The following is a 56,723-nucleotide window of genomic DNA, read 5'->3' on the forward strand; positions in this document are numbered from 1 at the left end:
TCAAGGTCGGCCCGTACGTGGTGATCCGGCCGCGCGAGTGGGCACGGGACGAGTCCGCCGCCCGCAAGAAGATCGTCGACTTCGCCGGTGAGCACGGCTGGCCGCTGTTCGTGAAGCCCGCGCGCGCGGGCTCGTCGATCGGCATCACCAAGGTCGACGACCTCTCCGGCCTGGACGAGGCGATCGCCGAGGCCCAGCGGCACGACCCGAAGATCATCGTGGAGGCCGCGCTGCGCGGCCGCGAGATCGAGTGCGGCGTCCTGGAGTTCGAGGACGGCCCGCGCGCCTCCCTGCCCTCCGAGATCCCCTCGCCCGAGACGCACGCTTACTACGACTTCGAGGCGAAGTACATCGACTCGACGCCCGGCATCGTCCCCGCCCCGCTGACGGAGGAGGAGACCGCCGAGGTGCGGCGCCTCGCCGTGGACGCCTTCGAGGCCGCCTCCTGCGAGGGCCTGGTCCGCGCGGACTTCTTCCTCACCGAGGACGGCGAGTTCGTCATCAACGAGATCAACACGATGCCCGGCATGACGCCGATCTCGATGTACCCCAAGATGTGGGAGGCGACGGGCATCGGCTACCCCGAGCTGATCGATCTCCTGGTGCGGGCCGCGCTGCGCAGGTCCACCGGGCTGCGTTGAGCGGGCGGGTACCTCAGTGAGAGCGGGCGATCCCTTCGGGGATCGCCTTCTTGATGGGCTCGGCGAGGCCGATCAGGGGCGTCAGCCCGTGCGCGGTGCGCTCCTTGGGAAGCGTCACCTCGACGTAGGCCGCGCGCAGCGTGGTGGTGAAGCGGAACGATCCGTCGTCCCGCTTCACCAGCAGCCAGCCGACGCCGTTCACCTCGACGCCGTCGGCCTCGGGGTCCCGCATCCTCGCGGGCCGCTCGACACCGCAGCGCAGTATGATCGCCGGGCTTCCCCAGGCAGCCGTGTAGGCGGACCGGGGCGCGGGGTCGTCGCGGCGCTGCCCGTCCAGCGTGCCCGGCAGCTCCTGGTGCAGGTTCCGGCACATCCCGGCGGTCTTCGCGTCCGGGCGGGGAGCCGCCACGGCGGGGCTGTCGTCCGCCGCGGAGCAGCCCGCGACGGCGAGCAGCAGGGTCAGCGCGGGCAGGCCGAGAGGCCGGTGACGGAAGATGTTCACCGGCCAAGCGTAGACGGGGGCTAGATATGCACGACCGGGCAGGTCAAGGTACGGGTGATGCCGTCCACTTGCTGGACCTTGGCGACCACCATGCGACCCAGGTCGTCGACGGTGTCCGCCTGGGCGCGCACGATGACGTCGTAGGGTCCCGTCACGTCCTCGGCCTGGATGACTCCGGGGATCTTGCTGATCGTCTCGGCGACGGTCGACGCCTTGCCGACCTCCGTCTGGATCAGGATGTACGCCTGTACCACGGAACCTCCAGGGCGGCCACGAGGATCATGTGGGGAAAAGGAACGCCACGGTATCGCGTCGCCGCTCGCCGCGGGGAGACCTGCGGGAACCCGGGGCCCCGCGCCGGGGTCCGGGTACGACAGAAGTTGACGGCCGCCTCGACCGTATCGAGACCGACGGTGAAGCGCGAGCGGGCACGGACAGCCACAGAAGGGGCGCTAGGACAATGAAGGGCACTGTTGGTGAGCTCGGGGAGTTCGGGCTCATCAGGGAGCTCACCTCCCGTCTGACGACCACCTCGGCGGTCCGGGTCGGCCCCGGCGACGACGCCGCCGTGGTCGCGGCGCCCGACCGGCGGGTGGTGGCCAGCACCGACATCCTGCTGGAGGGGCGGCACTTCCGCCGGGACTGGTCCACGGCGTACGACGTGGGACGCAAGGCGGCCGCGCAGAACCTCGCGGACATCGCCGCGATGGGCGCCGTGCCGACCGCGCTGCTGCTCGGCCTGGTCGTCCCCGCCGAACTCCCGGTCACCTGGCCGACCGAGCTGATGGACGGCCTGCGCGACGAGTGCCAGGTCGCCGGCGCCTCCGTGGTCGGCGGCGACGTCGTGCGCGGCGACACCATCATGGTGTCGATCACCGCGCTCGGTGATCTGCGCGGCCAGGAGCCGGTGACGCGGGCGGGCGCGCAGCCGGGCGACATAGTCGCCGTGACCGGCTGGCTGGGCTGGTCCGCCGCCGGGTACGCGGTGCTCTCCCGCGGCTTCCGCTCGCCCCGCGCCTTCGTCGAGGCCCACCGGCGCCCGGAACCGCCGTACTTCGCGGGTCCCGCGGCGGCGGCGCTGGGCGCGACCGCCATGTGCGACGTGAGCGACGGGCTGATCGCGGACCTCGGGCACATCGCCGAGTCCAGCAAGGTCCGTATCGACATCCGCTCCGGCGCGATCGACATCCCCACCCAGATGAACGACATCGGGCAGGCCGTCGGCGTCGACCCGATCCAGTGGGTGCTGACCGGGGGAGAGGACCACGCGATCGTGGCGACCTTCCCGCCGGACGTGAAACTGCCCGCGCGCTGGAAGGTCATCGGCGAGGTCCTCAACCCCTCGGCGCTGCCCCTGGTGACCGTCGACGGCGCACCCTGGGCCAGCAAGGGCGGCTGGGACCACTTCGGAGACATCGAGTCATGAGTGCGTCCGCCCCTCCCACCGCGCTCACCGTGGCCGGCTCCGACTCCGGCGGCGGCGCCGGGATCCAGGCCGACCTGAAGACGATGCTGGCGCTCGGCGTGCACGGCATGAGCGTCGTCACCGCCGTGACCGCGCAGAACTCCCTCGGCGTCCAGGGCGCTTGGGAACTGCCAGTGGAGGCGGTGCGGGCCCAGTACCGCAGCGTCGTGGACGACATCGGCGTACGGGCCGTGAAGACCGGCATGCTCGCCACCGCGGAACTCGTCGAGGCGGTCGCCGAATTGCTCGCGGCGACGGACGCGCCCATCGTCGTGGACCCGGTCGGCGTCTCCAAGCACGGGGACGCGCTGCTGGCCGCCTCGGCGCTGGAGTCGGTGCGGAAGAAGCTGCTGCCGGTGGCGACCGTGGCCACCCCGAACCTGGACGAGGTGACGCAGCTCACCGGCGTACGGGTCGAGTCGGAGGACCAGTTGCGCGAGGCCGCGGCGGCCGTGCTGGCGTACGGGCCGCGCTGGGCGCTGATCAAGGGCGGGCATCTGCCCGGAGAGGCCGTCGATCTGCTGACCGACGGCCGCGAGGAGCACTGGCTGCGGGCACCGCGCCACGACAACCGGCACACGCACGGCACCGGCTGCACGCTCGCCTCGGCGATCGCGGCCGGGCTGGCGAAGGGACTGTCCGTGCCGGATGCGGTGCGGGAGGCGAAGGAGTACGTGACCGGCGCCATCGCGGCCGGCTTCGCGCTCGGCGGCGGGATCGGGCCGGTGGACCACGGGTGGCGCTTCCGCGGGAGGTGACGCGGACCTCTCGGGCGCCGTGCCGACGGTTCTCAGGAAAGGCAGAAAGCCGGCCCACCGTGAGGTGGACCGGCTCTACGCAGTGAACCAGCAGTGGCCGCGCTAAACGTCAGCGCGAGACCTTGCCGGCCTTGATGCACGAGGTGCAAGCGTTCACGCGCTTCGGCGTCCCGCTCACCACGGTACGCACACGCTGGATGTTCGGGTTCCAGCGGCGGGACGTACGGCGGTGCGAGTGCGAGATGTTGTTGCCGAAGCCCGGCCCCTTGCCACAGACGTCGCAGTTGGCAGCCACGGGTCACTCCAAAGACTTCAGATGCACTTACGGTTAATCCCGGCATGCCGGGATCGAGATCCGCGAGGATCGGAGATCTTGAGTGGCGGTGCCAGGGGACGGCCCGATTCGGATCGGGCAACCGGAGCAGCATACAACGGCTGCGTCGGTGCAACGAAACTACCATGACCGGCCGGCGTCCGGCGTCCGGCGTCCGGCGTCCGGCTCCCGGCCCTCGTCCGGCGGGCACGGGCGCGGGGTCTACGCTGCGTCCCACGTCCAGGAGTTCCAGGAGGCGCAGGTGGCGCAGGTGCCGCAGACATTCTTCGATGCTCTCGCGGTGCGCACCTGGTGCGGGCACGCGCTCCGCGCGCTGGGGCGGGCCCGCGCGGAGATCGACGCGATCAACGTCTACCCGGTGGCGGACGGGGACACCGGCACCAACCTGTATCTGACGCTGGAATCGGGCGCGGTCGCGGTCGAGGCGGTGTTCTCCGGGTACGAGGCGTTCGACGGATCCAGGGCGTTCGACGGATCCGAGGCGGGCACGGACGAGACGGCCCGGCCCTCGCTGGCCGAGGCCGTGCGCGCGATGGCGCACGGGTCCCTCATCGGGGCGCGCGGCAACTCCGGCACGATCCTCGCGCAACTGCTGCGCGGCATGGCACAGGTCCTCGCCGCCGACAGCGAGACCTCAGGTGACGTGACTCACGCCGACGGGCCGGGGCTCCGGCTCGCCCTGCGGCACGCGGCCGACTCCGCTCGCCAGGCCGTCGCCCACCCCGTCGAAGGAACGGTTCTGTCGGTCGCCTCGGCCGCCGCCGACGCCGTCGAGGGGGCCGAGGGTGACTGCGGGGCGGTCGCACGGGCCGCCTACGAGGGGGCGTGTGCCGCGCTGGCGGCGACCCCGGGGCAGCTGGCCGTCCTGGAGCGGGCCGGGGTGGTCGACGCCGGCGGGCGCGGGCTGGTGGTGGTGCTGGCGGCGCTGGTGGAGACGTTCACCGGCCAGGCACCGGGACCGGTCCAGGAGACGTACGCGCGCGTGGAGCCGCTTTCCGGGAGCGCGGCGGCGGCCGAGGGCTGCGGTGACGACGGTGCCCAGGCGGGCGGCCCGGCGTTCGAGGTGATCTACCTGCTGGAGGCCGACGACGACGCCGTGGCCCGGCTGCGCCGGCGGCTCGACGCCCTCGGCGACTCCCTCGTCGTGGTCGGCGGCGACGGGCTGTGGAACGTCCATGTGCACGTCGACGACGCGGGCGCCGCCGTGGAGGCCGGCGTCGAGGCCGGGCGGCCGTACCGGATCCGGATCACCCACTTCGGGCTCGGCGACGTGCACACCCAGGGCGGCGAGCGGCCGGTCCGGGAGCGGGCGCAGCGGGCCGTGGTCGCGGTCGTCCCGGGCGAGGGACTGGCCGGGCTGTACGCCGAGGCCGACGCGACCACGGTGCTCGCGCGCCCCGGGGAGCCGCCCGTGAGCGGCGAGCTGGTCGCGGCGGTACGACGGGCCCACGCGCGCGAGGTCGTTCTGCTCCCCAATGACGCCGATCTGCGCGACACCGCCGCCGCGGCCGCCGAGCAGGCCCGCGCGGAGGGCATCCGCGTCGCCCTGATCCCCACGCGCTCCGCGGTCCAGGGCATCGCCGCGCTCGCCGTGCACGAGCCGGAGCGCCGCTTCGACGAGGACGTCGTGGCGATGACCTCGGCGGCCGGCGCGACCCGCTACGCCGAGGTCACCGTGGCGGAACGCGAGTCCTGGACCATGGCCGGCATCTGCCAGGCCGGGGACGTGCTCGGCCTCATCGAGGGCGATGTCGCGGTCATCGGCTCGGACGTCACCGCCATCGCCGAGACCGTCCTGGACCGGATGCTCCAGGCCGGCGGCGAGCTGGTCACCATCGTCCTCGGGGATGAGACGCCGGACTCCGTCGCCGACCGCCTGGAGGCGCGCGTGCGCGAGTCCTACCTGGCCGTCGACACCGTGGTCTATCGGGGCGGACGGCAGGGGGCGCTGCTGCTCATCGGCGTCGAGTGAGACGCGGGCGTACGCGCGGGGCGCGCTGTCCTCGTGGAGGCGCGCCCCGCGCGTCGGTCACCGCTCCGGTCCGACCGGGAGGTCCAGCATCCGGACCGCTTCCAACAGCCGTTCCGCCGCGGTGTCGTCCGCGCCGGCGTACGCCGCCTGCACCGCCCGCGCGCGGGCGACCGCCTCGATCCGGGCGGCCGCCCGGATCGGAACGACCCCCCTGACCATGGGTTTCCTGCCACGTCTACGGCATTGTCAGTGATGTGGTGTGCAATGGATCTCGTGCCCGCACTGCGAGAACCACTGAAGAAGGCACTCGGCCCCGCCACCGCGAAGGTGATGGCCGAGAACCTCGACCTGCACACCGTCGGTGACCTCCTGCACCACTACCCGCGCCGCTACGAGGAGCGGGGACAGCTCACCCACCTCGCCGACCTGCCCATGGACGAACACGTCACCGTGGTCGCCCAGGTCGCCGACGCCCGCCTGCACTCCTTCGCCTCCGCCAAGGCCCCCGGAGGCAAGGGACAGCGCCTCGAGGTCACCATCACGGACGGCAGCGGCCGCCTCCAACTCGTCTTCTTCGGCCGAGGCGTTCACAAGCCCCACAAGGAACTCCTGCCGGGCACCCGCGCGATGTTCTCGGGCAAGGTCTCCATGTTCAACCAGAAGCTTCAACTGGCCCATCCGGCATACCAGTTGCTCTCGGAGGAGGGCGACGAGGCTGTCGAGAGCTGGGCCGGCGCGCTGATCCCGATCTACCCCGCCACCGCCAAGCTGGAGTCCTGGAAGATCGCCAAGGCGGTCCAGACGGTGCTGCCCAGCGCCCAGGAGGCAGCCGACCCGCTGCCCGACTCCCTGCGCGAGGGCCGCGGCCTCGCCCCGCTGCCCGAGGCCCTGCTCAAGATCCACCGCCCGCACACCAAGGCCGACATCGAGAACGCCCGCGACCGCCTCAAGTGGGACGAGGCCTTCGTCCTCCAGGTCGCCCTGGCCCGCCGCCGTCACGCCGACGCGAGCCTGCCCGCCGTCGCCCGCCGCCCCCGCCCCGACGGCATCCTCACCGCCTTCGACGACCGCCTCCCCTTCACCCTCACCGAGGGCCAGCAGAAGGTCTCCAAGGAGATCTTCGACGACCTGGCCACCGAGCACCCGATGCACCGGCTGCTGCAGGGGGAGGTGGGCAGCGGAAAGACCCTGGTCGCCCTCCGCGCCATGCTGTCCGTCGTCGACGCCGGCGGTCAGGCCGTCATGCTGGCGCCCACCGAGGTGCTCGCCCAGCAGCACCACCGGTCGATCACCGAGATGATGGGCGAGCTGGCCGAGGGCGGCATGCTCGGGGGGGCCGACAAGGCGACCAAGGTCGTGCTGCTCACCGGGTCCATGGGAGCGGCCGCGCGGCGGCAGGCGCTGCTCGATCTCGCCACCGGGGAGGCCGGGATCGTGATCGGCACGCACGCGCTGATCGAGGACAAGGTGCAGTTCCACGACCTCGGCCTGGTGGTCGTGGACGAGCAGCACCGCTTCGGCGTCGAGCAGCGCGACGCCCTGCGCAGCAAGGGCAAGCAGCCGCCGCATCTGCTCGTCATGACCGCCACGCCGATCCCGCGCACCGTCGCCATGACCGTCTTCGGCGACCTGGAGACCTCCGTCCTCGACCAGTTGCCGGCCGGGCGCTCGCCCATTGCCAGCCATGTCGTCCCCGCTGCCGACAAGCCGCACTTCCTCTCGCGCGCGTGGGAGCGCGTACGGGAGGAGGTCGAGGCCGGGCACCAGGCGTACGTCGTCTGCCCGCGCATCGGCGACGAGGAGGATGACAAGGCCGGGAAGAAGAAGTCCCCGGAGGACGAGGCGGAGAAGCGGCCCCCGCTCGCCGTGCTCGACGTGGCCGAACAGCTCGCCAGGGGCCCGCTCCAGGGGCTCAAGGTCGAGGTGCTGCACGGCAGGATGCAGCCCGACGACAAGGACGCCGTCATGCGCCGCTTCGCGGCCGGCGAGACCGACGTCCTGGTCGCCACGACCGTCATCGAGGTCGGCGTCAACGTCCCCAACGCCACCGCGATGGTCATCATGGACGCCGACCGCTTTGGCGTCTCCCAGCTCCACCAGCTGCGCGGCCGCGTCGGCCGCGGCTCGGCCGCCGGCCTGTGCCTGCTGGTCACCGAGATGCCCGAGGCGAGCCCCGCCCGCCAGCGCCTGGGCGCGGTCGCCTCCACGCTCGACGGCTTCGAACTCTCCCGCATCGACCTCGAACAGCGCCGCGAGGGCGACGTCCTGGGCCAGGCCCAGTCCGGCGCCCGCACCAGCCTGCGCGTGCTCGCCGTCATCGACGACGAGGAGATCATCGCCGAGGCGCGGGAGGAGGCCACCGCGATCGTCGCGGCGGACCCCGAGCTCACCGGATTCCCGGGCCTGCGCACCGCGCTGGACGCCCTGTTGGACGAGGAGAGGGAGCAGTACCTGGAAAAGGGCTGAGCGCACGGCGGATCGGCGGCCCGGCCGCCGCCTGACAGACTGGACCCGTAACCGCCTCCTCGAACAAGGACCCGAGATGACCCGCGTGATCGCCGGCAGCGCCGGCGGACGCCGCCTGTCGGTACCGCCCGGCACCGGAACCCGGCCCACATCAGACCGCGCGCGCGAAGGCCTCTTCTCCACCTGGCAGTCCCTGCTCGGCGGCCCCCTCGACGGCGAGCGCGTCCTCGATCTGTACGCGGGCTCCGGCGCCGTCGGCCTGGAGGCGCTGTCCCGCGGCGCCGGGCACACCCTGCTGGTCGAGGCCGACGCCCGCGCCGCGCGCGTCGTGCGCGAGAACGTGCGCAATCTGGGCCTTCCCGGCGCCGAGGTCAGGGCGGGCAAAGCGGAACAGGTCATTCGGACGGCCCCGCCGGAAAAGCCGTACGACTTGGTCTTTCTCGATCCTCCGTACGCCGTGACCGACCACGATCTCCGCGAGATTCTCCTCACACTCCGCTCGGGGGGCTGGCTCACGGACGAAGCCCTCGTCACCGTTGAGCGCAGCACCCGAGGCGGCGAATTCCTCTGGCCGGAGGGATTCGAGGGGATCCGGGCCCGTCGCTACGGCGAAGGGACGTTTTGGTACGGTCGCGCCGCCTCTACGTGCGAAGACGCACGATGACCGGACCGGAGAGCGAGGGACCACAAGTGCGCCGCGCCGTCTGTCCCGGGTCGTTCGACCCGATCACCAACGGACATCTCGACATCATTTCCCGCGCCTCCCGTCTGTACGACGAGGTCTACGTCGCGGTGATGATCAACAAGGCCAAGAAGGGCCTGTTCGAGATCGACGAGCGGATCGACCTGATCCGCCAGGTCACCGCCGAGTACGGGAACGTACGGGTCGAGGCGTTCCACGGCCTCCTCGTCGACTTCTGCAAGCAGCGCGACATCCCGGCCATCGTCAAGGGCCTGCGCGCGGTCAGCGACTTCGACTACGAGCTCCAGATGGCCCAGATGAACAACGGCCTGTCGGGTGTGGAGACCCTCTTCGTGCCCACCAACCCCACGTACAGCTTCCTGTCGTCCTCCTTGGTCAAGGAGGTCGCCACGTGGGGCGGCGATGTTTCCCATCTGGTCCCGCCGGTCGTCCTGGAGGCTCTCGGCAAGCGCCTCAGGAAGGACTGAATGCCTGGTCGGGGCGCCGGAGACCTGACAAACCGTCACCCGGTGTCGTACGGCCACCCCATGGCCGTACAGTCGACCCGTCCGTCTCCAACACAGCGGTAGAGAGTGGCGAGCACAGGTGGACGTGCAGAAGAAGCTCGACGAGATCGTTGACGCGGTCTCCAGCGCCCGGGCCATGCCCATGTCGGCGTCGTGCGTGATCAACCGCGCGGACCTGCTCGCGATGCTCGAAGAGGTGCGCCAGGCGCTGCCGGACTCGCTCGCGCACGCCCAGGAGCTGATCGGCGGCCGCGAGCAGATGGTCGAGCTGGCCCGCCAGGAGGCCGAGCAGATCATCGAGAGCGCCCACGCCGAGCGCGGCTCGCTGGTCTCCGGCACCGAGGTGGCCCGCCGCTCGCAGGCCGAGGCCGACCGCATCCTCGCCGAGGCTCGCCAGGAGGCCGAGGAGGTCCGCGCCGAGGCCGACGACTACGTCGACTCCAAGCTCGCCAACTTCGAGGTCGTCCTCACCAAGACCCTCGGCTCGGTCGGCCGCGGCCGCGAGAAGCTGCTGGGCACCGGCCCCGGCCTCGACGAGGCCGGCTTCGAGGACGAGGACGCCCCCGAGCGCAGCCAGGACCCGGAGACGCTGAGGCACAACGCGGACGCGTACGTCGACGTCAAGCTCGGCGCCTTCGAGGCGGTCCTGGCCAAGACGCTGGAGGCGGTCGGCAAGGGCCGTCAGAAGCTGCACGGCCGTATCGCCACCGACGATCTCGGCGCCCTCGCCGACGACCCCACGACGATCCAGCACTCCAGCGACGCCGACTACCTCGCCGACCTCGCGGCCCTTGCGGACCCCCCGGCGGGCCGGCAGGCCGCGCAGCCGGCCCAGCGGGAGGCCTACTCCCCGCCGGAGCCGGTCCAGCAGGATCCCTACGGCTACCAGCAGCCCGATCCGTACGCGGGCTTCCCGCAGCAGCAGGGGCAGCCGGCGTACGCCCAGCAGGATCCGTACGGCTACCAGCAGCCCGATCCGTACGCCGTCGAGTACGCGCAGGCGGCCGGGGCTCCCGTCCAGGGCTACGGCCCGCACGCCCAGCAGGCCGGCTACGACCCGCACCAGCAGCACCCGCAGCACCAGCAGCATCAGCAGAACCACCAGGGCTACGATCTCGACGAGACCAGTCTCTTCGACACCAGCATGATCAGCGCGGAGCAGTTGAGGGCGTACGAACAGGGGCGCGGGCTCTAAGCCCTGGGGCGGCGGCCGCGGGTCCGGGGCGGGGCTCTCGTCCCGATTGGGTCGAGAGCGAAAGGTCCAGTATCCTGGCTGTTCGGTCGCGCATACGTCCGCGATCAGCGCTGCCCACGACACCTGAGGGCAGTGACCCTCTGAGCTCAGAGATCGAAGGAATGGCCTCTCACTCGCACCTCGACCACCGCAAGCCCCTCGTGTTCGACACGCACGAGCTGGGGCGGCGTCCTGGTGCGATGCTGCGGCTGACCCGCACGGTCGACGCCCCCAGGGACTTCGGTATCCAGGGAGTCATCGGAGTGCCGGAAGGCGCCCCGTTGGAGCTTGATCTCCGACTCGAGTCGGTCATGGAAGGGGTGCTTGTCACAGGCACCGCCCGTGCACAGGCCGAGGGGGAGTGCGTAAGGTGTCTGGAGCCGCTCGAGTTCGAGCTCGAAGCGGACTTCCAGGAGATGTTCTCGTACCCCGACACCGACGACCGGAACCGCGTGATCGCGGAGCCGGGCGACGACGCCGAGGACGACGAGGACAGGCTTCACCTCGAGGACGGACTCTTCGACCTCGAGCCTGTGCTGCGTGATGCGGTGGTGCTCGCACTGCCGATGCAGCCGGTGTGCCAGGAAGACTGTCCGGGACTGTGCTCCGAGTGTGGAGCGCGGCTCGCTGACGACCCGGACCACCATCACGACGCCACCGACATTCGTTGGGCGGCATTGCAGGGACTCGCCGACACCATGCCGGACGGCGAGAAGGACGAGATGAGCGGCGCCGAACCGGGCGTCGACGAGAAGCAGGAGAAGTAGCCGTGGCTGTTCCGAAGCGGAAGATGTCGCGCAGCAACACGCGCCACCGCCGGTCGCAGTGGAAGGCTGCGGTCCCCACCCTGGTTGCGTGCGAGCGCTGCCACGAGCCCAAGCAGCAGCACATCGCCTGCCCCGCTTGCGGCACCTACAACAAGCGCCAGGTCCTCGAGGTCTGAGCGGCTGGTGAGAGGCACTGTGTCCACTGCCAAGAAGGCGGAAGGCGCCGAACCCAGCAGTCCCCGCAGGCGCGGGGGTGCTCCGGCGGACAACACGGCCTCGTCCCACACGCTTCTGGAAGGGCGGCTCGGCTATCAGGTCGAGTCCGCCCTTCTGGTGCGAGCACTGACCCACCGTTCCTACGCGTACGAGAACGGCGGTCTGCCGACGAACGAGCGGCTGGAGTTCCTCGGTGACTCCGTCCTCGGTCTCGTCGTCACGGACACGCTGTACCGCATCCACCCCGACCTGCCTGAAGGCCAGCTGGCCAAGCTTCGGGCCGCGGTGGTGAACTCGCGTGCGCTCGCGGAAGTGGGTCGCGGTCTCGACCTGGGCTCCTTCATCCGGCTGGGCCGCGGTGAAGAGGGCACGGGCGGACGGGACAAGGCATCCATCCTCGCCGACACCCTCGAAGCGGTGATCGGCGCGGTCTATCTCGACCAGGGCCTCGACGCGGCGTCCGAGCTGGTGCACCGGCTCTTCGACCCGCTGATCGAGAAGTCCTCCAACCTCGGAGCCGGCCTGGACTGGAAGACCAGTCTCCAGGAGCTCACCGCGACCGAGGGGCTCGGCGTGCCCGAGTACCTGGTCACGGAGACCGGCCCCGACCACGAGAAGACCTTCACTGCTGCCGCCCGCGTCGGAGGCGTCTCGTACGGCACCGGCACCGGCCGCAGCAAGAAGGAGGCGGAACAGCAGGCCGCCGAGTCCGCCTGGCGGTCCATCCGGGCCGACGCGGACGCGCGCGCCAAGGCGGCCAAGGAGGCCGCCCTGTGCGACTCGGTGAACGACACCGCGTCGCCCGCCTCCGCCTGACGAACAGCGCACCCGAGCGCCCGCCCCGACCCGGGGCGGGCGCTCGGCGCATCCACGGTCGATTTCGGTCCACACGTTTCACACACGGTTTTCCTACGGGGGTCCCCATGCCCGAGCTGCCCGAGGTCGAGGTCGTACGACGCGGCCTTCAGCGGTGGGTCGCCCATCGCACGGTCGCCGACGTCGAGGTGTTCCACCCGCGCGCCGTCCGCCGCCACCTGGCCGGCGCCGACGACTTCGCGCACCGGCTCAAGGGCCACCGCATCGGCGTCCCGAGCCGGCGCGGCAAGTACCTGTGGCTGCCTCTGGAGGACACCGACCAGTCGGTGCTGGCGCACCTCGGGATGAGCGGCCAGCTGCTGGTCCAGCCGCACGAGGCACCGGCGGAGAAGCACCTGCGCATCCGCGTCCGGTTCGCCGACGCCCTGGGTACCGAACTCCGCTTCGTCGACCAACGCACCTTCGGCGGACTGTCGTTGCACGACAACACCCCGGACGGGCTGCCCGACGTCATCGCGCACATCGCCCGCGACCCGCTGGACCCGCTCTTCGACGACGAGGCCTTCCACCAGGCCCTGCGCCGCAAGCGCACCACCATCAAACGGGCCCTGCTGGACCAGTCGTTGATCAGCGGCGTCGGCAACATCTACGCGGACGAGGCCCTTTGGCGCTCCCGGCTGCACTACGAGCGCCCGACGGCCACCCTCACCCGGCCGCTCACGGCCGGGCTCCTCGGCCACGTACGGGACGTGATGAACGCGGCCCTCGCGGTCGGCGGCACCAGCTTCGACAGCCTCTACGTCAACGTCAACGGCGAGTCGGGCTACTTCGACCGCTCGCTGGACGCGTACGGGCGCGAGGGCCTGCCGTGCAAGCGGTGCGGTACGCCGATGCGCCGCTGCCCCTGGATGAACCGCTCCAGCTACTTCTGCCCGAAGTGCCAGCGCCCGCCGCGCGTTCCGTCGTAAGGGATCAATACCCGAAGTCCTGTGTCCACCAAGGGCCGCCCGGCCCGTAGTGCACGCCGACGCCCAGGGTCTTGAAGTCGCAGTCGAGGATGTTGGCCCGGTGGCCGGGGCTGTTCATCCAGGCGGCCATGACGGCGGCCGCGTCGGCCTGGCCCCGGGCTATGTTCTCGCCGCCGAGGTCCGTTATCCCGGCCTTGGCCGCGCGGTCCCACGGGGTCAGGCCGGTGGGGTCGGTGTGGTCGAAGAAGTCCCGTGCGGCCATGTCGACACTGAACAGCTCGGCCAGCTTGGACAGCGAACTGTTCGCCGCCAGCGCGCTGCACCCCGCCTTCGCCCGCTCGTCGTTGACGAGCTTGAGCACCTCTGCCTCGGCGGCCTCCTCCGCGGAGATCGTCGCCGGGACGGAGGTCTTCGGGGGCGCCTTCGGGGCCTTGGTCCGGCCCGGCGGGGTCTTCGGCTGCTTGGAGTGCTTCGACGGCGGGGTCGTCCTCGGCTTCTTCGTCGGCGTCCCGGCGGGCGAGGGCGCGGTCGTGGAGGGTGCCGTCGACGCGGGGGCGGAAGGGCTGGGGGAGACCGAGCGGCCGGTGCCGTCGGCCCCGGTGGCACCGGTGCCCTGGCCGCCGTCGTCGGCGCTGCCCGAGGTGCCGCCCTGCTCGCTCGCCGCGTTGGTCGGCGAGCCCGCAGCCTGCACCCCGTCACCGCCGGTGGTACTGGTGCCGCCGCCGAGCCGGTAGCTCTCCAGGCCCGGGACCACGCCCGTGGCCACCGCCACCGTTCCGAAGGCGACGGCGGCGGAGACGCCGAGCAGTCCGGTCCGTACGGGGGTGGCGGCCTTCTTCTTGCGCCGGTGGCCGCGGCCCCGGGGCGCCTGCTGCGGGGTGAAAGCGTCCGCCGTGGGGAAGACGGCCGTGTTCGTGGCGCGGGCGTAGTCGTCGTCGGTCGCGTAGAGGTACGCCGTGCTCCTCGCGGCGGTGTCCCCGTAGGCCTCCGGGTTCAGATAGGGCGCGATGCCCATCGGGCCGCGGCTCTCGCCGTGCCTGCCCCGCGGATCGTGACCGCCCATGGCGGAACCGCTGGTTTCCTCGACCCCCGTGGTGCGGCCCGTGGCGGCGCGGCCGGCGGCTGAGCGTCGGTGGCGTCCCATCCCCTTGCCCTCTTCCTCGTCCTCGCGGTCGGCCAGGGGCCCGCTTGAGCTCCCAAGCTCCCAAGCCGGAGGCCCCCGGGGCCGCGGCCCCCGCGTCACTGCGAGATCTCCGCGGTCTCTGCGACCCATGTGGTCCGTGTGGTCCGTGTGGTCCGTGTGGTCAACTCGGCTCACTCGATCGAGTGAGTTTCACATCAGCTTCACTGGGTCGGGACGGTACCGCATGACGCAAGGGGAGGAACTGCCTCCGGAGACATTGGCCGGTTAGGTTGCACCCATGAGCGAGGAAGTACGGATGATCGCCTGGGTGCGCGGGCACGTCCAGGGCGTGGGTTTCCGCTGGTTCACCAGGGCGAAGGCGCTGGAGATCGGCGGCCTGAGCGGTTTCGCCGTCAACCTGGGCGACGGTCGGGTCCAGGTGGTCGCCGAGGGGGCGCGGGAGGGATGCGAGGGACTCCTCGACTGGCTCCAGGGCGACGACACGCCCGGCCGCGTCGACGGAGTCACCGAGATATGGGACACACCTCGCGGCGGTTACGACGGCTTCGCGATCCGCTGAGAGTGCTCGGCGCGGTCCGCTCCACCGCCCCGGCGGAGCGGACCGCGGGCGCTCTCCGGTATGAAAACTCCCTGGTGGTTGCCAAGAACGGCTCGTCGTGGCAGGCTCGCGCAAGAGGATGATCGCTACGCCCTGAGACCCCGCAGGTGAGATCGCGCCGCCGCTTTTCCGGCCCGCGCCCCCCGGGGACGCCCCTCAATACGGGGCGTGATCGTGTTGACCGTCAAACTTTTTGGTGAGACGCTGAAAGCCCCGCGCACCTTAGCTGTTTGGCATGTAGCAACGCCAGAGCAACACTTGAGAGTGTCAAGCACCGCTGGTGCGATCCCTCACGACCCACACCGATTCGGTCGGTCACTCAGTGTGGAGGACCATCCATCATGGCAAAGGCGCTTCTCGGTTACGTCGGCGGCTCCGACCCTCGACTCCTCGCCGAGATGCGACGGCTCCAGCAGCGTGTACAGGACCTGGAATCCGAGCTCGGACGGATCCAGGCCGAGAACGACGCGCTGACGGCTGCCGCTTCTCACGACAGGATCATGGAGAGCATCGACGCACACCAGGCGGAGCCTGCGCTCACCTGATCGCTGCACTGCTCCACGACGGCACACGCAGCGGTCGGGCCGCCCGTATCAACCGCTAAGTTGTCATCAGAGTTGCAAGGGACGCTTCGGCGTCCCTTCTTTCTTCCCCTGCGGTTCCCCCGCGCGTGCTCCCCTCTCTTCAACGTCTGGTGTGCCCTGCATGTTCATGCGCGAAACCGTGCGGTTGCGCATGTTCGTGGAGTGGGGTAGCGGCGGACGGTAGAGTCCAACGGCGTGCACCTCAAGGCGCTGACCCTCCGCGGGTTCAAGTCGTTCGCCTCGGCGACCACGCTCCGGCTGGAGCCGGGGATCACCTGCGTGGTCGGCCCGAACGGCTCGGGCAAGTCGAACGTCGTGGACGCGCTCAGCTGGGTCATGGGCGAGCAGGGAGCCAAGTCGCTGCGCGGCGGCAAGATGGAGGACGTCATCTTCGCCGGCACCACCGGGCGTCCTCCGCTCGGCCGGGCCGAGGTGTCCCTGACCATCGACAACTCCGACGGGGCCCTGCCCATCGAGTACGCCGAGGTCACCATCACGCGGATCATGTTCCGCAACGGCGGCAGCGAGTACCAGATCAACGGGGACACCTGCCGGCTCCTCGACATCCAGGAACTCCTCTCCGACTCCGGCATCGGCCGCGAGATGCACGTCATCGTCGGCCAGGGCCAGCTCGACTCCGTCCTGCACGCCGACCCCATGGGCCGCCGCGCCTTCATCGAGGAGGCGGCCGGCGTCCTCAAGCACCGCAAGCGCAAGGAGAAGGCGCTGCGGAAGCTCGACGCGATGCAGGCCAACCTCGCCCGCGTACAGGACCTGACCGACGAACTGCGCCGCCAGCTCAAACCGCTGGGCCGGCAGGCGGCGGTGGCGCGCCGGGCCGCCGTGATCCAGGCGGACCTGCGCGATGCCCGGCTCCGCTTGCTGGCCGACGATCTCGTACGGCTGCGGGAGGCGCTCATGACCGAGATCGCCGACGAGGCCGAGCTGAAGCGGCGCAAGGAGGCCGCCGAGCAGGAGCTGCGCGAGGCGCTCCAGCGCGAGGCCCTGCTGGAGGACGAGGTACGGCGGCTCACGCCCCGTCTCCAGCGCGCCCAGCAGACCTGGTACGACCTCTCCCAGCTCGCCGAACGCGTCCGCGGCACCATCTCGCTGGCCGACGCCCGCGTGAAGAGCGCGACGTCCGCGCCCCCCGAGGAACGGCGGGGCCGCGACCCCGAGGACATGGAGCGCGAGGCCGCCCGCATCCGCGAGCAGGAGGCCGAACTGGAAGCCGCCCTGGAGGCCGCCCGGCACGCGCTCGACGACACCGTCGCCCATCGCGGCGAGCTGGAGCGCGAACTCGCCGTCGAGGAACGGCGGTTGAAGGACGTCGCCCGCGCCATCGCCGATCGCCGCGAGGGGCTCGCCCGGCTCAACGGGCAGGTGGGGGCGGCCCGTTCACGCGCCGCGTCCGCCCAGGCGGAGATCGACCGGCTGTCCGCCGCCCGCGACGAGGCCCAGGAGCGTGCGGCCGCGGCGCAGGAGGAGTACGAGGCGCTCCAGGCCGAGGTCGACGGCCTCGACGCCGGCGACGCGGAGCTGGGTGAGCGGCACGAGGCCGCCAAGGACCGGCTCGCGGAGGCGGAGGCCGAACTGACGGCGGCGCGGGAGGCGGCCACCGCGGCGGAGCGCAGGCGCGCCGCGACCCAGGCCCGGCACGAGGCGCTCGCGCTGGGCCTGCGCCGCAAGGACGGCACCGGCGCGCTGCTGGAGGCACGGGACCGGCTCACCGGACTGCTCGGTCCCGCGGCCGAACTGCTGACGGTGCCCCCGGGCCACGAGGTGCCGCTGGCCGCGGCCTTCGGCGCGGCGGCCGACGCGCTCGCCGTGACCAACCCCGCCGCGGCGGCGGAGGCCATCCGGCTCCTGCGTAAACAGGACGCCGGCCGGGCGACCCTGCTCCTGGCGGGAGCGCCGGAGGACCCGGCTCCGCCCGCCGCCGACAGCCAGCAGGGCTTCCCCTTCGCCGCCGACCTCGTCCGCGGTCCGGCCGAACTCCTGCCCGCCGTACACCGGTTGCTGCGCGGGATCGTCGTCGTCGCCACCCTGGAGGACGCCGAGGAACTCGTCCACGCCCGCCCGGAACTGACCGCGGTCACCGCCGAGGGCGATCTGCTCGGGGCGCACTTCGCGCACGGCGGGTCCGCCGGGGCGCCGAGCCTGCTCGAAGTGCAGGCCTCCGTGGACGAGGCCGCGGCCGAGCTGGACGAGCTGGCCGTACGGTGCGAGGAACTGGCCGGGGCCGAGCACCGGGCGGCCGCGCGGCGCACGGAGTGTGCGGCCCTGGTCGAGGAACTGGGGGAGCGGCGCCGGGCCGCCGACCGCGAGAAGTCGTCCGTCTCCCAGCAGCTCGGCCGGCTCGCCGGTCAGGCACGTGGAGCCGCGGGCGAGGCCGAGCGGTCCACCGCCGCGGCGGCCCGAGCGCAGGAGGCGCTCGACCGGGCCGTACAGGAGGTGGGGGAACTGGCCGAACGGCTGGCCGTCGCCGAGGAGATGCCGGTCGAGGAGGAGCCCGACACCTCGGCCCGCGACCGGCTCGCCGCCGACGGCGCCAACGCCCGCCAGACCGAGATGGAGGCCCGCCTCCAGGTCCGTACGCACGAGGAACGGGTCAAGGGGCTCGCGGGCCGGGCCGACGCGCTCGACCGGGGTGCCCGCGCGGAACGCGAGGCACGCGCGCGGACCGAGCAGCGGTGCGCCCGGCTGCGGTACGAGGCGGATGTCGCGGCGGCCGTCGCCTCAGGAGCGCGCCAGTTGCTCGCGCACGTCGAGGTGTCGGTCGGCCGGGCCGAGCGGGAGCGCGCCGCCGCCGAGGCGGCCAAGGCGCTCCGGGAGCAGGAGCTGGCCACCGCCCGCACCACGGGCCGTGATCTGAAGGCCGAACTCGACAAGCTGACCGACTCCGTCCACCGGGGCGAGGTGCTCGGCGCGGAGAAGCGGCTGCGCATCGAGCAACTGGAGACGAAGGCACTGGAGGAGCTCGGGGTGGAGCCGGCGGGGCTCGTCGCCGAGTACGGTCCGCGGCAGCCGGTGCCGCCGTCGCCCCTGGCCGAGGGCGAGGAACTGCCCGAGGACCCGGAGGACCCGCGCAACTTGCCGCGTCCGTTCGTCCGGGCCGAGCAGGAGAAGCGGCTCAAGGCCGCCGAGCGGGCGTACCAGCAGCTCGGCAAGGTGAACCCGCTCGCGCTGGAGGAGTTCGCGGCGCTGGAGGAACGCCACAAGTTCCTCAGTGAGCAGCTGGAGGACCTGAAGAAGACGCGCGCCGACCTCCTTCAGGTGGTGAAGGAGGTCGACGAGCGCGTCGAGCAGGTCTTCACCGAGGCCTACCGGGACACGGCCCGTGAGTTCGAGGGCGTGTTCAGCAGGCTCTTCCCCGGCGGCGAGGGCCGGCTGGTCCTGACCGATCCCGACAACATGCTCACCACCGGCGTGGACGTCGAGGCGCGTCCGCCGGGCAAGAAGGTCAAGCGGCTCTCCCTGCTCTCCGGCGGGGAGCGGTCGCTGACGGCCGTCGCGCTCCTGGTGTCGATCTTCAAGGCGCGGCCCAGTCCCTTCTATGTGATGGACGAGGTCGAGGCCGCCCTCGACGACACCAATCTCCAGCGGCTGATCCGCATCATGCAGGAGCTCCAGGAGGCCTCGCAGCTGATCGTGATCACCCATCAGAAGCGCACGATGGAGGTCGCGGACGCGCTGTACGGCGTCTCCATGCAGGGTGACGGCGTCTCGAAGGTCATCAGTCAGCGGCTCCGCTGACCCACTTCACCCGGTCGGACGACCACTTCTCCTACATCAATTTCAAGAAGTGAAGCGAAGGCGCGTCGTTCTATCTCGAACGTCACAGTCGACGGGCTATTGACTTCGAAACTTGAAGGCATAGTCTCTGCAACGTTGCTTTTACCTTCAGGTGTGAGCGGCGCGCTCCTGTGCGCCACTGGAAACCTGAAGGGGCTTGCCCCCCACCCCGGCAGCGTTGCCGGTGGCCCGAGGAGTTTTACGTGACCAGCACAGCGCAGGCACCTCAGCCAGGAGCCAGGACGGCCCATCCCGAGCATCTCGGGCACGTCATCTTCATCGCGGCGGCGGCCGCGATGGGCGGCTTCCTCTTCGGCTACGACAGTGCCGTGATCAACGGAGCCGTCGAGGCCATCCGAAGCCGTTACGACATCGGCTCCGCGACCCTGGCCCAGGTCATCGCCATCGCACTGATCGGCTGCGCCATCGGCGCCGCGACGGCGGGTCGCATAGCCGACCGCATCGGCCGCATCCGCTGCATGCAGATCTCCGCCGTCCTCTTCACGGTCAGCGCCGTCGGTTCCGCGCTGCCCTTCGCGCTGTGGGATCTCGCCTTCTGGCGCATCATCGGCGGTTTCGCCATCGGTATGGCCTCCGTCATCGGCCCCGCCTACATCGCCGAGGTCTCCCCGGCCGCGTACCGCGGACGCCTCGGCTCCTTCCAGCAGGCCGCGATCGTCATCGGCATCGCCGTCTCGCAGCTGGTCAACTGGGGCATCCTGAACGCCGCCGACGGTGACCAGCGCGGTCAGCTCCTGGGTGTCGAGGCCTGGCAGGTCATGCTCGGCGTCATGGTCATCCCGGCCGTCCTCTACGGCCTGCTCTCCTTCGCGATCCCGGAGTCGCCACGCTTCCTGCTCTCCATCGGCAAGCGCGAGCGCGCCCGAGAGGTGCTCAGGGAGGTCGAGGGCGACAAGGTCGATCTGAACGCCCGCGTCGTCGAGATCGAGCACGCCATGAAGAGCGAGCACAAGTCCACCTTCAAGGACCTGCTCGGCGGCGGCTTCTTCTTCAAGCCGATCGTCTGGATCGGTATCGGCCTCTCGGTCTTCCAGCAGTTCGTCGGCATCAACGTCGCGTTCTACTACTCCTCGACGCTGTGGCAGTCGGTCGGCGTCGACCCGACGGAGTCGTTCCTGTACTCCTTCACGACGTCGATCATCAACATCGTCGGCACCGTGATCGCGATGATCTTCGTGGACCGCATCGGCCGCAAGCCGCTGGCGCTCATCGGCTCCGTCGGCATGGCGCTCGGCCTCGCCCTGGAGGCCTGGGCGTTCTCGTACCACCTGGTCGACGGCAAGCTCCCCGCCACGCCGGGCTGGGTCGCGCTGGTCGCCGCTCACGTGTTCGTCCTCTTCTTCGCCCTGTCCTGGGGTGTGGTCGTCTGGGTCTTCCTCGGTGAGATGTTCCCGAACAAGATCCGCGCCGCCGCCCTGGGTGTGGCCGCCTCCGCGCAGTGGATCGCCAACTGGGCCATCACCGCGAGCTTCCCGTCACTGGCCGACTGGAACCTCTCCGGCACCTACGTGATCTACGCGATCTTCGCCACGCTCTCCATCCCGTTCGTCCTGAAGTTCGTGAAGGAGACGAAGGGCAAGGCGCTGGAGGAGATGGGCTAGCCCCACTCTCTCCGCAGACTCGAGGAGCCGGGCCAAGTCCCCGCTGCCCGCTCCTCGACCCCCGTAAGCCGTACTGCCCCGGTTCACCGAGTGTGAGCCGGGGCAGTACGGCTTTTTCGTGCAGTTCCGGTGGGCGCGCGGCATCACGGGGTCTGTACCTCGGTCGCGGCGATCGCCTCACCGGACCTGGCCGGTGTCATCGGCTGCCGGATGACGGTGCCCTCGAACGCCATGCCGTACGTGACCGACGCCGGTCCGGTCGCTGGCCAGGGCGAGATCCTGGTCGCGGGCATGGTCGACGTGCCGCCCTTCGACCACGAGGCGCTCATGACGGCGCTGCGGTCCCGGAGTTCGTGCGGGGGGCCGCTGGTGAAGGCCGGGATCGTCCGGTACGAGGTCGATCTGGCCGCCCGCACCCGCCTGCACCCACCCACCACGGCAGGTCCCCCGTACATGAGCCGTCCCCCGCACCCGGAGCGGACAAGCTCCAGTGCGGGGGACGGCTTCGGCGTGGTGGGGGTGCGGGTCGCCGGGGTCAGGCGGCTACCGCCACCGGCTCCTGGGCCGGCTCCGGCTCCGAGGTCTGCACGGCCGGCTTGGGCAGTACGACGTAGAGCAGGCCCGAGACGACGATGGCCACCACCCAGCCGAGGCCGTACTGGCCGACCGGGTTGTTCGAGGCGAGCGGGCCGGTGAACCAGTCGGACTTGGTGAACACGAGCCCCGTGCCGAGGCCGAGCGCCCAGGCCGCGATCGCGGCGGGGGAGAAGCCGCCCCGGTACCAGTAGGCGCTGGTGCGCGTGGTGTCGAGCAGGGCCTTCGCGTCGTACTCCCTACGGCGCAGCATGTCCGCGCCGAACACGCCCACCCAGGCCGAGAAGGCCACCGCGAGCATCGACAGGAAGGCGATGAAGGCGCCCATGAAGCTCGTGGCCACCAGCATCAGGAAGCCGCCGAGGAGCAGCGAGATCACCGCGTTGACGGAGACCGCCCAGTGGCGCGGGATCCGGATGCCGAGGGTCTGCGCGGTGAAGCCCGCCGAGTACATGGACATCGAGTTGATCAGCAGCATGCCGACCACGGCGATGAGGAGGTAGGGCACCGCGAGCCAGAGGGGAAGGATCTTGCCGAGGAAGGAGACCGGGTCGGTCGCCGTGGCGAGGTCCGGCGTCGAGGACGCCATCACGGCGCCCATGAGCACCATGGGGAGGACGACGATCCCGGCGCCGCCGACCGTGTTGCGCACGATCGCCGCCGACGAGGCCGTGCGCGGCAGGTAGCGGGTGAAGTCCGGCGCCGCGGGCACCCAGCTGATGCCGCCCGCGGCGATCAGGCCGATGCCGGCGATCAGCGAGGCCGTGGAGCCGGCGCTCTGCCCGAAGACCTTGCCCCAGTCCGTGTGCACGGCGAGATAGCCGAGGACCAGGACCGAGAAGCCGCCGAACAGCCAGGTCGCCCACCGGTTGCAGCGCTGGAGCGCACCGATGCCCAGGCCGGAGATCGCGAACGTCGCGATCACGAAGAACAGCAGCGTGGCGACGATCAGGGCGGTGTTGGTCCTGATGCCGCAGACGATGTCCAGCACGGTCAGCAGCGCGTACGCGCCGGTCACCGCGTTGATCGTCTCCCAGCCCCAGCGGGCGATCCAGATCAGGGAGCCGGGGAGCAGATTGCCGCGCTGGCCGAACACCGCGCGGGACAGTGCCATGCCGGGCGCTCCGCCGCGCTTGCCGGCGATGCCGATCAGACCGACCAGGCCGTACGACACGACGGGCGCCGCGACGCCGACCACGAGGGCCTGCCAGAAGTTGAGGCCGAACGTCACGGCCAGGCTCGCGCCCATGGTCAGCAGCAGCACGCTGATGTTGGCGGCGATCCAGGTGGGAACAAGACCGCGGGTCTTCGCGGTGCGTTCGGTGTGGGGGACCGGTTCCAGGCCGCGGGTCTCCAGGCCGGAGGGTTCCGAGGGGACGGGGGGATTCTCGAGGGCGCCATCGTGTGGGGCGGTGGTGCTCATAGTGAAACATCGTACGTTAGTCCGACTAATGTCCCAAAAATCCAGAGTTGTTTTGGAGGAAGCTACGAAGAACTGGGTTGTCGGACCGGACGCGGAGCCACGAAAACAGCGCTCCGGTGGCATGCGGAAATTCCCCTTCCACAGAGCAGCGGTCCGCGAGGGGCGGCGATGGATACTGGACGGGTTATGGAAACCGTCATCCTTGCTGTAGTCATCGCCGTGGTCGTGCTCGCCGCGATCGGCGGGCTCGTCGTCGGCGGCATGCGCAGGAAGTCGCTGCCCCCGCCGCCCCCGTCGGCACCCGACCTCACCGCGCCCCCGGCCGAGCCGCATGTCGGCGACGAGGCCGAGACCCCACGCGACGAACCGACCCGGACGATAGAGGAGGTCGACCTCCCCGGCGGCTCGGCGCCGACCGCGGTCGAGGAACCTCCCGTCGTCGAAGAGCTCCCGGTCCCCGAACTCGAGGTCCCCGAGCCCACCGCCGGACGCCTGGTCCGCCTCCGCTCCCGCCTCGCGCGCTCGCAGAACGCCCTCGGCAAGGGCCTGCTCTCGCTGCTGTCCCGCGAGCACCTCGACGACGAGACCTGGGAGGAGGTCGAGGACACCCTGCTCGCCGCCGACGTCGGCGTGCAGCCCACCCAGCAACTGGTCGAGCGCCTGCGTGAGCGCGTCAAGGTGCTCGGCACCCGCACCCCCGACCAGCTGCGCGCGCTGCTGCGCGAGGAGCTCCTCAAGGTGATCGGCCCTGACATCGACCGCACGGTCAGGACCGAGCCGGAGGCCAGCAAGCCGGGCGTCGTGATGATCGTCGGCGTCAACGGAACCGGCAAGACCACCACCACCGGCAAGCTCGCCCGCGTCCTCGTGGCCGACGGCAACAGCGTGGTCCTGGGCGCCGCCGACACCTTCCGTGCCGCCGCCGCCGACCAGCTCCAGACCTGGGGCGAGCGGGTCGGCGCCCACACCGTGCGCGGCCCGGAGGCCGGCGACCCCGCCTCCGTCGCCTTCGACGCGGTGAAGGAGGGCAAGGAGCTCGGCGCCGACGTCGTGCTCATCGACACGGCCGGCCGTCTGCACACCAAGACCGGCCTCATGGACGAGCTCGGCAAGGTCAAGCGCGTGGTGGAGAAGCAGGCGCCGATCGACGAGGTGCTGCTCGTCCTCGACGCCACCACCGGCCAGAACGGCCTGATCCAGGCGCGCGTCTTCAGCGAGGTCGTCGACATCACCGGCATCGTGCTCACCAAGCTCGACGGCACGGCCAAGGGCGGCATCGTGATCGCCGTCCAGAACGAACTCGGTGTGCCCGTCAAGCTGATCGGCCTCGGCGAGGGTGCCGACGACCTGGCGCCCTTCGACCCGGAGGCGTTCATTGACGCCCTTATCGGAGACTGACGCGGCCACGAACCCCGCAGCAGCCGAAGAAGCGCCCGCCCCCGTCTGACCGACTGGGCGGGCGCTTCGTTCGTGTACGTCTCCCGAGTGTGTAGGTCTCTCGGGACTGAGCCCCTGTGCTTGCTCAGGCTCGCGACCGGTGCGCCACGTAGGCGAGCGTTCCCAGGAGCAGGCGGGCCGCCGGCGGGCGGGTCGCCGAGTCCAGGGCGGGGGGCCCAGGCCGCCGCCCGGCCGCCCCGTCTGACCGACGGGGGCGGGGGTTTCATTCGTGTACGTCTCCCGAGTGTGTAGGTCTCTCGGGACTGAGCCCCTGTGCTTGCTCAGGCTCGCGACCGGTGCGCCACGTAGGCGAGCGTTCCCAGGAGCAGGCGGGCCGCCGGCGGACGGGTCGCCGAGTCCAGGGCGGGGGGTCGGAGCCAGCGCACCGGGCCGAGGCCGCCGCGGTCCGAGGGCGGCGCCGTGATGTACGTACCGGGGCCGAGTCCGCTCAGGTCCAGGGTGTACGGATCGTCCCAGCCCATGCGGTAGAGCAGCGCGGGCAGCTCAGCGGCGGCGCCCGGGGCGACGAAGAACTGGGCGCGGCCGTCCGGGGTGGCGGTGACCGGGCCGAGGGGGAGGCCCATGCGCTCCAGGCGGACCAGCGCGCGGCGCCCCGCGGCCTCGGCCACCTCGATCACGTCGAAGGCGCGGCCGACCGGCAGCATCACCGCGGCGCCGGGGAACTCGCCCCACGCCTTCGTGACCTCGTCGAGCGTCGCGCCCGCGGACACCGGTGACGCGAACTCCAGCGGATGTGCGCCCGGCGCGCGGCAGTCGGCCCGGCCGCACGAACACGCGCCCGCCGCCGCCCGCGCGCCCGGTACCACGTCCCAGTCCCACAGCCCCGTGAACTCGGCGACGGCGGTGCAGTCCGACGAACGGCCGCGTCGCCGCGCGCCGGAGCGGATCTCGCGAAGGCCGCCGATCGTGAAGTCCATGCCCCCTCCAACGGGTCCAGCGCGCCGGTGGTTACGACGCGGAGCGGGACGGAAGCGGAACGTGACGTCACGGGTCCGGCTACCCCTCGCCTCCCTGGGAAACGCCTGGCGCCCCGAAGCGTTCTGGGTGGTGAGCCCGACTGCGCGCGCCCCTGAGTGCACCGCTCCGCCTACTTCTCGCCGTCCTATGTCAAGTGAATCGCGCCGCGGCGTCCGTGAGTTCATTCGATGGGGTGGCGAATGGTGGCGTTTCCGGGATCACCATGGCTGGACGGGTGATCGTAGGATTACTTTGAGTGCACAAGACGGTGAGGCACATGCATCCCCGGGTATGCCGGAGGCATCCCGGGATCCCGTTCGAAGAGTGAGAAGTGGCGGACGGGGGGCCGTGGTTCCCGGCATTCTGATAGGGCTTGGCGCACTCGACGACACGTGGTCTCAGGGATGGGGGCGTTCCAGTGGGCGGCAACGGCGGTGGCGGTACGAACGCTGACAAGCGCCCCAATGAGCTGCTCGGCTCGTGGTTCGTGCGCAGCGGCTGGTCGAAGGGCGAGCTGGCTCGTCAAGTGAACCGGCGGGCCCGCCAGTTGGGGGCCAACCACATCTCCACCGACACCTCCCGGGTGCGCCGCTGGCTGGACGGCGAGAACCCGCGCGAGCCCATCCCGCGGATCCTCTCCGACCTGTTCTCCGAGCGGTTCGGCTGCGTCGTCTCCGTCGAGGACCTCGGTCTGCGCGCCACCCGGCAGACACTCTCCGTGTCCGGCGTCGACCTCCCCTGGACCGGCCCCCAGACGGTGGCCCTGCTCAGCGAGTACTCGCGCAGCGACCTGATGCTGGCCCGCCGCGGCTTCCTGGGCACCTCACTGGGCCTGTCCGCCGGGCCCTCGCTCATCGAGCCCATGCAGCGCTGGCTCGTCCCCCCGCAGTCCGGCCCCTGCGCACCGCAGGAGCCGCGGCCGGACTCCGACGCCGCCGAGCGCCGCCGCCCCGGCCGCCTGTCCAAGCCCGAATTGGAGCTGCTGGAGACCACCACGGTGATGTTCCGCCGCTGGGACGCCCAGTGCGGCGGCGGCCTGCGCCGCAAGGCGGTCGTCGGGCAACTGCACGAGGTCACCGACCTCCTCCAGGAACCCCAGTCCGAGCCCACCACCCGCAAGCTCTTCAAGGTCGCCGCCGAACTCGCCGAACTGGCCGGCTGGATGAGCTACGACATCGGGCTCCAGCCCACCGCGCAGAAGTACTTCGTCCTCGCCCTGCACGCCGCCAAGGAGGCCGGCGACAAGCCGCTCGGCTCGTACATCCTCTCCAGCATGAGCCGCCAGATGATCCACCTCGGCCGGCCCGACGACGCCCTGGAGCTGATCCACCTCGCCCAGTACGGCAGCCGCGACTGCGCGAGCCCCCGCACCCAGTCCATGCTGTATGCGATGGAGGCCCGCGCCTACGCCAACATGGGCCAGCCCGGCAAGTGCAAACGCGCCGTGCGGATGGCCGAGGAGAGCTTCCGCGAGGCCGACGAGTGGGACGAGCCGGACCCCGACTGGATCCGCTTCTTCTCCGAGGCCGAGCTGTGCGGCGAGAACTCCCACTCCTATCGCGACCTCGCCTACGTGGCCGGCCGCAGCCCCGCCTACGCCTCCCTCGCCGAACCCCTGATGCGCCGGGCCGTCAAACTCTTCGCCGACGACTCCGAGCACCAGCGGTCGTACGCCCTGAACCTGATCGGCATGGCCACCGTGCACCTGCTGCGCCGCGAGCCCGAGGAGAGCACGCGGTATGCCTCCCAGGCCATGGACATCGCCAAGAAGGTCCGTTCCGAACGCGTGAGCACCCGTATCCGCAAGACCGTCGACACCGCAGCCCGCGACTTCGGCGACCTCGCCGAGATCGTCGGTCTCACCGACCAACTCGCCGTGGACCTGCCCGAGACCGCCGCCCAGGCGGTCTGACCAGCCCCGGTCGCGGCCGGCCCTCCCGAACTGCCCGACTCGGCTCCCCCATGCCAGGTCATCGGAAGGCCGTCCGCGGCCGGTCCCCTTTTTGCGCCTAAACCGGTGCCGCTCTCGCGGACGTGGTTGCCCGCCGTCGTGGTTCCTCAATGGATAGTTGCGGTGCATTTCGCGATGGCGTCGCGAAACGGACACGTAACACCTCGGGAGTCTTCGTCACCCCGGTGAAACACCGAGGGGTCCGAAGCTGAAACCGCGCTGCGCCACGCTCAAGGCGCACCACCGGCCCAGCCCTCACCGAACCGGACCCGCACGCGAGGAGACGCCGATGGCCCCACCCGCCATCACGCTTGCCGCGCAGACACCCCAGCTGTCTGCCGCGAACACAGGCTTCATGCTCATCTGTTCCGCCCTGGTGATGCTCATGACCCCGGGACTGGCCTTCTTCTACGGAGGCATGGTCCGCGTCAAGAGCACCCTGAACATGCTGATGATGAGCTTCATCAGCCTCGGCATCATCACCCTGCTCTGGGTGCTGTACGGCTTCTCCCTCGCCTTCGGCACCGACAAGGGCTCGCTGATCGGCTGGACCTCCGACTACGTCGGATTCGGCGGCATCGGCAAGGCGGAGCTCTGGGACGGCTACACCATCCCGGTGCTCGTCTTCGCCGTCTTCCAGCTGATGTTCGCGATCATCACGCCCGCCCTGATCAGCGGCGCCCTCGCCGACCGCGTCAAGTTCACGGCGTGGGCGCTGTTCATCGCCCTGTGGGCCACCGTCGTCTACTTCCCGGTCGCGCACTGGGTCTGGGGCACCGGCGGCTGGGCCTTCGACCTCGGAGTGATCGACTTCGCGGGCGGTACGGCCGTCCACATCAACGCGGGCGCCGCCGCACTCGGCGTGATCCTCGTGATCGGCAAGCGCGTCGGCTTCAAGAAGGACCCGATGCGCCCGCACAGCCTCCCGCTGGTCATGCTCGGCGCTGGACTGCTGTGGTTCGGCTGGTTCGGCTTCAACGCCGGCTCCTGGCTCGGCAACGACGACGGCGTCGGCGCGCTGATGTTCGTCAACACCCAGATCGCCGCCGCCGCCGCCATGCTCGCCTGGCTCGCCTACGAGAAGATCCGCCACGGCGCCTTCACCACCCTGGGCGCAGCCTCCGGCGCCGTCGCCGGCCTGGTCGCCATCACCCCCGCCGGTGGCGCGGTCACCCCGCTCGGCGCGATCGCCGTCGGCGCCATCGCCGGCGTCCTGTGCGCCATGGCCGTCGGTCTGAAGTACAAGCTCGGCTACGACGATTCCCTCGACGTCATCGGCGTCCACCTGGTCGGCGGCATCGCCGGCTCCCTGCTGATCGGCTTCTTCGCCAGCGGCCGCGGCCAGTCCGACGCCAAGGGCCTCTTCTACGGCGGCGGCCTCGACCAGCTGTGGAAGCAGTGCGCCGGTGTCTTCGCCGTCCTCGCCTACTCCCTGATCGTCTCTGCGCTCCTCGCCTTCGTCCTCGACAGGACCATGGGGATGCGGGTCACCGAGGACGAGGAGGTCTCCGGCATCGACCAGGCGGAACACGCCGAGACCGCGTACGACTTCAGCGGCGCCGGCGGCGGAGTCGTCGCGTCCGCCCCCGCCGCCGCCCCCGCGCCCACCGCCCCGAAGTCCAGGAAGGTGGACGCATGAAGCTCATCACCGCCGTCGTGAAGCCCCACCGGCTCGACGAGATCAAGGAAGCCCTCCAGGCCTTCGGCGTCCACGGCCTCACCGTCACCGAGGCCAGCGGATACGGCCGGCAGCGCGGCCACACCGAGGTCTACCGCGGGGCCGAGTACACCGTCGACCTCGTCCCCAAGGTGCGCATCGAGGTCCTCGCCGAGGACGACGACGCCGACCAGCTGATCGAGGTCGTCGTCAAGGCCGCCCGCACCGGCAAGATCGGCGACGGCAAGGTCTGGTCCGTCCCCGTAGACACGGCCGTACGGGTCCGCACCGGCGAACGCGGACCGGACGCGCTCTGACCGCGGCCGCCTGACAGGCGCTCCGACGGGGCCGCCGGACGCGTCCGTCAGGCGGCCGGCGGAGGGAAGCTGTCAGGCGGGGGCGGGGGAGAAGCTGTCGAGGTAAGGGCGGGAGACCGAAGGACTGGAGCCGTCGGGTGCGGGCACGGCCGTACGGGTCCGCACCGGCGAACGCGGACCGGATGCGCTCTGACCGCGGCCGCCTGACAGGCGCTCCGACGGGGCCGCCGGACGCGTCCGTCAGGCGGCCGGCGGAGGGAAGCTGTCAGGCGGGGACCGGGGGAAGCCGTCGAGGGAAGACCGCGAGACGAAGGACAGGAGTCGCCGGGTGACGAGCACGGACGTTCGCAACGACGCAGAGGACCCCGGACCCGGCGGCTACGCGGCGGCCCGGCTGCGCCTCCTCACCGAGGGCGCGCCGACCGGGCCCCCGCGCCGCGCCGCCCTCGCCGAGCTGACCGACGACTGGCTGAAGAGCCTCTTCGACACGGCCGCCGCCGACCTCGGCGGCATCTCCCTGGTCGCCGTCGGCGGCTACGGGCGCGGCGAGCTCTCCCCGCGCAGCGACCTCGACATCCTCCTGCTGCACGACGGCGCCGACCCCCGCACGGTCGCCACCCTGGCCGACCGGCTCTGGTACCCCGTCTGGGACCTCGGCCTCGCCCTGGACCACTCGGTGCGCACCCCCGCGGAGGCCCGCCGCACCGCCGGCGACGACCTCAAGGTCCAGCTCGGCCTCCTCGACGCCCGCCACCTCGCCGGCGACCCCGCCCTCACCGCCGGACTGCGTACGGCCGTCCTCGCCGACTGGCGCGCCCAGGCTCCCAAACGGCTCCCCGAACTCCAGGAACTGTGCGCCGAGCGCGCCGAGCGCCAGGGCGAGCTCCAGTACCTCCTGGAACCCGACCTCAAGGAGGCCCGCGGTGGCCTCAGAGACGCCACCGCCCTGCGCGCCGTCGCCGCGTCCTGGCTGGCCGACGCCCCGCGCGCGGGCCTCGACGACGCCCGGCGCCGCCTGCTCGACGTACGCGACGCCCTGCACCTCGCCACCGGCCGCGCCACCGACCGCCTCGCCCTCCAGGAACAGGACCAGGTCGCCGCCGAGCTGGGCCTCCTGGACGCCGACACCCTGCTGCGGCAGGTCTACGAGGCCGCGCGCGTGATCTCGTACGCCAGTGACGTCACCTGGCGCGAGGTGGCGCGCGTGCTCAGGTCGCGCTCCGTACGCCCGCGGCTGCGCGCCATGCTGGCCGGCGGCAAGCAGTCCGCGGAACGCTCCCCGCTCGCCGAGGGCGTGGTCGAGCAGGACGGCGAAGTGGTGCTCGCCCGCGCCGCGCGCCCCGAACGCGACCCCGTACTGCCGCTGCGCGCCGCGGCCGCCGCCGCACAGGCCGGCCTCCCGCTCTCCCCGCACGCCGTCCGGCGCATGGCGGCGACCGTACGCTCCCTGCCCACGCCCTGGCCCGCCGAGGCGCGCGAGCAGCTCGTCACCCTGCTCGGCTCGGGCCCGCCGACCGTCGAGGTCTGGGAGGCGCTGGAGGCGGAGAGCCTCATCAGCCGTGTGCTGCCCGACTGGGAGCGGGTCCGCTGCCGCCCGCAGCGCAACGCCGTCCACGTCTGGACGGTGGACCGGCACCTGATCGAGACGGCGGTCCGCGCCGCCGAACTGACCCGCGGCGTCGGCCGCCCCGACCTGCTCCTGGTCGCCGCCCTGCTGCACGACATCGGCAAGGGCTGGCCCGGCGACCACTCCGTGGCCGGCGAGACCATCGCCCGGGACGTCGCCACGCGCATCGGCTTCGACCCCGCGGACACGGCGGTGCTCTGCACGCTCGTACGCCATCACCTTCTGCTCATCGAGACGGCCACCCGGCGCGACCTGGACGACCCGGCCACCGTCCGCGCCGTCGCCGACGCGGTCGGCACACAGGGCACGCTGGAACTGCTGCACGCCCTGACCGAGGCGGACGCGCTGGCCACCGGCCCGGCCGCCTGGTCCGCATGGCGCGGCTCGCTGGTCGCCGACCTGGTCAAACGGGTCTCGGCGGTACTCGCCGGGGACGCCCCGCCCGAGCCGGAGGAGGCCGCGCCCAGCGCCGAGCACGAGCGGCTCGCCGTCGAGGCGCACCGCACGGGCGGCCCGGTGCTCGCCCTGAGCGCCCGGCCGGAACCCCGCACCGGCGAGGAGCCGTCCGGGCAGCCCGAGCCCCTCGGCGTGGAGCTGCTCATCGCCGTACCGGACCAGCCGGGCGTGCTGCCCGCGGTCGCCGGCGTCCTCGCCCTGCACCGGCTGACGGTCCGCACCGCGGAACTGGGCACCGTGCGGCTCCCGGCCGACGTGGGCGACGGCCCGGTCCTGCTGCTGGACTGGCGCGTCGCCGCCGAGTACGGCTCCCTGCCCCAGGCGGCCCGCCTGCGCGCCGACCTCGTCCGGGCCCTCGACGGCACCCTGGACATCGCCGGCCGCCTCACCGAACGCGACGCGGCCTACCCGAGGAGGCGCGGCGTGGTCCCGCCCCCGCCCCGGGTGACGGTCGCCCCGGCCGCCTCCCGCCACGCCACGGTGATCGAGGTCCGGGCCCAGGATGCCCCTGGCCTGCTGTTCCGGCTCGGACGGGCTCTGGAGAAGGCCGGGGTACGCGTGCGCAGCGCCCATGTTTCGACGCTCGGGGCCAACGCCGTCGACGCGTTCTACGTCACCAGCGCGGTGGGCGAGCCGCTGCCGAGCCAGGACGCGGCCTCGGTCGCGCGTGTGCTGGAGGAGACCCTGCGGGCGTGACCTTCCGGTCATGTCATGCGTTTACCGGATGTGCTCCCCGCGGACGCGGGGTGATCCGGGACGCCTGAGTGAGGCCGACATGGATGCCACGTGCTCCCCGCAGACGCGGGGGTCGTCCCCGCCCGCTGCTTATCGTGGGCGGGGACGATTTACTTGCCAGGCCGGATACCCTGGAGGGCAATCCCAAACGCCCCCGACCCCGAGGACCGACGCCGCCGTGTTCGATACCCTCTCCGACCGCCTTAGCGCGACCTTCAAAAACCTCCGCGGAAAAGGCCGGCTCTCCGAGGCGGACATCGACGCCACGGCCCGGGACATCCGCATCGCGCTCCTCGAAGCCGATGTCGCCCTCCCCGTCGTCCGCGCGTTCATCAAGAACGTCAAGGAACGGTGCCTCGGCGCCGAGGTCTCCAAGGCGCTGAACCCCGGCCAGCAGGTCCTGAAGATCGTCAACGACGAGCTGGTGACCATCCTGGGCGGCGAGACGCGCCGGCTGCGCTTCGCCAAGCAGCCCCCGACCGTGATCATGCTGGCCGGTCTCCAGGGTGCCGGTAAGACCACGCTCGCGGGCAAGCTCGCCAAGTGGCTCAAGGAGCAGGGTCACTCCCCGCTGCTGGTCGCCGCCGACCTCCAGCGCCCGAACGCCGTCAACCAGCTGAGCGTCGTCGCCGATCGCGCCGGCGTCGCGGTGTACGCGCCCGAGCCGGGCAACGGCGTCGGTGACCCGGTCAAGGTCGCCAAGGACTCCATCGACTTCGCGAAGTCCAAGGTCCACGACATCGTGATCGTGGACACCGCCGGCCGCCTCGGCATCGACCAGGAGATGATGCAGCAGGCCGCGGACATCCGCGACGCCGTCTCTCCGGACGAGATCCTCTTCGTCGTCGACGCGATGATCGGTCAGGACGCGGTCAACACCGCCGAGGCCTTCCGCGACGGCGTCGGCTTCGACGGCGTGGTGCTCTCCAAGCTCGACGGTGACGCCCGCGGTGGTGCCGCCCTGTCGATCCGCCACATGACCGGCAAGCCGATCATGTTCGCCTCCAGCGGCGAGAAGCTCGACGACTTCGACGCCTTCCACCCGGACCGGATGGCCTCCCGCATCCTCGACATGGGTGACCTGCTCACCCTGATCGAGCAGGCGGAGAAGACGTTCAGCCAGGAAGAGGCCGAGAAGATGGCCTCCAAGCTGGCGTCCAAGAAGGGCCAGGACTTCACCCTGGACGACTTCCTGGCCCAGATGGAGCAGGTCCGGAAGATGGGCTCCATCTCCAAGCTGCTCGGCATGATGCCGGGCATGGGCCAGATCAAGGACCAGATCAACAACATCGACGAGCGCGACGTCGACCGCACGGCCGCGATCATCAAGTCGATGACCCCGGGCGAGCGCCAGGACCCGACGATCATCAACGGCTCGCGCCGCGCCCGTATCGCCAAGGGCTCCGGTGTCGAGGTCAGCGCGGTGAAGGGCCTGGTCGAGCGGTTCTTCGAGGCCCGCAAGATGATGTCCCGCATGGCCCAGGGCGGCGGCATGCCCGGCATGCCGGGGATCCCGGGCATGGGCGGCGGCCCCGGCCGGACCAAGAAGCAGCCGAAGAAGGCCAAGGGCAAGCAGCGCTCCGGCAACCCGATGAAGCGCAAGCAGCAGGAGCTGGAGGAGGCACAGCGCCGCGAGGCGGCCGCTCAGAGCGGCGGCGCGCTGGGCCTGCCGCAGCAGGGCGCCCAGGACTTCGAACTCCCGGACGAGTTCAAGAAGTTCATGGGCTGAGCGCATCCCGTACGCGCCATGGGCGCCTCTCCTTCGGAGAGGCGCCCTCGGCGTTGCGGCGTGGCCTGTCCGGCCTTAGGGGACGCGGGCGATCAGGTAGCGGAAGACGTTCGGCATCCACACGGTGCCGTTCCGCCAGCGGAACGGGTGCAGCGCCTCGGTGAGTTCCTTGTCCACCTGAGCCTGGTCCGTCGCCGTGACCGCCGCGTCGAACAGCCCCGTCGACAGCAACCCGCGTACGGCGCTGGCGACATCGGCGTACCCGAACGGGCAGGCCACGCGCCCGGATCCGTCCGGCCGCAGTCCCGCGCGCTGGGCGACCTCCTCCAGGTCGTCGCGGCGGGCGGGACGCCAACCGCCCGCCCTGCGCAGGGGATCGGCGAGTTTCGCGGCCACCCGCAGCACCGCCGACGTGGCGCAGCGCTCGGGCGGGCCCCAGCCGGCCAGGACGACGGGCGTCCCGCGCACGGCGAGTGGGGTCGCCGAGGCGAGGAGTTCGGCGAGCCCCTCACCGTCGCCCGCGCGGCATCCGACGGGCTCGAAGGCGGTCACCAGGGTGTACGCGGGTGACTGCGCGTCGACCGTGTCCCGGGGCGTTCCCTGGACGACCCGGGCGGCGGCACGCGCGCGCGTGGCGTGCGTTTCGGCGGCGTCCGGTGCCGCTTCCCGTGCCTCTTCCCGCAGGCGCTGCCGGGCGAGGGCGAGCCGTTCGGGGTGGACGGAGTCGACGCCGGTGACCGTGGCGCCCCGGGAGGCGGCCATGAGCAGGGCGAGCCCGCTGCCGCAGCCGAGGCCCAGCAGCCGGGTCGCCGGGCCCACGTCGAGTCGCTCGTAGACGGCCTCGTAGAGCGGGACGAGCATCCGCTCCTGGATCTCGGACCAGTCCCGCGCGCGGGCGCACGGGTCCGTGCGGGTCGCGGGTCGTAGGTGAGGAGGGTCGTGCCGCACGGGCGTAGCTGTCATAGGTAGGCGCCCCAATCCGCCGAGAGTCATGCCCTGTTCCCGATTACGTGGCCCCCGTACCGTGTGCTCGCTCTCCCCCCGTATGCCAGATAACTCCCGGCCCGCTGTCGCGTCCAGAGGGCGTGGGGGACCGGATTGCGGTTGGCCGACGCCCGGGGACGGGGCGGTGCTCGGGGCCGAGGAGCCACCCGGTAACGTCGCGGTCGTCGCGCGCGCCCGCCGGGGCGGTGGCCGCGGTGCGAGAGCGGCCCGACGGGCACATGTGTCCTCACCGGCCCCAGGGGTACCGGCGTGCGCGATCGGTCTACGCGCGGGGGCGTACGCACACGTACGCACCACCTTGGGAGGAGCTGTGAGGCTTCTCCGCAGATCAGCGCAGGCGCCCTCGTCGGGACGCATCAGTGGCAACTGACGGGTACGTGCAAATTATTTGGGATGCCCCGGAATCGGAACACCGGGGCCCTCCGGCTCGTTGTCATTACGTGAGCACGACACAGACACCACCTGTTCTCGCCGCAGAGCTGGCACAGGCGTGGGCCGACATTCAGCGGCACCACCCCGAGCTGCCGGACCTTGCCGCGCCAGAGTCCCTGATCGGGGAGTCGTCGTCCGCGTGCGGACACGAGCTCTCCTTCGAGCGACTGCTCCATGAGGCAGTCCATGGCATCGCCGCCGCCCGCGGGATCCGCGACACCTCGCGCGCCGGCCGCTACCACAACCGCAGATTCCTCGCGATCGCCGAGGAGCTGGGCCTGGACCATCCCGAGGAACCGCACCCGAGCAGCGGTTTCTCCCTGGTCACGCTCAAGCCCGAGGCGAAGCGGCGCTACCGCCCGACCATCGAGCGGCTCCAGCGCGCACTCAAGGCCCACACGGCGGCCACCTCCTCCGACACCTCGCGCACCTTCCGCGGTCCGGCCGCGCGCCACGGATCCTCCGGCGGCGGCGTCCGCGTCAAGGCGGTCTGCGACTGCGGCCGCAACGTGCGGGTGGTCCCGTCGGTCCTGGCCCAGGCGCCGATCGTGTGCGGCGGCTGCGGCAAGCCGTTCCGCATCCCGGACGCCGTGGGAGCGGCGGCGAGCTAGGACCGCGGCTGTTCGTGGCAGCCGTACCCCAGTCCGCCGCCGTGCCGCGCACCCGGCGTACGGTTCACCGTCACGCCGGGTGCCTTTCCGGCATGCCCGAGATCGCTGAACCCGCGGCCGAAAGGGGTCCGCGGGGTGTGGCACAATGGCTAGCTGTACTCGACAGTCGCATAGGACCCCTCTCTCCTCCGGCTGACGCGTCCATCGGGCCATCGGGTACCGCAACCCCACGCGGCATCTCGTTGTGCCCAACCACGTCAAAATCAGGAGATTCCACTCCCGTGGCAGTCAAGATCAAGCTGAAGCGTCTGGGCAAGATCCGTTCGCCTCACTACCGCATCGTCGTCGCCGACTCCCGTACCCGCCGTGACGGCCGGGCCATCGAGGAGATCGGCAAGTACCACCCGACCTACAACCCGTCGGTCATCGAGGTGGACGCCGACCGCGTCGCCTACTGGCTGGGTGTCGGCGCGCAGCCGACCGAGCCGGTTCTCGCCATCCTGAAGAAGACCGGCGACTGGCAGAAGTTCAAGGGCGAGCCCGCTCCGGCGCCGCTGCTCGTCGCCGAGCCGAAGGCCGCGCGTGTCTCGTTCGAGGCGCTCGGCGGTGAGGACGAGGGCAAGGGTGAGGCCATCACCCAGAAGAAGAAGGCTGAGAAGAAGGACGAGGCCGCTGCCGCGTCCGAGTCGACCGAGGCCTGAGCAGCATGCTCGAAGAGGCGCTTGAGCACCTCGTGAAGGGCATCGTCGACAACCCCGACGATGTGCAGGTCGCCTCGCGCGACCTGCGCCGCGGGCGCGTGCTGGAGGTCCGGGTCCACCCCGACGACCTCGGCAAGGTGATCGGCCGCAACGGCCGCACCGCGCGTGCCCTGCGTACCGTCGTGGGCGCCATCGGCGGCCGCGGTGTCCGCGTCGACCTCGTCGACGTGGACCACGTCCGCTGACGCTTCAAGGCAACCGGCGGGGGCCGGTCCGGCGGCTCAGGTCGCAGGGAATCGGCGTTGCGTCTCAGCACCGGCGAGCGGGGCTTGGCGCGTTCAGCTGCAAGGCGGAGGAGGGAGTCGACGCGAAGCGTCGGCGACCGACGACAACACGGCAGATGGGCGTGCCAAGCCCCGTATCTGCGACAGGATTCGCCGGGCCGGCCCCAGGGCCGGGGAGGGCCACTGGGCCGTCCCCGGCCCGCAGTCGTATGACAGGAGAATTGGACTCGTGCAGCTGGTAGTCGCACGGATCGGCCGTGCTCATGGCATCAAGGGCGAGGTCACCGTCGAGGTACGTACCGACGAGCCGGAACTCCGGCTCGGGCCGGGCGCCGTCCTGGCCACCGACCCGGCCTCCGTCGGGCCGCTCACCATCGAGACGGGCCGCGTCCACAGCGGCCGCCTCCTCCTGCGCTTCGAGGGCGTCCGCGACCGCACCGCCGCCGAAGCCCTGCGCAACACCCTGCTGATCGCCGACGTCGACCCCGAGGAACTCCCCGAGGACGAGGACGAGTACTACGACCATCAGCTCATCGACCTCGACGTGGTGACCGCTGACGGCACGGAGGTCGGCCGGATCACCGAGATCTCCCACCTGCCCTCGCAGGACCTGTTCATCGTGGAGCGCCCGGACGGCAGCGAGGTCATGATCCCCTTCGTCGAGGAGATCGTCGCCGAGATCGACCTGGCGGAGCAGAAGGCCGTCATCACGCCGCCGCCCGGCCTGATCGACGACCGCGCGGAGATCGCCTCGGCCCGGGACGCGGAGGGCTCGGCGGACGCGTCGGACTCGCCGGATTCGGAAGGCCCGGCGGACTCGGCCGGCCCGGCCGGCTCAGGAAAAGAGTCCTGATGCGTCTCGACGTCGTCACGATCTTCCCCGAGTACCTGGAGCCGCTGAACGTCTCCCTCGTCGGCAAGGCCCGCGCGCGCGGGCAGCTCGACGTACGCCTGCACGACCTGCGCTCGTGGACGTACGACCGGCACAACACGGTCGACGACACCCCGTACGGCGGCGGCCCCGGCATGGTCATGAAGACCGATCCCTGGGGCGACGCGCTCGACTCCGTCCTCGCCGACGGCTACGAGTCGGGCGCGCACGCCCCCGCCCTGATCGTCCCCACGCCCAGCGGCCGCCCCTTCACCCAGGAGCTGGCCGTCGAGCTGTCCGAGCGGCCCTGGCTGATCTTCACACCGGCCCGCTACGAGGGCATCGACCGACGGGTCATGGACGAGTACGCCACCCGCATACCGGTGTACGAGGTCTCCATCGGCGACTACGTCCTCGCCGGCGGCGAGGCGGCCGTCCTCGTCATGACGGAGGCCGTGGCCCGGCTGCTGCCCGGCGTCCTGGGCAACGCCGAGTCCCACCGGGACGACTCCTTCGCGCCCGGCGCGATGGCGAGCCTCCTGGAGGGCCCCGTCTACACCAAGCCGCCCCGGTGGCGCGGCCGGGACATCCCCGAGGTGCTGCTCAGCGGCCACCACGGGAAGATCGCCCGCTGGCGCCGCGACGAGGCGCTGCGGCGGACGACCGCCAACCGGCCCGACCTGATCGAGCGCTGCGACCCCAAGGCGTTCGACAAGAAGGACCGCGAGATGCTCTCCATCCTGGGCTGGGCGCCGGATCCCGAGGGGGAACCGTACGGCCGATTTTGGCGCAGGCAAGAGGGCATGGAAGAATAGGGCGCTGTTGTGCGTCCGTCCGGTGTGCGCCCCTGCCACAGGGGGACACGACGCCCGCTCCGACGCGCGCGGCACTCCTTTGGAACTACTTCCCGTTGATGACCTGTGGCATCAGCGAAGAAAGCAGACAGCATGTCTCACCTGCTCGACTCCGTCGACGCCTCGTCGCTGCGCAGCGACGTCCCGGCCTTCCGCCCGGGTGACACCGTCAACGTCCACGTCCGCGTCATCGAGGGCAACCGCTCCCGTGTGCAGCAGTTCAAGGGCGTTGTGATCCGCCGCCAGGGCGCCGGTGTCCGCGAGACCTTCACGGTCCGCAAGGTCTCGTTCTCCGTCGGCGTCGAGCGCACCTTCCCGGTGCACACCCCGATCGTCGAGAAGATCGAGCTCGTCACCCGCGGTGACGTGCGTCGCGCCAAGCTGTACTACCTGCGCGAGCTGCGCGGCAAGGCCGCGAAGATCAAGGAGAAGCGCGACAGCTGAGCGCCTTCCGGGGTTCACAGACGGGCCGGATAGCATCTGGCCCCGATGGACACCGAAGCACAGCCGACGGAACGCGACCGCTCCTCCCGCCCCGAGTCAGGGGCCGTGGAGGGACGGTCGCGTTTCGCGTTGCCGGGGCACCTCGCCGAGTGGCTGCCCGGCGGCCGGCTCACCCTCACCGCGTTCGCCTGCCTGCTGTTCGTGCTGCTCCTCAGCATGTTCGTGGCGCAGCCCTTCCAGATCCCGAGCGGCTCCATGGAGCAGGGATTGAGGATCGGCGACCGTGTTCTCGTAAACAAGTTGGCGTACCGTTTCGATGCCGAACCGCGGCGCGGCGATGTCGTGGTGTTCGACGGCACCGGCTATTTCGGGCACGCGGACTACATCAAGCGCGTTGTGGGTGTGGGGGGAGACCACGTGGTCTGCTGCGACAGGGAGGGGAGGATCGAAGTGAACGGCCGGTCTGTCGACGAGTCGGCGTTCCTGTATCCCGGAGACGGCCCGTCCACCGTGCGCTTCGACGTCGCGGTGCCCCGCGGCAGACTCTTCGTCCTCGGCGACCACCGGTCCGACTCCAGCGACTCCCGCGACCACCTGGGCTCGCCGGGCGGCGGCATGATCCCCGTCGCCGACGTGATCGGGCGGGCCGACTGGATCGTCTGGCCGTCCGCGCACTGGACACACCTGCACCGCCCCGCCGCCTACGCGCGCGTGCCGAGCAGCGAAGCCACAGGGGCGATCCGGGGCCGAGGGACCGAGCGCGCGGAGGCCCGAAGGGCTGAGCACGGCCGGTCCCTCGGCCCCGGCTGGAGCGCCCCGGAGACGAAGCGCTCGAACACGGCGGACGGGGCCCATGGGTAACCGCGGCAAGCCGCGCACCGAGCCCGGTCGCGCCGCCGAGGAACTGCTGCCCACCGGGGCCCGGCGCACCGCCACCGGAGCGGCCGGCGCCGGCCGTACGCGCGCGGAGCGGCGCAAGCTCCAGCGCAAGGTCAAGCGCAAGCGCAGGCGCGGCGCCGTCCGGGAGATCCCGCTCCTGGTCGGCGTGGCCGTCCTGATAGCGCTGGTCCTGAAGACCTTCCTGCTCCAGGCGTTCGTGATCCCCTCGGGCTCCATGGAGCAGACGATCCAGATCGGCGACCGCGTCCTGGTCGACAAGCTGACCCCGTGGTTCGGCTCCAAGCCCGGACGCGGGGACGTCGTCGTCTTCCACGACCCGGGCGGCTGGCTCCAGGGCGAGCAGCAGACCACCACCCAGGCCCCCGCCGGCATCCAGCAGGTCAAGGAAGGCCTCACCTTCATCGGGCTGCTGCCCTCCGACGACGAGAAGGACCTCATCAAGCGGGTCATCGGCGTCGGCGGCGACCACGTCAAATGCTGTGACTCACAAGGACGGGTGACCGTCAACGGCGTCCCGCTGACCGAGGGCGACTACGTGTACCCCGGCGACGTCCCCTCCGCCATGCGGTTCGACGTCACCGTCCCGAAGGGGCGGCTGTGGGTGATGGGCGACCACCGCGGCAACTCCGCGGACTCGCGCTACCACCAGAACACCGACTACGGCGGCACGGTCTCCGAGAACTCGGTGGTGGGCCGCGCCATGCTCATCGGCTGGCCCATCGGCCACTGGACGATGCTGCGGGAACCACAGACCTTCACAAGCGTGTCTCACCCCGTGTCGAGGACGACCGCGCTTCCCCGGGCGTCGCATAGGGTTGCCTCCGACGATCCGAACGGAACGATCCAGCTCCCGACCCCTGCGGAACTCCCGCTCGTTATGGGAGTAGTGGGCCTGCGCCGTATTCGGACCAGGCGGCGGCAGAGAGTGAGGAGTTGGCGTGGGGGATGTGGCGGTTGGCGCGCGATCCGGGCACGACGGCGAGGACGGACGCCCCCCGGAGGCGAACGCCCCCGGCGAGGACGGCTCCGTGAACGGCTCCGGTACGGCCGAGGGCGGTAGGACGGCCGGCGGGCCGCCCGGAGTGCGACGCGACGGGCCGGGCGAGGCGGGTTCCCCGCCGAGGCGGCCCCGCTCCTTCTGGAAGGAACTGCCGATCCTGATCGGCATCGCGCTGGTACTGGCGCTGCTGATCAAGACCTTCCTGGTGCAGGCGTTCTCGATCCCGTCCGACTCGATGCAGAACACCCTCCAGCGGGGTGACCGCGTCCTGGTCGACAAGCTGACCCCGTGGTTCGGCTCCAAGCCCGAGCGCGGCGAGGTCGTCGTCTTCCACGACCCGGACGCCTGGCTGAAGGGTGAGCCGACGCCCACCCCGAACGCCCTGCAGCAGGTCCTCAGCTGGATCGGCCTCATGCCGTCGGCGGAGGAGAAGGACCTCATCAAGCGCGTCGTCGGTGTCGGCGGCGACACCATCGAGTGCAAGGGCGACGGCCCGCTGAAGGTCAACGGCAAGGCGCTGAACGAGCCGTACGTGTACGCCGGGAACACGCCGTGCAGCGTCGACGACTTCGGCGGCCAGTTCACGGTGCACATCCCCAAGGGCTACATCTGGGTGATGGGCGACCACCGCCAGAACTCCCGCGACTCGCGCTACAACCAGGGCGACAAGCACCACGGCATGGTTCCCGTCGACAAGGTCGTCGGCCGCGCCATCGTCAAGGCCTGGCCGATCAACCGCTGGGGCACCCTCCCGGTGCCGGACACCTTCGACCAGCCGGGCCTCGACCAGCAGAAGTCCTCCGCCGCGGCCTCCCTCACGGTCGCCCCCGACGGCGTCGCCGTCGCCGCCGTGCTGCCGCTGGCCCTGTGGCGCCTCCGGCGCGCCTCCGGCCTGGACACCAAGCCCGCGGCCAAGGCGGTCGCCGGCAAGCGCTGACGCGCCGCCCCCTGCTCCATCCGGCCCCCGCCGGCCCCCGACGACCCTCGTCGTCCGCGGTCCGGCGGGGGTTTGGTGTTGGTTGTGTGACCCCCCGGACCGAGGCGACGCGGACTCCCGCAGGTCCGCGACCGTGCGGGCCGTTCACGGGGACTCCCCCCGTCCGGTGCCGCCGGGTAGGGTGCGGGGCCATGGGTGGCGAGAGCACGACACGTACGGCCCCGCACAGTGGGGGCACTGGTACTGGCGCTGGCACGGCGCGGTCCGGCGGCAGGCTCGGTGAGCGGCTGCCCGGAGTGGCCGTCGCCCTGGGCATGGTGCTGTTCCTCGGCGGTTTCGCCTGGGCGGCGGTGATCTACCGCCCGTACACCGTGCCCACCAGCTCGATGACGCCGACGATCAACGCCGGTGACCGGGTGCTCGCACAGCGCGTCGACGGCGGGGAGGTGCGCCGCGGTGACGTCGTCGTCTTCCGCGACAAGAGCTGGGTCACCAACGCCGACGTGGTCAAGCGCGTGGTCGCGGTCGGCGGCGACACCGTCGCCTGCTGCACCGAGGGCAAGCTGACCGTCAACGGCAAGAAGATCGAGGAGCCGTACCTGCCCGAGGGCAGCCTGGCCGAGACCACCGACTTCCCGACGGTCAAGGTGCCCCAGGGACGCCTGTTCCTCCTGGGCGACGAGCGCCAGGGATCGCTGGACTCCACCGCCCACCTCAGCGACGCGGCCCGCGGCACCGTCGCCCGGAACGCGGTGACCGCCCGCGTCGACGCTGTCGCCTGGCCCATGAACGGCATGCTGGCCCGCCCCACCGGCTTCGAGGCCCTCGGCACCCTGTCGCAGCAGGGCCCGCTGCGCCTCCAGGTCGCCGCGGTCGTCGCCGGTGCCGTCCTGATCCTCGGCGGTACCGCGTACGGCCCCCTCGCCGCGTGGCGCAGCCGCTCGCGCGCCCGTGTCCGGCCGGAGGCCACCGGTGCACACTGAGGCCACGGGGGCGTGCGGCGACGCGTACGAGGGCGGTCTGCGCAAGGTCGCCCGAGTGGTGCTGCTCGACCCCGAGGACCGCATCCTGCTGCTGCACGGCCACGAACCGGACGACCCCTCCGACAACTGGTGGTTCACGCCGGGCGGCGGCCTGGAGGGCGAGGAGACGCGCGAGCAGGCGGCGCTGCGGGAACTCGTCGAGGAGACCGGCATCACCGACGTCGAGCTCGGCCCGGTGCTGTGGCGGCGCATCTGCTCCTTCCCGTTCGCCGGCCGCCGCTGGGACCAGGACGAGTGGTACTACCTGGCCCGTACGGCCCAGGCGGCCACCGCGGCGGCCACGGCACTGACCGAACTGGAGCGGCGCAGCGTCGCCGGAGCGCGGTGGTGGACGTGTGAGGAACTGACCCGGGCCCATGAGACGGTGTATCCGACCAGACTCGCCGAGCTGCTGCGCAGGCTGCTCGACGAGGGTCCTCCCGCCAGCCCCGTCACCCTCGATCCGGAGATCGTCTAGGAAACGGAAACCGTCCCGCGAGCCGGAAATCGGCTGAGGGTCCGCAGGACTGGCGCACAATGGGGGGATCGCACGGCTGAAGGGGAACATGCCATGAGCGCCGAGGACCTCGAGAAGTACGAGACCGAGATGGAGCTGAAGCTCTACCGGGAGTACCGCGACGTCGTCGGTCTGTTCAAATACGTGATCGAGACCGAGCGCCGCTTCTACCTGACGAACGACTACGAGATGCAGGTGCACTCGGTCCAGGGCGAGGTGTTCTTCGAGGTGTCCATGGCGGACGCCTGGGTCTGGGACATGTACCGGCCGGCCCGCTTCGTCAAGCAGGTCCGCGTGCTCACGTTCAAGGACGTGAACATCGAGGAGCTGAACAAGAGCGATCTCGAGCTGCCGAGCGGGTGAGCGGCCCAGCGGGTGAGCGGCCCGACGGAACACCCGTGCGGGCTGGCGCGTGCGGGCCGGTGTGTGCGGTCCCGATACGACACGTGTGGGTGACGGAGTTGTCCACAACCGCTGAGTAACTCACCAAGATCCACTTCTTGCCGCGGGCTGCGCGACGGTTGGCGCCGGAGGTGGTGCCGACATGAACGCACGCAGTGCACTCGGCAGGTACGGCGAGGATCTGGCCGCGCGGCGGCTGGCCGAGGCCGGAATGATGGTCCTTGAGCGCAACTGGCGCTGTGGCAGGACCGGGGAGATCGACATCGTCGCCCGGGACGGCGACGTCCTGGTCGTCTGCGAGGTGAAGACCCGCAGGCACGGCGGCTACGAGCACCCCATGGCCGCGGTCACCGCCGACAAGGCGCGGCGCCTGCGCGGCCTCGCGGAACGCTGGATCCACAGCCACGGAGGCGCCCCACCGGGAGGCGTGCGCATCGACCTGGTCGGCGTCGTCCTGCCCGACCGCGGCGCGCCCGTCGTCGAACACGCGCGGGGGGTGGCCTGAGATGGGGTTCGCTCGTACGTGCGCGGTGACGCTGGTGGGCGTCGAGGGCGTGGTGGTGGAGGTCCAGGCCGATCTCGAACCAGGAGTGGCGGCGTTCACGCTGGTCGGACTGCCGGACAAGAGCCTGACGGAGAGCCGGGACCGAGTACGCGCGGCCGTGGTGAACTCGGGCGCTGAGTGGCCGCAGAAGAAGCTCACGGTCGGCCTCAGCCCCGCTTCGGTACCCAAGGCCGGCTCCGGATTCGACCTCGCCGTCGCCTGCGCGGTGCTCGGAGCCGCCGAGCGGATCGATCCGCGGGTGCTCGCCGACATCGTCATGATCGGGGAGCTGGGACTCGACGGGCGGGTGCGTCCGGTACGCGGCATCCTGCCCGCGGTGCTGGCAGCGGCGGACGCCGGATACGAGCAGGTCGTCGTCCCGGAGTGCGCCGCCGCCGAGGCCGCGCTGGTGCCCGGGGTGTCCGTGCTCGGCATCCGCAGCCTGCGGCAGCTGATCGCCGTCCTGACGGACGAACCCGTGCCCGAGGAGGATCCGGCGGAGCAGGGCGGTCGCCCCGATCCGCTTCTGGCAGGACTGCGCGTGCCCGGAGCCGGGGCGGCCACCGGCATGCACACCCTGGGCGCGGCCGCCCACGACCAGGGCCACGACCTCGCCGACGTCGTGGGCCAGATCGCGGCACGCACGGCGGTGGAGGTGGCAGCCGCGGGCGGCCACCACCTGTTCCTCGAAGGACCACCCGGCGCCGGCAAGACCATGCTCGCCGAGCGACTGCCCGCCCTGCTGCCCCGGCTCAGCCGCGAGGAGTCGCTGCAGGTCACCGCCGTGCACTCGGTGGCCGGTCTGCTGCCGCCGGGCAAGCCCCTCATCGACGTCGCGCCCTACTGCGCCCCGCACCACTCGGCCACCATGCAGTCACTGGTCGGCGGCGGCCAGGGCGTCGCCCGCCCCGGCGCCGTCTCGCTCGCTCACCGGGGCGTTCTGTTCCTGGACGAGGCTCCCGAGTTCAGCAGCCAGACCCTCGACGCGCTGCGGCAGCCCCTCGAGGCCGGGCACGTCGTGATCGCGCGCAGCGCCGGCGTGGTCAGGTTCCCGGCGAGATTCCTGATGGTGCTCGCGGCCAACCCGTGCCCGTGCGGCCGCTTCTCGCAGCGGGACACTCTGTGCGAGTGCCCGCCGTCGGCGGTGCGCCGATACCAGGCACGGCTGTCCGGCCCGCTCCTCGACCGGGTCGATCTGCGGGTGGAGGTCGACCCGGTCACCCGCGCCCAGCTCACCCAGGCCGGCGCCCGCGGCGAGTCCAGCGCACAGGTCGCCGACCGGGTCCGGGCAGCCCGGGAGCGGGCGGCCGCGCGGCTGTCCGGGACCCCGTGGCGGACCAACAGCGAAGTTCCGGGCAGAGAGCTGCGCAGCCGCTGGCACGCCGAGACCGGCGCCCTGGACGAGGCCGAGCGGAACCTGGAACGGGGCGTGCTGACGGCCCGAGGGCTCGACCGCGTGCTGCGCGTCGCCTGGACGGTCGCAGACCTCGTCGGCCACGACCGGCCCGACGCCACGGACGTCGCCCTCGCCCTGCACCTGCGCACCGGCGTCCCGCGTGGGGTACCCATGGCCCTCGGGGCGTCGGCGTGAGCGGGGGAGAGAGGCCGGACGGTGCACTGGGGGAGAGTGCGGAAGACGGTCAGGACGGCGCCCTGCGATGGAACAAGGAAGACGGTCAGGACGGCGCCCTGGGATGGAGTAAGGGAGGCGGTCAGGACGGCGCCCCGGAACGGAGCACCGCAGACGGCGCCCCGGACGACGACCTGCTCGCCCGCGTCTTCCTCACCCGCGTCATCGAACCCGGCGACGAGATCGGCGGGCGTTGGCTGGGCGCGTTCGGGCCGAGCGAAGTGGCCCGGCGGTTACGCGAGGGCGGTCCGCCGCTGCCGGGGGTGAGCGAGGCGCGCTGGACGGGGCTGCGGGAGCGTGCCGTGCGGGCCGATCCTCGGCGTGACCTGGCTGTCGCGCGGGACGCCGGGGTGCGCTTCGTCGCCCCCGGGAACAGCGAGTGGCCGGCCCAGCTCGACGACCTCGGGGACGCCCGGCCGACGGGACTGTGGGTGCGCGGTCGGCCCAGTCTGCGGATGTGGGCGCTGAGATCGGTCGCCGTCGTGGGGGCCCGGGCCTGCACGGAGTACGGCGCCCACATGGCCGGCACCCTGGCCGCCGGGCTCGCCGAGCGCGGGTGGGTCGTGGTGTCCGGCGGCGCCTACGGGGTCGACGGCGCCGCCCACCGGGGCGCCCTCGGCGCGGGCGGCGCCACCGTCGCCGTACTCGCCTGCGGTGTCGACCGGCCCTACCCCCGCGGGCATACCGAGCTGATCGGCAGGATCGCGGAACAGGGCCTGGTGGTGGGGGAGTTGCCGCCCGGCGATCATCCGACGCCGAGCAGATTCATCCTGCGGAACCGTGTGATCGCCGCGCTGACCCGGGGCACCGTGGTCGTGGAGGCCGCCTACCGCAGCGGCTCGCTGGTCACGGCACGGGCGGCGCAGCGCCTGGGACGGTTCACGATGGGCGTGCCGGGACCAGCCACCAGCGGGCTCTCCGCGGGGGTGCACGAGCTGCTGCGCGGCGAGGCGGCGCTGGTCACCGACGCCGCCGAAGTAGTCGAACTGGTCGGGGAGATCGGCGAGCTGGCCCCGGTCCGGCGGGGCCCGGTGCTCCCGCGCGACTTGCTGGAACCCGGCGCGCGACGCGTTCTCGCCGCCCTGCCCGCGCGCGGGGCGCCGCACCCCCGGGAGATCGCCCGCGGCGCGCAGACCACGGAGGACGAGACGATCGCGAGGCTGTACGAACTGCGAGCACTTGGATACGTCGAACGACACGGCGACGGCTGGAAGTTGACACGCCAGGCGATGATGTCGGTCCGAGGTGGCCGGGCCTCTCGCTGACCCAGAGTGTTCGGCCGTCCGGGGGAACCCCGACGTCCTTGGGATTCCCTGGAGTTGGCGCTCCCGAGCGGTCACACAGAGCGATGCGCGGAGCGCGGTCGAGGGCGTTGCGACGGGCGCTCCCGAGGGGGTGGAGCCTCGTTGTTCGCGCACCGCGACTCCTTAGTCACGCTACGCTCACGGGGACTCCGACGCAGACCACGGCAACTCGGTACCAGACCGGCAGCTCACTCAGGCAGCACCACTTCACGGCACTTCACAGCACTTCACGGCAGAACGGCACAAGGCGACGAATGCCCCAGCACACCTCCGGGTCCGACCGGGCGGCGGTCCCCCCAGCCGCCCGCGACGGTGGCAGCGTGCGGCCGCCCGCTCCCTCGACGCTCGACGAGCTGTGGCGGTCCTACAAGGCAACGGGGGACGATCAGCTGCGGGAGCAGCTGATCCTGCACTACTCGCCGCTGGTGAAGTACGTGGCGGGCCGGGTGAGTGTCGGCCTGCCGCCGAACGTGGAACAGGCCGACTTCGTGTCCTCGGGCGTGTTCGGGCTGATCGACGCGATCGAGAAGTTCGACATCGAGCGCGAGATCAAGTTCGAGACGTACGCGATCACCCGAATCCGGGGGGCGATGATCGACGAACTGCGCGCGCTGGACTGGATTCCCCGCTCCGTGCGGCAGAAGGCGCGCAACGTCGAGCGGGCCTACGCCACCCTGGAGGCGCGGCTCCGGCGCACCCCCTCGGAGATCGAGGTGGCCGCCGAGCTGGGCATCGAGGTGGACGAACTCCACGCGGTCTTCAGCCAGTTGTCGCTGGCCAACGTGGTCGCCCTGGAAGAGCTGCTGCACGTCGGCGGCGACGGCGGCGACCGGCTGAGCCTGATGGACACGCTGGAGGACACCGCCGCCGACAACCCGGTCGAGATCGCCGAGGACCGGGAGCTGCGCCGGTTCCTGGCGCGCGCGATCAACACGCTCCCGGACCGGGAGAAGACCGTCGTCACGCTGTACTACTACGAGGGGCTCACCCTCGCCGAGATCGGCAACGTGCTGGGCGTCACCGAGAGCCGGGTCAGTCAGATTCACACCAAGTCGGTGCTCCAGCTCCGCGCGAAGCTCGCCGGCTTCGGACGGTGAGCTCCCCGCGGAGGGTGGCCCCACCGTAAAGTAGTTGACGTGCCAAGGATTCGAGCGGCCTCCGTGGCCGAGCACCGGTCGATGCAGCGAGCCGCCCTGCTGGACGCGGCTCGGTCGTTGCTGTCCGAGGGCGGGACGGAGGCACTGACCTTCCCGGCCCTGGCCGAGCGCACGGGGCTGGCGCGCTCGTCCGTGTACGAGTACTTCCGGTCGCGGGCCGCCGTGGTCGAGGAACTGTGCGAGGCCGACTTCCCCGTCTGGGCCGCGGAGGTGTCGGCCGCGATGGACGGTGCCGGGTCCGCCGAGGACAAGGTCGAGGCGTACGTGCGCAAGCAGCTGTCCCTGGTCGGGGACCGGCGGCACCGCGCCGTCGTGGCGATCTCCGCGAGCGAACTGGACGCCGGCGCCCGCGAGAAGATCCGCGCCGCGCACGGCGGCCTCGTCGCGCTGATCGTCGAAGCGGTCGCCGAGCTGGGCCACGCCGAGCCCCGCCTGGCCGCGATGCTTCTCCAGGGCATCGTCGACGCCGCGGTCCGCCGCATCGAACTGGGTGCCGCGGAGGACCCGACGGCGATCACTGACGCGGCGGTGGCGATGGCCCTCCGGGGCGTACGGGGCTGAGCCCGGCCAGGGAGCCGGCCCCCCGCCCCCCTCCCCTCCCCTCCCCTCCCCTCCCCTCCCCTCCCCCCCCCCGCCCGGCGAGCAACCAGGGTCCCCCACCCGCACCCCCACCCGCACCCGCCCCAGCCGGGCGGCGGCGCCCAGTTGCGCGGCACCGCTGCTCGCAGCCGACGTCAGGTCGTGAGACCCCGCCGTCAGGCACCCTGCCGTAGGCGGTCAGCTCCGGCCGTAGGCCGTCGGCTCCGCTAGACCAGGCAGCAGGCAGCAGCCCCATCGGCCTCCCCCGCCCCCGGGCCGCACTGCCCTCACCAAGCCCCACGCCCCTCCCGAGGCAGCGGCACTCCCAACACCGGCAGCAGCCTCGACGGGCCCCCGTGCAGCAGCCAGGGTGGGAGCAGTGACAAGGGGTTCAGGTAGGTCTTGCCTCTCAGCAGGCCCCAGTGGACGCACGTCGTCGGGCAGTGCGAGCCCGTCGGTTCGACCACCCCCACCGCCTCCCCCGCCCCCACCTCCTCCCCCTCCTTCACCGACGGGCTCACCGGTTCGTACGTTGTACGCAGGTCAGTGCCCGTCAGGTGGACGGACACGACGCCGCGTCCCGCCACCCGGCCCGCGAAGGACACGCGGCCCGGCGCCACCGCACGGACCGGGGTTCCGGCCGGCGCGCCGAGGTCCACGCCCCGGTGGCCGCGGCCGTACGTCGTCGCCGGGGGGTCCCAGCCACGTAACACCGGGGGCCGGGTGCCCACGGGCCAGGCCCCGCCGATCGCCGGAACCGGTGGGGGAGGGGCGCCCGCCCACCTCGCCGGGGCCGGCGCATCCGGTGCCGGCCCCAGCAGCAGTACCAGCAGCAAGCCCAGCCACGTACCCGCGCATCGCCTCACTCGTCGCATGCAGGAAGGCTCCCGCACTCCCGTCGATCACGGCCGGGACTGTGGACAACCGGCCCGTTGTGGACAGCCGCGTCACCCGGTACCCCGCGGGTCCCGTACACTTCTGATGGCGATCCGGGTCACCGGGTCGACTTCGCACGCCCCGACACGAGGCGGACGGCAACGTCCGATCGTGTCCGCGCCCCTCGGTCCTCATGTGGCAACGGCGCACCACGGGCGTCAGGCGCGGGAGCCGTCCGGCATCCGCGACAACCGAGAAACTCAAGGAGATACGGCCATGGCCGTCGTCACGATGCGGGAGCTGCTGGAGAGCGGCGTCCACTTCGGTCACCAGACCCGTCGCTGGAACCCGAAGATGAAGCGCTTCATCTTCACCGAGCGCAACGGCATCTACATCATCGACCTGCTCCAGTCGCTGTCGTACATCGACCGCGCCTACGAGTTCGTCAAGGAGACCGTCGCCCACGGCGGCACGGTCATGTTCGTCGGCACGAAGAAGCAGGCGCAGGAGGCCATCGCCGAGCAGGCCACCCGCGTCGGCATGCCCTTCGTCAACCAGCGCTGGCTGGGCGGCATGCTCACCAACTTCTCGACCGTCTACAAGCGTCTGCAGCGCCTCAAGGAGCTCGAGCAGATCGACTTCGAGGACGTCGCCGCCTCCGGTCTGACCAAGAAGGAGCTTCTCGTGCTCTCGCGCGAGAAGGCCAAGCTGGAGAAGACCCTCGGTGGTATCCGCGAGATGCAGAAGGTGCCCAGCGCCGTCTGGATCGTGGACACCAAGAAGGAGCACATCGCGGTCGGCGAGGCCCGGAAGCTCAACATCCCGGTCGTCGCCATCCTCGACACCAACTGTGACCCCGACGAGGTCGACTACAAGATCCCGGGCAACGACGACGCGATCCGCTCCGTCACCCTGCTCACCCGTGTGATCGCCGACGCCGTCGCCGAGGGCCTCATCGCCCGTTCCGGTGCCGCCACCGGTGAGAAGGGCGAGAAGGCCGCGGGCGAGCCCCTCGCCGAGTGGGAGCGCGACCTGCTCGAGGGCGAGAAGAAGGCCGACGAGGCTGCCGTGGCCACCGAGGCTGCCGCCACCGAGGCTGCCGCCACCGAGGCCCCGGCCACCGAGGCCCCGGCCGCTGAGGCGCCCGCCGCCGAGGTCGTCACCGAGACCGTCGTCGAGGCTCCGGCCGAGCAGGCCTGACCTTTACGTCAGCGTTGACGGCGGGAGCGTGAAGCGACTTCCGCTCCCGCCGTTCACCCGTAGGTCAGCGGTGTACCGGCGGGCCCCGGCTCCCTGGAGACCGCAGACCCCCTGATCTTCGATCTTCCGGACATCGAGAAAGATTCACAGACTCATGGCGAACTACACCGCCGCTGACGTCAAGAAGCTCCGCGAGCTCACCGGCGCCGGCATGATGGACTGCAAGAAGGCGCTGGACGAGGCCGAGGGCAACGTCGAGAAGGCCGTCGAGGCGCTCCGCATCAAGGGCCAGAAGGGCGTCGCCAAGCGCGAGGGCCGCTCCGCCGAGAACGGCGCCGTGGTCTCGATCATCGCCGACGACAACTCCTCCGGCGTCCTCGTCGAGCTGAAGTGCGAGACGGACTTCGTCGCCAAGGGTGACAAGTTCCAGGCCGTGGCCAACGCCATCGCCGAGCACGTCGCCAAGACCGCCCCGGCCGACCTCGAGGCCCTGCTCGCCTCCGAGATCGAGCCCGGCAAGACCGTCCAGGCGTTCGTGGACGAGGCCAACGCCAACCTGGGCGAGAAGATCGTCCTGGACCGCTTCGCGCAGTTCGCCGACGGTTTCGTGACGGTGTACATGCACCGCACGATGCCCGACCTGCCCCCGCAGATCGGTGTCCTCGTCGAGCTGGACAAGCCGAACGCCGAGGTCGCCAAGGGCATCGCCCAGCACATCGCCGCCTTCGCGCCGAAGTACCTCTCCAAGGAGGACGTGCCGGCCGAGGTCATCGAGTCCGAGCGTCGCATCGCCGAGGAGACCACCCGCGCCGAGGGCAAGCCCGAGGCCGCGATCGCGAAGATCGTCGAGGGTCGCGTGAACGGCTTCTTCAAGGACGCCACGCTGCTCGGCCAGCCGTACGCGCTGGACAACAAGAAGTCGGTCCAGAAGGTTCTGGACGAGGCCGGTGTCACCCTGAAGCGCTTCACGCGTATCAAGGTCGGCATCTGAGTCCGTACCACGATCGACGCGCGACCCCTATAGGGTCGACAGCAGTCGTCCGCACACGCCGTCACAGTCCGGCACGTGACGGACGGCAGCAGATCTGACGAGGAGGCCATTGCCGCGTATGGGAGCGAAAAGCAACCCCACCGGCAATGGCCTTCTTCGTATGTGCACCACATGAAAGAGGCGGGATCCCCATGACCACCAAGGCCCAGAAGAGCGACGACGGCAAAGTACGCGGCCGGTTTCTGCTGAAGCTGTCCGGAGAGGCCTTCTCCGGTGGCGGGGGCCTGGGCGTGGACCCCGACGTGGTGCACAAGATCGCCCGTGAGATCGCGGCCGTCGTGCGCGACGGTGCCGAGATCGCGGTCGTCATCGGCGGCGGCAACTTCTTCCGCGGCGCCGAGCTCCAGCAGCGCGGCATGGACCGCGCCCGGTCCGACTACATGGGCATGCTCGGCACCGTGATGAACTGCCTCGCCCTCCAGGACTTCCTGGAGAAGGAGGGCATCGACAGCCGCGTACAGACCGCCATCACCATGGGCCAGGTCGCCGAGCCGTACATCCCGCTGCGCGCCATCCGGCACCTGGAGAAGGGCCGCGTGGTCATCTTCGGCGCCGGTATGGGCATGCCGTACTTCTCCACCGACACCACCGCCGCCCAGCGCGCCCTCGAGATCGACGCCGAGGCGCTCCTCATGGGCAAGAACGGCGTGGACGGTGTCTACGACGCCGACCCGAAGACCAACCCGGACGCCGTCAAGTTCGACTCCCTCGGCTACGGCGAGGTCATCACCCGCGAACTGAAGGTCGCCGACGCCACCGCCGTCACGCTGTGCCGCGACAACAGGCTTCCGATCCTCGTGTTCGAGCTCCTCGCGGAGGGCAATATCGCGCGGGCCGTCAAGGGTGAGAAGATCGGCACGCTCGTGGGAGATCAGGGCAGCCGGAACTGACCGGCGCACCACGACCGTTCCACTGACAGCAGGTGTTGCCGTCCGTGGGACGGACGCAGCGGCCCCTGACCGGGGGATGGACAATGTCCTGCCGGTCGGGAACCGTGCAGGAAGAAGACGCGACGCAGCCGGCCGCCGCCACCGACAGGCAACCGCAGCCGGGCCTACTCAAGACACGCAGGAGCAAGTGGTGATCGAAGAGACCCTCCTCGAGGCCGAGGAGAAGATGGAGAAGGCCGTCGTGGTCGCCAAGGAGGACTTCGCCGCGATCCGCACCGGGCGTGCGCACCCGGCGATGTTCAACAAGATCGTGGCCGACTACTACGGCGCGCTGACGCCGATCAACCAGCTGGCCTCGTTCTCCGTGCCGGAGCCGCGCATGGCCGTCGTGACCCCGTTCGACAAGAGCGCGCTGCGTAACATCGAGCAGGCGATCCGCGACTCCGACCTGGGCGTCAACCCCAGCAACGATGGCAACATCATCCGTGTGGTGTTCCCCGAGCTGACCGAGGAGCGCCGCCGCGACTACATCAAGGTCGCCAAGGGCAAGGCCGAGGACGCCCGCGTCTCGATCCGCTCCGTGCGCCGCAAGGCCAAGGACGCCATCGACAAGCTGATCAAGGACGGCGAGGTCGGCGAGGACGAGGGCCGTCGTGCGGAGAAGGAGCTCGACGACACCACGGCGAAGTACGTCGCCCAGGTGGACGAGCTCCTGAAGCACAAGGAAGCGGAGCTGCTCGAGGTCTGATGAACGACTCTTCCTGGGGGCCGCCGCCACCGAGCGGGTACGTAGGGCCCACCGACCACGGGCCTGGCCACGACCAGGATGGCGACCGGGGGGCCGCTCGGCTGAGCGGCCCCTTGTTCCGAGACGAGCCGTTCCACAGCGAGCCGTCCTACCAGGGCGCTCCGCACCACGACACGTTCCGCACCCAGAACCCGTCGGCCTACCCCCACGGAGGGGCGCCGCAGAATCCGGAGCCCATGCCCGACGCCCCGCAGCCGGTGCCCGCACCGCAGAAGAAGAGCGCGGGCCGGGACCTGGGAGCGGCCATAGGGGTCGGGGTCGGGCTCGGAGCGGTGATCGTCGCGTCGCTGTTCATCGTCAAGGCCGTGTTCGTCGGCGTGATCGCGGTCGCCGTCGTGGTGGGCCTGTGGGAGCTGACCAGCAGACTCCAGGAGCGCAAGGAGATCAAGGCGCCCCTGGTCCCGCTGGCGGTCGGCGGCGCCGCGATGGTGGTCGCCGGATACGTCCGGGGCGCCGAGGGCGCCTGGATCGCCATGGCGCTCACCGCGCTGGCCGTCCTGGTCTGGCGTATGACGGAACCGCCCGAGAACTACCTCAGAGACGTCACGGCAGGCGTCTTCGCGGCGTTCTACGTGCCGTTCCTGGCCACGTTCGTGGCGATGATGCTGGACGCCCACGACGGCTCGTGGCGCGTGCTGACCTTCCTGATCCTGACGGTCGTCAGCGACACGGGCGCGTACGCCGTCGGCTGGCGCTTCGGCAGGCACAAGCTCGCCCCGCGCATCAGCCCCGGCAAGACCCGCGAGGGCCTGCTCGGCGCGATCGCCTTCGCGATGGTGGCGGGCGCGCTGTGCATGCAGTTCCTCATCGACGACGGCACCTGGTGGCAGGGCCTGCTCCTGGGCCTCGCGGTAGCGGTCAGCGCCACGCTCGGCGACCTCGGCGAGTCGATGATCAAGCGGGACCTCGGCATCAAGGACATGGGCACGCTGCTGCCGGGCCACGGCGGCATCATGGACCGCCTGGATTCTTTGCTCCCCACGGCTCCGGTGGTGTGGCTGCTTCTGGTGATCTTCGTGGGGTCTGTGTAGGCGGGGCCTTGGAGTAGCCGGCTGTCGAGCCCCCGTCCATTTCTGGGCGGGGGCTCGCTGCCTCCTCTTGCTTCACTGGCGTCGCCGAACCCGTATGCCGCAGCACAAATGGCCGCACCGGCCACCCGGCCCCACAGTCGGAAGACGACTGTCGCCGTCGAGGAAGAGGTGCGCAATGGCACTGGACTCCGCTCCTGCCTCCGGGCCTGCCCCCGAGGCGCCGCACCTTCCTCCCACGCCGCCAACTCCACCGGACGTGCGGTTCTGGGCCGTCGATGACCTGCCCGCCCTCGACCCGGACCCGTTCCTCGACCAGCTGCTGCGGGAGGAGCCTGTCACGCGGATCAAGTTGCCGCACGGTGAGGGCGAGGCCTGGCTGGTCACCCGGTACGAGGACGTCCGTTTCGTCACGTCCGACCCGCGCTTCTCGCGCGAGCAGGTCATCGGGCGCCCGGTGACCAGCATGCGGCCGGAGCCGGTGGCGTCGCAGACGGCCGGGCTGCAGTACATCGACGCGCCCCGGCACAACCAACTGCGCCGGGTCGTCGCGCGGGCGTTCAACGGCAAGGCCATGCAGCGGCTGCGCCCGCTGGCCGAACGCCGGGCCGCGGAACTGCTCGACGGAATGGAGCGGGCGGGAGCGCCGGCCGACCTCATGGAGCATCTGCACGGACCGTTCCCCATCGCCGTCGTCCGCGACTTCCTCGGGGTCGACGAGAGCGACTGGCACCGCTGGGCCGAGAAGGGCGAGGCACTGCTGGCCGCGGGCGCGGACTCCGAGGAGCGTGGCCGCAAGGCGCGCGAGGCGACCCGCGCCCGGATCGTCGAGCTCCTGGAGCGCCGCCGCGAGGACCCGCGCGAGGACCTGGCCGGCGTGCTGGCGCAGGCGGCCGCCGCCGGGGAGATCACGGACGACGAGGCGATCTCGCTCGCGATGGCCATCCAGGTCAGCGGCGGCCACGCGGTCCGCAACAACAGCGGCTCCATGATGTACGCCCTGCTCACCCACCCCGACCAGCTCGCGAGGCTGCGCCGCGAACCGGAGCTCCTCCCGAAGGCCGTGGAGGAACTGTTCCGCTACGTCCCGCACCGCAACGGCGTCGGCATCCCCCGCATCGCCACCGAGGACGTCGAGGTCGGCGGCCAGCTGATCCGCGCCGGTGACGTGGTCTACAACGCGTACGTCGCCGCCAACCGCGACCCCGACGCCTTCCCCAACCCCGACGCCCTGGACTTCGACCGCACCGGCGTCCCCCACCTCGCCTTCGGCCACGGCCCCCACCACTGCCTGGCCGCGATCATGGCCCGCATGGAGGCCGAGGTGATGATCACCGCCGTACTTGACCGCTTCCCCGAGATCCGCCTCGCCGTGCCCCCGGGAGAGGTCGAGTTCCAGCGCCAGGGGCTCATTCGGGGGCCGAGGACGCTGCCGGTGACTTGGTAGCCCGCGTCAGGCGCGCTCCCTCCCGGGCGACAGCCGCAGGTCACCCGATTTGGATCTGCGACACTGGTAGAACCATGCCCAAGCCCGGAGAACTCACTTTCGTCGCCCCGCGCGGAGCCAAGCAGCCGCCGCGGCATCTTGCCGATCTCTCGCCCGCCGAGCGCAAGGAGGCCGTGGCCGCGATCGGGGAGAAGCCGTTCCGCGCCAAGCAGCTCGCGCAGCACTACTTCGCGC

Annotated in this window: 56 protein-coding genes and 1 pseudogene (2 of these 57 running past the window's edge); 46 read left to right on the top strand and 11 right to left on the bottom strand. The window is 71.3% G+C overall.

Annotated elements, in window-relative coordinates:
- On the top strand, positions 1–641 hold the 3' portion of the coding sequence (locus QFZ74_RS22635; RefSeq protein ID WP_307622640.1) for a D-alanine--D-alanine ligase family protein. It extends 517 nt beyond the left edge of the window; the window shows 641 of its 1,158 coding nt (coding positions 518–1,158); the start codon falls outside the window, past its left edge; its stop codon occupies positions 639–641.
- A 13-nt stretch (positions 642–654) separates the two neighbouring features.
- On the opposite strand, the gene QFZ74_RS22640 is transcribed toward QFZ74_RS22635, so the two are convergent.
- Entirely contained in the window at positions 655–1,143 is a 489-nt protein-coding gene (locus QFZ74_RS22640; RefSeq protein ID WP_307622641.1) for a DUF3515 domain-containing protein, read from the bottom strand.
- A gap of 20 nt (positions 1,144–1,163) precedes the next feature.
- The gene (locus QFZ74_RS22645) at positions 1,164–1,397 is read right to left on the bottom strand and encodes an Lrp/AsnC family transcriptional regulator (RefSeq protein WP_307622642.1); all 234 of its coding nucleotides are present in this window, start codon (positions 1,395–1,397) and stop codon (positions 1,164–1,166) included.
- Between the two features lie 206 nt (positions 1,398–1,603).
- Here QFZ74_RS22645 and QFZ74_RS22650 point away from each other — a divergent pair, with 206 nt between their 5' ends.
- Both QFZ74_RS22650 and thiD read left to right on the top strand, forming a co-directional pair.
- Positions 1,604–2,569: a thiamine-phosphate kinase gene (locus QFZ74_RS22650; RefSeq protein ID WP_307622643.1), complete on the top strand. Its 966-nt coding sequence runs from the start codon at positions 1,604–1,606 to the stop codon at positions 2,567–2,569.
- On the top strand, positions 2,566–3,366 hold the full coding sequence (gene thiD, locus QFZ74_RS22655) for a bifunctional hydroxymethylpyrimidine kinase/phosphomethylpyrimidine kinase (protein WP_307622644.1): 801 nt from the start codon (positions 2,566–2,568) through the stop codon (positions 3,364–3,366). The genes QFZ74_RS22650 and thiD overlap by 4 nt, the downstream gene beginning before the upstream one ends.
- A 109-nt stretch (positions 3,367–3,475) precedes the next feature.
- Here thiD and rpmB read toward each other — a convergent pair whose 3' ends face one another.
- Positions 3,476–3,661, bottom strand: a complete 186-nt coding sequence (rpmB, locus tag QFZ74_RS22660) for a 50S ribosomal protein L28 (RefSeq protein WP_003973430.1) — start codon at positions 3,659–3,661, stop codon at positions 3,476–3,478.
- Positions 3,662–3,941: 280 nt separating this feature from the next.
- Between rpmB and QFZ74_RS22665 the strand changes: the two genes are divergently transcribed.
- A complete protein-coding gene (locus QFZ74_RS22665; protein WP_307624247.1) occupies positions 3,942–5,672 on the top strand; it encodes a DAK2 domain-containing protein in 1,731 nt (576 codons plus the stop codon).
- Between the two features lie 57 nt (positions 5,673–5,729).
- Here QFZ74_RS22665 and QFZ74_RS22670 read toward each other — a convergent pair whose 3' ends face one another.
- Complete coding sequence (locus QFZ74_RS22670) at positions 5,730–5,891, bottom strand: hypothetical protein (RefSeq protein ID WP_307622645.1); 162 nt, start codon at positions 5,889–5,891, stop codon at positions 5,730–5,732.
- A 45-nt stretch (positions 5,892–5,936) separates the two neighbouring features.
- Between QFZ74_RS22670 and recG the strand changes: the two genes are divergently transcribed.
- From recG to mutM, 8 genes are all read left to right on the top strand, one after another.
- Positions 5,937–8,138 (top strand): ATP-dependent DNA helicase RecG, encoded by a 2,202-nt coding sequence (recG, locus tag QFZ74_RS22675; protein WP_307622646.1) that lies wholly within the window; start codon positions 5,937–5,939, stop codon positions 8,136–8,138.
- 31 nt (positions 8,139–8,169) lie between these two features.
- Positions 8,170–8,802, top strand: coding sequence for a 16S rRNA (guanine(966)-N(2))-methyltransferase RsmD (rsmD, locus tag QFZ74_RS22680; protein ID WP_307624248.1), 633 nt, complete (start codon positions 8,170–8,172; stop codon positions 8,800–8,802).
- Positions 8,803–8,828: 26 nt separating this feature from the next.
- A complete protein-coding gene (gene coaD, locus QFZ74_RS22685) occupies positions 8,829–9,308 on the top strand; it encodes a pantetheine-phosphate adenylyltransferase (RefSeq protein ID WP_307624249.1) in 480 nt (159 codons plus the stop codon).
- Between the two features lie 118 nt (positions 9,309–9,426).
- Positions 9,427–10,542, top strand: coding sequence for an ATP synthase F0 subunit B (locus QFZ74_RS22690; RefSeq protein WP_307622647.1), 1,116 nt, complete (start codon positions 9,427–9,429; stop codon positions 10,540–10,542).
- A gap of 161 nt (positions 10,543–10,703) precedes the next feature.
- Positions 10,704–11,348, top strand: coding sequence for a DUF177 domain-containing protein (locus QFZ74_RS22695; protein ID WP_307622648.1), 645 nt, complete (start codon positions 10,704–10,706; stop codon positions 11,346–11,348).
- Positions 11,349–11,350: 2 nt separating this feature from the next.
- Positions 11,351–11,524 (top strand): 50S ribosomal protein L32, encoded by a 174-nt coding sequence (rpmF, locus tag QFZ74_RS22700; RefSeq protein ID WP_028802425.1) that lies wholly within the window; start codon positions 11,351–11,353, stop codon positions 11,522–11,524.
- 7 nt (positions 11,525–11,531) lie between these two features.
- Positions 11,532–12,380: a ribonuclease III gene (rnc, locus tag QFZ74_RS22705; RefSeq protein ID WP_307622649.1), complete on the top strand. Its 849-nt coding sequence runs from the start codon at positions 11,532–11,534 to the stop codon at positions 12,378–12,380.
- Between the two features lie 107 nt (positions 12,381–12,487).
- The gene (gene mutM, locus QFZ74_RS22710; RefSeq protein ID WP_307622650.1) at positions 12,488–13,348 is read left to right on the top strand and encodes a bifunctional DNA-formamidopyrimidine glycosylase/DNA-(apurinic or apyrimidinic site) lyase; all 861 of its coding nucleotides are present in this window, start codon (positions 12,488–12,490) and stop codon (positions 13,346–13,348) included.
- Between the two features lie 4 nt (positions 13,349–13,352).
- Here mutM and QFZ74_RS22715 read toward each other — a convergent pair whose 3' ends face one another.
- Positions 13,353–14,492, bottom strand: a complete 1,140-nt coding sequence (locus tag QFZ74_RS22715; RefSeq protein WP_307622651.1) for a CAP domain-containing protein — start codon at positions 14,490–14,492, stop codon at positions 13,353–13,355.
- Positions 14,493–14,769: 277 nt separating this feature from the next.
- Between QFZ74_RS22715 and QFZ74_RS22720 the strand changes: the two genes are divergently transcribed.
- From QFZ74_RS22720 to QFZ74_RS22735, 4 genes are all read left to right on the top strand, one after another.
- Positions 14,770–15,051, top strand: coding sequence for an acylphosphatase (locus QFZ74_RS22720; protein ID WP_307622652.1), 282 nt, complete (start codon positions 14,770–14,772; stop codon positions 15,049–15,051).
- Positions 15,052–15,431: 380 nt separating this feature from the next.
- On the top strand, positions 15,432–15,635 hold the full coding sequence (locus tag QFZ74_RS22725) for a hypothetical protein (protein WP_030048901.1): 204 nt from the start codon (positions 15,432–15,434) through the stop codon (positions 15,633–15,635).
- Positions 15,636–15,869: 234 nt separating this feature from the next.
- Positions 15,870–19,430 carry a chromosome segregation protein SMC gene (gene smc / locus QFZ74_RS22730; RefSeq protein ID WP_307622653.1) on the top strand — a complete coding sequence of 1,187 codons (3,561 nt, stop codon included), beginning with the start codon at positions 15,870–15,872 and terminating at the stop codon, positions 19,428–19,430.
- A gap of 242 nt (positions 19,431–19,672) precedes the next feature.
- Positions 19,673–21,091, top strand: a complete 1,419-nt coding sequence (locus tag QFZ74_RS22735) for a sugar porter family MFS transporter (protein ID WP_307622654.1) — start codon at positions 19,673–19,675, stop codon at positions 21,089–21,091.
- A 143-nt stretch (positions 21,092–21,234) separates the two neighbouring features.
- Here QFZ74_RS22735 and QFZ74_RS22740 read toward each other — a convergent pair whose 3' ends face one another.
- Both QFZ74_RS22740 and QFZ74_RS22745 read right to left on the bottom strand, forming a co-directional pair.
- Positions 21,235–21,507, bottom strand: a complete 273-nt coding sequence (locus QFZ74_RS22740; RefSeq protein WP_307622655.1) for a hypothetical protein — start codon at positions 21,505–21,507, stop codon at positions 21,235–21,237.
- 119 nt (positions 21,508–21,626) lie between these two features.
- Entirely contained in the window at positions 21,627–23,108 is a 1,482-nt protein-coding gene (locus tag QFZ74_RS22745; RefSeq protein ID WP_307622656.1) for a cytosine permease, read from the bottom strand.
- Between the two features lie 186 nt (positions 23,109–23,294).
- Between QFZ74_RS22745 and ftsY the strand changes: the two genes are divergently transcribed.
- Positions 23,295–24,506, top strand: a complete 1,212-nt coding sequence (ftsY, locus tag QFZ74_RS22750; protein WP_307622657.1) for a signal recognition particle-docking protein FtsY — start codon at positions 23,295–23,297, stop codon at positions 24,504–24,506.
- 124 nt (positions 24,507–24,630) lie between these two features.
- Here the strand turns inward: ftsY and QFZ74_RS22755 are convergent.
- Positions 24,631–24,717 (bottom strand): annotated as a pseudogene (locus tag QFZ74_RS22755) (DNA primase); the annotation flags it as partial.
- Positions 24,718–24,826: 109 nt separating this feature from the next.
- Positions 24,827–25,483 (bottom strand): bifunctional DNA primase/polymerase, encoded by a 657-nt coding sequence (locus tag QFZ74_RS22760; RefSeq protein WP_307622658.1) that lies wholly within the window; start codon positions 25,481–25,483, stop codon positions 24,827–24,829.
- 458 nt (positions 25,484–25,941) lie between these two features.
- Between QFZ74_RS22760 and QFZ74_RS22765 the strand changes: the two genes are divergently transcribed.
- The 5 genes from QFZ74_RS22765 to ffh all read left to right on the top strand — a co-directional run bounded on the left by QFZ74_RS22765 (position 25,942) and on the right by ffh (position 33,995).
- Positions 25,942–27,435: a hypothetical protein gene (locus tag QFZ74_RS22765; protein ID WP_307622659.1), complete on the top strand. Its 1,494-nt coding sequence runs from the start codon at positions 25,942–25,944 to the stop codon at positions 27,433–27,435.
- Between the two features lie 328 nt (positions 27,436–27,763).
- Positions 27,764–29,113: an ammonium transporter gene (locus QFZ74_RS22770; RefSeq protein ID WP_307622660.1), complete on the top strand. Its 1,350-nt coding sequence runs from the start codon at positions 27,764–27,766 to the stop codon at positions 29,111–29,113.
- Positions 29,110–29,448: a P-II family nitrogen regulator gene (locus QFZ74_RS22775; protein ID WP_307622661.1), complete on the top strand. Its 339-nt coding sequence runs from the start codon at positions 29,110–29,112 to the stop codon at positions 29,446–29,448. The genes QFZ74_RS22770 and QFZ74_RS22775 overlap by 4 nt, the downstream gene beginning before the upstream one ends.
- Positions 29,449–29,776: 328 nt before the next feature.
- Entirely contained in the window at positions 29,777–32,227 is a 2,451-nt protein-coding gene (locus tag QFZ74_RS22780) for a [protein-PII] uridylyltransferase (RefSeq protein WP_307622662.1), read from the top strand.
- A 217-nt stretch (positions 32,228–32,444) separates the two neighbouring features.
- Positions 32,445–33,995: a signal recognition particle protein gene (gene ffh / locus QFZ74_RS22785; RefSeq protein ID WP_307622663.1), complete on the top strand. Its 1,551-nt coding sequence runs from the start codon at positions 32,445–32,447 to the stop codon at positions 33,993–33,995.
- 75 nt (positions 33,996–34,070) lie between these two features.
- Here ffh and QFZ74_RS22790 read toward each other — a convergent pair whose 3' ends face one another.
- On the bottom strand, positions 34,071–34,958 hold the full coding sequence (locus QFZ74_RS22790) for an SAM-dependent methyltransferase (protein WP_373462428.1): 888 nt from the start codon (positions 34,956–34,958) through the stop codon (positions 34,071–34,073).
- Positions 34,959–35,440: 482 nt separating this feature from the next.
- Here QFZ74_RS22790 and QFZ74_RS22795 point away from each other — a divergent pair, with 482 nt between their 5' ends.
- From QFZ74_RS22795 to QFZ74_RS22875, 17 genes are all read left to right on the top strand, one after another.
- A complete protein-coding gene (locus QFZ74_RS22795) occupies positions 35,441–36,043 on the top strand; it encodes a hypothetical protein (RefSeq protein WP_307622664.1) in 603 nt (200 codons plus the stop codon).
- A 281-nt stretch (positions 36,044–36,324) separates the two neighbouring features.
- Positions 36,325–36,744 (top strand): 30S ribosomal protein S16, encoded by a 420-nt coding sequence (gene rpsP / locus QFZ74_RS22800; RefSeq protein ID WP_307622665.1) that lies wholly within the window; start codon positions 36,325–36,327, stop codon positions 36,742–36,744.
- 5 nt (positions 36,745–36,749) lie between these two features.
- Positions 36,750–36,989, top strand: a complete 240-nt coding sequence (locus QFZ74_RS22805) for an RNA-binding protein (RefSeq protein WP_005479813.1) — start codon at positions 36,750–36,752, stop codon at positions 36,987–36,989.
- A gap of 268 nt (positions 36,990–37,257) precedes the next feature.
- Positions 37,258–37,881, top strand: coding sequence for a ribosome maturation factor RimM (rimM, locus tag QFZ74_RS22810; RefSeq protein WP_307622666.1), 624 nt, complete (start codon positions 37,258–37,260; stop codon positions 37,879–37,881).
- Complete coding sequence (gene trmD, locus QFZ74_RS22815) at positions 37,881–38,714, top strand: tRNA (guanosine(37)-N1)-methyltransferase TrmD (RefSeq protein WP_307622667.1); 834 nt, start codon at positions 37,881–37,883, stop codon at positions 38,712–38,714. The genes rimM and trmD overlap by 1 nt, the downstream gene beginning before the upstream one ends.
- Before the next feature lie 132 nt (positions 38,715–38,846).
- Complete coding sequence (gene rplS, locus QFZ74_RS22820) at positions 38,847–39,197, top strand: 50S ribosomal protein L19 (protein WP_201822504.1); 351 nt, start codon at positions 38,847–38,849, stop codon at positions 39,195–39,197.
- 45 nt (positions 39,198–39,242) lie between these two features.
- On the top strand, positions 39,243–40,058 hold the full coding sequence (lepB, locus tag QFZ74_RS22825; RefSeq protein ID WP_307622668.1) for a signal peptidase I: 816 nt from the start codon (positions 39,243–39,245) through the stop codon (positions 40,056–40,058).
- Positions 40,051–41,157, top strand: coding sequence for a signal peptidase I (lepB, locus tag QFZ74_RS22830; protein WP_307622669.1), 1,107 nt, complete (start codon positions 40,051–40,053; stop codon positions 41,155–41,157). The genes lepB (QFZ74_RS22825) and lepB (QFZ74_RS22830) overlap by 8 nt, the downstream gene beginning before the upstream one ends.
- Positions 41,045–42,034: a signal peptidase I gene (lepB, locus tag QFZ74_RS22835; protein ID WP_307624251.1), complete on the top strand. Its 990-nt coding sequence runs from the start codon at positions 41,045–41,047 to the stop codon at positions 42,032–42,034. Before lepB (QFZ74_RS22830) ends, lepB (QFZ74_RS22835) begins: the two co-directional genes overlap by 113 nt.
- A gap of 191 nt (positions 42,035–42,225) precedes the next feature.
- A complete protein-coding gene (lepB, locus tag QFZ74_RS22840) occupies positions 42,226–43,017 on the top strand; it encodes a signal peptidase I (RefSeq protein ID WP_307622670.1) in 792 nt (263 codons plus the stop codon).
- The gene (locus QFZ74_RS22845) at positions 43,007–43,534 is read left to right on the top strand and encodes an NUDIX hydrolase (protein ID WP_307622671.1); all 528 of its coding nucleotides are present in this window, start codon (positions 43,007–43,009) and stop codon (positions 43,532–43,534) included. Before lepB (QFZ74_RS22840) ends, QFZ74_RS22845 begins: the two co-directional genes overlap by 11 nt.
- A 93-nt stretch (positions 43,535–43,627) precedes the next feature.
- Positions 43,628–43,936, top strand: coding sequence for a DUF2469 domain-containing protein (locus QFZ74_RS22850; RefSeq protein ID WP_003993268.1), 309 nt, complete (start codon positions 43,628–43,630; stop codon positions 43,934–43,936).
- Positions 43,937–44,117: 181 nt separating this feature from the next.
- The gene (locus QFZ74_RS22855; RefSeq protein ID WP_307622672.1) at positions 44,118–44,480 is read left to right on the top strand and encodes a YraN family protein; all 363 of its coding nucleotides are present in this window, start codon (positions 44,118–44,120) and stop codon (positions 44,478–44,480) included.
- A 1-nt stretch (position 44,481) separates the two neighbouring features.
- Positions 44,482–46,110, top strand: coding sequence for a YifB family Mg chelatase-like AAA ATPase (locus QFZ74_RS22860; protein ID WP_307622673.1), 1,629 nt, complete (start codon positions 44,482–44,484; stop codon positions 46,108–46,110).
- A gap of 173 nt (positions 46,111–46,283) precedes the next feature.
- Complete coding sequence (dprA, locus tag QFZ74_RS22865; protein ID WP_307624252.1) at positions 46,284–47,414, top strand: DNA-processing protein DprA; 1,131 nt, start codon at positions 46,284–46,286, stop codon at positions 47,412–47,414.
- Between the two features lie 293 nt (positions 47,415–47,707).
- Entirely contained in the window at positions 47,708–48,550 is an 843-nt protein-coding gene (gene whiG, locus QFZ74_RS22870) for an RNA polymerase sigma factor WhiG (protein WP_307622674.1), read from the top strand.
- 63 nt (positions 48,551–48,613) lie between these two features.
- A complete protein-coding gene (locus tag QFZ74_RS22875; protein ID WP_307624253.1) occupies positions 48,614–49,171 on the top strand; it encodes a TetR/AcrR family transcriptional regulator in 558 nt (185 codons plus the stop codon).
- Between the two features lie 305 nt (positions 49,172–49,476).
- Here QFZ74_RS22875 and QFZ74_RS22880 read toward each other — a convergent pair whose 3' ends face one another.
- Positions 49,477–50,064, bottom strand: coding sequence for a murein hydrolase activator EnvC (locus QFZ74_RS22880; protein WP_307622675.1), 588 nt, complete (start codon positions 50,062–50,064; stop codon positions 49,477–49,479).
- 277 nt (positions 50,065–50,341) lie between these two features.
- Between QFZ74_RS22880 and rpsB the strand changes: the two genes are divergently transcribed.
- The 7 genes from rpsB to rlmN all read left to right on the top strand — a co-directional run.
- On the top strand, positions 50,342–51,265 hold the full coding sequence (rpsB, locus tag QFZ74_RS22885) for a 30S ribosomal protein S2 (protein WP_307622676.1): 924 nt from the start codon (positions 50,342–50,344) through the stop codon (positions 51,263–51,265).
- Positions 51,266–51,419: 154 nt separating this feature from the next.
- A complete protein-coding gene (gene tsf, locus QFZ74_RS22890; protein ID WP_307622677.1) occupies positions 51,420–52,256 on the top strand; it encodes a translation elongation factor Ts in 837 nt (278 codons plus the stop codon).
- Positions 52,257–52,447: 191 nt separating this feature from the next.
- Entirely contained in the window at positions 52,448–53,206 is a 759-nt protein-coding gene (gene pyrH, locus QFZ74_RS22895) for a UMP kinase (RefSeq protein WP_307622678.1), read from the top strand.
- Between the two features lie 190 nt (positions 53,207–53,396).
- Complete coding sequence (gene frr / locus QFZ74_RS22900) at positions 53,397–53,954, top strand: ribosome recycling factor (protein ID WP_307622679.1); 558 nt, start codon at positions 53,397–53,399, stop codon at positions 53,952–53,954.
- A complete protein-coding gene (locus tag QFZ74_RS22905) occupies positions 53,954–55,045 on the top strand; it encodes a phosphatidate cytidylyltransferase (RefSeq protein WP_307622680.1) in 1,092 nt (363 codons plus the stop codon). The genes frr and QFZ74_RS22905 overlap by 1 nt, the downstream gene beginning before the upstream one ends.
- A gap of 175 nt (positions 55,046–55,220) precedes the next feature.
- Positions 55,221–56,489 (top strand): cytochrome P450, encoded by a 1,269-nt coding sequence (locus QFZ74_RS22910; RefSeq protein ID WP_373462429.1) that lies wholly within the window; start codon positions 55,221–55,223, stop codon positions 56,487–56,489.
- Positions 56,490–56,563: 74 nt separating this feature from the next.
- Positions 56,564–56,723 carry the beginning of a 23S rRNA (adenine(2503)-C(2))-methyltransferase RlmN gene (gene rlmN, locus QFZ74_RS22915; protein WP_307622682.1) on the top strand. It continues 947 nt past the right edge of the window, so only the first 160 of its 1,107 coding nucleotides appear in the window; its start codon is at positions 56,564–56,566; the stop codon falls past the right edge of the window.

This window comes from Streptomyces sp. V3I7 (assembly GCF_030817495.1).
Lineage (GTDB): Bacteria > Actinomycetota > Actinomycetes > Streptomycetales > Streptomycetaceae > Streptomyces.

Excerpts from the sequence above, each read along its gene's own strand:
- QFZ74_RS22650 (WP_307622643.1), top strand. The coding sequence starts at position 1,604 with ATGAAGGGCACTGTTGGTGAGCTCGGGGAGTTCGGGCTCATCAGGGAG.
- thiD (WP_307622644.1), top strand. The coding sequence starts at position 2,566 with ATGAGTGCGTCCGCCCCTCCCACCGCGCTCACCGTGGCCGGCTCCGAC.
- QFZ74_RS22670 (WP_307622645.1), bottom strand. The coding sequence starts at position 5,891 with ATGGTCAGGGGGGTCGTTCCGATCCGGGCGGCCGCCCGGATCGAGGCG.
- recG (WP_307622646.1), top strand. The coding sequence starts at position 5,937 with ATGGATCTCGTGCCCGCACTGCGAGAACCACTGAAGAAGGCACTCGGC.
- QFZ74_RS22695 (WP_307622648.1), top strand. The coding sequence starts at position 10,704 with ATGGCCTCTCACTCGCACCTCGACCACCGCAAGCCCCTCGTGTTCGAC.
- mutM (WP_307622650.1), top strand. The coding sequence starts at position 12,488 with ATGCCCGAGCTGCCCGAGGTCGAGGTCGTACGACGCGGCCTTCAGCGG.
- QFZ74_RS22715 (WP_307622651.1), bottom strand. The coding sequence starts at position 14,492 with ATGGGACGCCACCGACGCTCAGCCGCCGGCCGCGCCGCCACGGGCCGC.
- QFZ74_RS22720 (WP_307622652.1), top strand. The coding sequence starts at position 14,770 with ATGAGCGAGGAAGTACGGATGATCGCCTGGGTGCGCGGGCACGTCCAG.
- QFZ74_RS22725 (WP_030048901.1), top strand. The coding sequence starts at position 15,432 with ATGGCAAAGGCGCTTCTCGGTTACGTCGGCGGCTCCGACCCTCGACTC.
- QFZ74_RS22745 (WP_307622656.1), bottom strand. The coding sequence starts at position 23,108 with ATGAGCACCACCGCCCCACACGATGGCGCCCTCGAGAATCCCCCCGTC.
- ftsY (WP_307622657.1), top strand. The coding sequence starts at position 23,295 with ATGGAAACCGTCATCCTTGCTGTAGTCATCGCCGTGGTCGTGCTCGCC.
- QFZ74_RS22760 (WP_307622658.1), bottom strand. The coding sequence starts at position 25,483 with ATGGACTTCACGATCGGCGGCCTTCGCGAGATCCGCTCCGGCGCGCGG.
- QFZ74_RS22770 (WP_307622660.1), top strand. The coding sequence starts at position 27,764 with ATGGCCCCACCCGCCATCACGCTTGCCGCGCAGACACCCCAGCTGTCT.
- QFZ74_RS22775 (WP_307622661.1), top strand. The coding sequence starts at position 29,110 with ATGAAGCTCATCACCGCCGTCGTGAAGCCCCACCGGCTCGACGAGATC.
- QFZ74_RS22790 (WP_373462428.1), bottom strand. The coding sequence starts at position 34,958 with ATGACAGCTACGCCCGTGCGGCACGACCCTCCTCACCTACGACCCGCG.
- QFZ74_RS22805 (WP_005479813.1), top strand. The coding sequence starts at position 36,750 with ATGCTCGAAGAGGCGCTTGAGCACCTCGTGAAGGGCATCGTCGACAAC.
- trmD (WP_307622667.1), top strand. The coding sequence starts at position 37,881 with ATGCGTCTCGACGTCGTCACGATCTTCCCCGAGTACCTGGAGCCGCTG.
- rplS (WP_201822504.1), top strand. The coding sequence starts at position 38,847 with ATGTCTCACCTGCTCGACTCCGTCGACGCCTCGTCGCTGCGCAGCGAC.
- lepB (WP_307622668.1), top strand. The coding sequence starts at position 39,243 with ATGGACACCGAAGCACAGCCGACGGAACGCGACCGCTCCTCCCGCCCC.
- lepB (WP_307622669.1), top strand. The coding sequence starts at position 40,051 with ATGGGTAACCGCGGCAAGCCGCGCACCGAGCCCGGTCGCGCCGCCGAG.
- lepB (WP_307622670.1), top strand. The coding sequence starts at position 42,226 with ATGGGTGGCGAGAGCACGACACGTACGGCCCCGCACAGTGGGGGCACT.
- QFZ74_RS22850 (WP_003993268.1), top strand. The coding sequence starts at position 43,628 with ATGAGCGCCGAGGACCTCGAGAAGTACGAGACCGAGATGGAGCTGAAG.
- QFZ74_RS22855 (WP_307622672.1), top strand. The coding sequence starts at position 44,118 with ATGAACGCACGCAGTGCACTCGGCAGGTACGGCGAGGATCTGGCCGCG.
- QFZ74_RS22860 (WP_307622673.1), top strand. The coding sequence starts at position 44,482 with ATGGGGTTCGCTCGTACGTGCGCGGTGACGCTGGTGGGCGTCGAGGGC.
- whiG (WP_307622674.1), top strand. The coding sequence starts at position 47,708 with ATGCCCCAGCACACCTCCGGGTCCGACCGGGCGGCGGTCCCCCCAGCC.
- QFZ74_RS22880 (WP_307622675.1), bottom strand. The coding sequence starts at position 50,064 with ATGCGACGAGTGAGGCGATGCGCGGGTACGTGGCTGGGCTTGCTGCTG.
- rpsB (WP_307622676.1), top strand. The coding sequence starts at position 50,342 with ATGGCCGTCGTCACGATGCGGGAGCTGCTGGAGAGCGGCGTCCACTTC.
- tsf (WP_307622677.1), top strand. The coding sequence starts at position 51,420 with ATGGCGAACTACACCGCCGCTGACGTCAAGAAGCTCCGCGAGCTCACC.
- pyrH (WP_307622678.1), top strand. The coding sequence starts at position 52,448 with ATGACCACCAAGGCCCAGAAGAGCGACGACGGCAAAGTACGCGGCCGG.
- QFZ74_RS22905 (WP_307622680.1), top strand. The coding sequence starts at position 53,954 with ATGAACGACTCTTCCTGGGGGCCGCCGCCACCGAGCGGGTACGTAGGG.
- QFZ74_RS22910 (WP_373462429.1), top strand. The coding sequence starts at position 55,221 with ATGGCACTGGACTCCGCTCCTGCCTCCGGGCCTGCCCCCGAGGCGCCG.